46 protein-coding genes are annotated in these 46,185 nt (G+C 62.2%); 20 read left to right on the forward strand and 26 right to left on the reverse strand.

All coding sequences use genetic code 11. The annotated features are described in order from the left end of the window. The 7 genes from GIY56_RS18595 to GIY56_RS15390 all read left to right on the forward strand — a co-directional run. A partial coding sequence (locus GIY56_RS18595) for a hypothetical protein (RefSeq protein ID WP_230312563.1) occupies positions 1 to 409 on the forward strand: 409 nt, incomplete at its 5' end. Positions 410 to 468: 59 nt separating this feature from the next. After that, positions 469 to 1,035 (forward strand): hypothetical protein, encoded by a 567-nt coding sequence (locus tag GIY56_RS15365; protein ID WP_154765745.1) that lies wholly within the window; start codon positions 469 to 471, stop codon positions 1,033 to 1,035. 311 nt (positions 1,036 to 1,346) lie between these two features. Then, on the forward strand, positions 1,347 to 2,591 hold the full coding sequence (gene repC / locus GIY56_RS15370; RefSeq protein WP_154765746.1) for a replication initiation protein RepC: 1,245 nt from the start codon (positions 1,347 to 1,349) through the stop codon (positions 2,589 to 2,591). Next, positions 2,588 to 2,917 (forward strand): hypothetical protein, encoded by a 330-nt coding sequence (locus GIY56_RS15375; RefSeq protein ID WP_154765747.1) that lies wholly within the window; start codon positions 2,588 to 2,590, stop codon positions 2,915 to 2,917. Before repC ends, GIY56_RS15375 begins: the two co-directional genes overlap by 4 nt. A gap of 139 nt (positions 2,918 to 3,056) precedes the next feature. Then, positions 3,057 to 3,539 carry a thermonuclease family protein gene (locus GIY56_RS15380; RefSeq protein WP_154765748.1) on the forward strand — a complete coding sequence of 161 codons (483 nt, stop codon included), beginning with the start codon at positions 3,057 to 3,059 and terminating at the stop codon, positions 3,537 to 3,539. A gap of 387 nt (positions 3,540 to 3,926) precedes the next feature. Further along, the gene (locus tag GIY56_RS15385; protein WP_154765749.1) at positions 3,927 to 4,361 is read left to right on the forward strand and encodes a LexA family protein; all 435 of its coding nucleotides are present in this window, start codon (positions 3,927 to 3,929) and stop codon (positions 4,359 to 4,361) included. A 4-nt stretch (positions 4,362 to 4,365) separates the two neighbouring features. Then, complete coding sequence (locus GIY56_RS15390) at positions 4,366 to 5,658, forward strand: Y-family DNA polymerase (RefSeq protein ID WP_154765750.1); 1,293 nt, start codon at positions 4,366 to 4,368, stop codon at positions 5,656 to 5,658. 16 nt (positions 5,659 to 5,674) lie between these two features. Here GIY56_RS15390 and GIY56_RS15395 read toward each other — a convergent pair whose 3' ends face one another. The 3 genes from GIY56_RS15395 to GIY56_RS15405 all read right to left on the reverse strand — a co-directional run bounded on the left by GIY56_RS15395 (position 5,675) and on the right by GIY56_RS15405 (position 10,712). Next, the gene (locus GIY56_RS15395; RefSeq protein WP_154765751.1) at positions 5,675 to 8,230 is read right to left on the reverse strand and encodes a DEAD/DEAH box helicase; all 2,556 of its coding nucleotides are present in this window, start codon (positions 8,228 to 8,230) and stop codon (positions 5,675 to 5,677) included. After that, a complete protein-coding gene (locus GIY56_RS15400) occupies positions 8,227 to 9,993 on the reverse strand; it encodes a site-specific DNA-methyltransferase (protein WP_196053653.1) in 1,767 nt (588 codons plus the stop codon). Before GIY56_RS15400 ends, GIY56_RS15395 begins: the two co-directional genes overlap by 4 nt. Positions 9,994 to 10,310: 317 nt before the next feature. Next, the gene (locus GIY56_RS15405; RefSeq protein WP_154765753.1) at positions 10,311 to 10,712 is read right to left on the reverse strand and encodes a hypothetical protein; all 402 of its coding nucleotides are present in this window, start codon (positions 10,710 to 10,712) and stop codon (positions 10,311 to 10,313) included. A gap of 661 nt (positions 10,713 to 11,373) precedes the next feature. Between GIY56_RS15405 and GIY56_RS15410 the strand changes: the two genes are divergently transcribed. From GIY56_RS15410 to GIY56_RS15425, 4 genes are all read left to right on the forward strand, one after another. Then, the gene (locus GIY56_RS15410) at positions 11,374 to 11,838 is read left to right on the forward strand and encodes a DUF3768 domain-containing protein (protein ID WP_154765754.1); all 465 of its coding nucleotides are present in this window, start codon (positions 11,374 to 11,376) and stop codon (positions 11,836 to 11,838) included. 86 nt (positions 11,839 to 11,924) lie between these two features. Then, entirely contained in the window at positions 11,925 to 13,796 is a 1,872-nt protein-coding gene (locus GIY56_RS15415; protein ID WP_154765755.1) for a ParB/RepB/Spo0J family partition protein, read from the forward strand. Positions 13,797 to 13,863: 67 nt separating this feature from the next. Beyond that, positions 13,864 to 14,097, forward strand: a complete 234-nt coding sequence (locus GIY56_RS15420) for a zinc finger domain-containing protein (RefSeq protein ID WP_154765756.1) — start codon at positions 13,864 to 13,866, stop codon at positions 14,095 to 14,097. Between the two features lie 39 nt (positions 14,098 to 14,136). Beyond that, entirely contained in the window at positions 14,137 to 14,355 is a 219-nt protein-coding gene (locus tag GIY56_RS15425) for a hypothetical protein (protein WP_154765757.1), read from the forward strand. A gap of 369 nt (positions 14,356 to 14,724) precedes the next feature. Here the strand turns inward: GIY56_RS15425 and GIY56_RS15430 are convergent, their stop codons facing one another. The 4 genes from GIY56_RS15430 to GIY56_RS15445 all read right to left on the reverse strand — a co-directional run bounded on the left by GIY56_RS15430 (position 14,725) and on the right by GIY56_RS15445 (position 18,144). Then, positions 14,725 to 15,183, reverse strand: coding sequence for a hypothetical protein (locus GIY56_RS15430; RefSeq protein ID WP_154765758.1), 459 nt, complete (start codon positions 15,181 to 15,183; stop codon positions 14,725 to 14,727). 8 nt (positions 15,184 to 15,191) lie between these two features. Continuing rightward, positions 15,192 to 15,695, reverse strand: coding sequence for a hypothetical protein (locus GIY56_RS15435; RefSeq protein WP_154765759.1), 504 nt, complete (start codon positions 15,693 to 15,695; stop codon positions 15,192 to 15,194). After that, the gene (locus GIY56_RS15440) at positions 15,692 to 16,489 is read right to left on the reverse strand and encodes a TIGR04255 family protein (RefSeq protein ID WP_154765760.1); all 798 of its coding nucleotides are present in this window, start codon (positions 16,487 to 16,489) and stop codon (positions 15,692 to 15,694) included. Before GIY56_RS15440 ends, GIY56_RS15435 begins: the two co-directional genes overlap by 4 nt. Positions 16,490 to 17,532: 1,043 nt before the next feature. Further along, complete coding sequence (locus GIY56_RS15445) at positions 17,533 to 18,144, reverse strand: recombinase family protein (RefSeq protein ID WP_154765761.1); 612 nt, start codon at positions 18,142 to 18,144, stop codon at positions 17,533 to 17,535. A gap of 436 nt (positions 18,145 to 18,580) precedes the next feature. Between GIY56_RS15445 and GIY56_RS15450 the strand changes: the two genes are divergently transcribed. The 5 genes from GIY56_RS15450 to GIY56_RS15470 all read left to right on the forward strand — a co-directional run bounded on the left by GIY56_RS15450 (position 18,581) and on the right by GIY56_RS15470 (position 25,688). Then, positions 18,581 to 19,924, forward strand: a complete 1,344-nt coding sequence (locus GIY56_RS15450) for a hypothetical protein (protein ID WP_154765762.1) — start codon at positions 18,581 to 18,583, stop codon at positions 19,922 to 19,924. Beyond that, complete coding sequence (locus GIY56_RS15455) at positions 19,917 to 23,483, forward strand: hypothetical protein (protein WP_154765763.1); 3,567 nt, start codon at positions 19,917 to 19,919, stop codon at positions 23,481 to 23,483. The genes GIY56_RS15450 and GIY56_RS15455 overlap by 8 nt, the downstream gene beginning before the upstream one ends. Before the next feature lie 986 nt (positions 23,484 to 24,469). Further along, complete coding sequence (locus GIY56_RS15460; protein ID WP_154765764.1) at positions 24,470 to 25,348, forward strand: ArdC family protein; 879 nt, start codon at positions 24,470 to 24,472, stop codon at positions 25,346 to 25,348. Beyond that, positions 25,345 to 25,524, forward strand: a complete 180-nt coding sequence (locus GIY56_RS15465; protein WP_154765765.1) for a hypothetical protein — start codon at positions 25,345 to 25,347, stop codon at positions 25,522 to 25,524. The genes GIY56_RS15460 and GIY56_RS15465 overlap by 4 nt, the downstream gene beginning before the upstream one ends. Next, positions 25,521 to 25,688 carry a hypothetical protein gene (locus GIY56_RS15470; RefSeq protein WP_154765766.1) on the forward strand — a complete coding sequence of 56 codons (168 nt, stop codon included), beginning with the start codon at positions 25,521 to 25,523 and terminating at the stop codon, positions 25,686 to 25,688. Before GIY56_RS15465 ends, GIY56_RS15470 begins: the two co-directional genes overlap by 4 nt. A gap of 337 nt (positions 25,689 to 26,025) precedes the next feature. Here the strand turns inward: GIY56_RS15470 and GIY56_RS15475 are convergent, their stop codons facing one another. Both GIY56_RS15475 and GIY56_RS15480 read right to left on the reverse strand, forming a co-directional pair. Beyond that, positions 26,026 to 26,823, reverse strand: coding sequence for a hypothetical protein (locus GIY56_RS15475; RefSeq protein WP_154765767.1), 798 nt, complete (start codon positions 26,821 to 26,823; stop codon positions 26,026 to 26,028). Further along, entirely contained in the window at positions 26,820 to 27,548 is a 729-nt protein-coding gene (locus tag GIY56_RS15480) for a nucleotide-binding protein (protein WP_154765768.1), read from the reverse strand. The genes GIY56_RS15475 and GIY56_RS15480 overlap by 4 nt, the downstream gene beginning before the upstream one ends. Positions 27,549 to 28,072: 524 nt before the next feature. Here GIY56_RS15480 and GIY56_RS15485 point away from each other — a divergent pair. The 3 genes from GIY56_RS15485 to GIY56_RS15495 are packed head-to-tail and all read left to right on the forward strand — an operon-like array spanning position 28,073 to position 32,597. Then, positions 28,073 to 28,648: a DNA mobilization endonuclease VirD1/MobC family subunit gene (locus tag GIY56_RS15485; RefSeq protein WP_154765769.1), complete on the forward strand. Its 576-nt coding sequence runs from the start codon at positions 28,073 to 28,075 to the stop codon at positions 28,646 to 28,648. Then, positions 28,641 to 30,497, forward strand: coding sequence for a relaxase/mobilization nuclease domain-containing protein (locus tag GIY56_RS15490; protein WP_154765770.1), 1,857 nt, complete (start codon positions 28,641 to 28,643; stop codon positions 30,495 to 30,497). Before GIY56_RS15485 ends, GIY56_RS15490 begins: the two co-directional genes overlap by 8 nt. 21 nt (positions 30,498 to 30,518) lie before the next feature. Then, entirely contained in the window at positions 30,519 to 32,597 is a 2,079-nt protein-coding gene (locus GIY56_RS15495; protein ID WP_196053654.1) for a type IV secretory system conjugative DNA transfer family protein, read from the forward strand. Here GIY56_RS15495 and GIY56_RS15500 read toward each other — a convergent pair. From GIY56_RS15500 to GIY56_RS15575, 17 genes are all read right to left on the reverse strand, one after another. Continuing rightward, positions 32,594 to 33,592, reverse strand: coding sequence for an ATPase, T2SS/T4P/T4SS family (locus tag GIY56_RS15500; RefSeq protein WP_154765772.1), 999 nt, complete (start codon positions 33,590 to 33,592; stop codon positions 32,594 to 32,596). The genes GIY56_RS15495 and GIY56_RS15500 overlap by 4 nt on opposite strands. Beyond that, positions 33,592 to 34,962 carry a TrbI/VirB10 family protein gene (locus GIY56_RS15505; RefSeq protein WP_154765773.1) on the reverse strand — a complete coding sequence of 457 codons (1,371 nt, stop codon included), beginning with the start codon at positions 34,960 to 34,962 and terminating at the stop codon, positions 33,592 to 33,594. The genes GIY56_RS15500 and GIY56_RS15505 overlap by 1 nt, the downstream gene beginning before the upstream one ends. Next, positions 34,962 to 35,693 (reverse strand): TrbG/VirB9 family P-type conjugative transfer protein, encoded by a 732-nt coding sequence (locus GIY56_RS15510; protein WP_154765774.1) that lies wholly within the window; start codon positions 35,691 to 35,693, stop codon positions 34,962 to 34,964. Before GIY56_RS15510 ends, GIY56_RS15505 begins: the two co-directional genes overlap by 1 nt. Then, the gene (locus tag GIY56_RS15515) at positions 35,690 to 36,376 is read right to left on the reverse strand and encodes a virB8 family protein (RefSeq protein WP_154765775.1); all 687 of its coding nucleotides are present in this window, start codon (positions 36,374 to 36,376) and stop codon (positions 35,690 to 35,692) included. Before GIY56_RS15515 ends, GIY56_RS15510 begins: the two co-directional genes overlap by 4 nt. A 33-nt stretch (positions 36,377 to 36,409) precedes the next feature. Beyond that, positions 36,410 to 37,408: a type IV secretion system protein gene (locus GIY56_RS15520; RefSeq protein WP_154765776.1), complete on the reverse strand. Its 999-nt coding sequence runs from the start codon at positions 37,406 to 37,408 to the stop codon at positions 36,410 to 36,412. Continuing rightward, a complete protein-coding gene (locus GIY56_RS15525; protein ID WP_154765777.1) occupies positions 37,408 to 38,013 on the reverse strand; it encodes a hypothetical protein in 606 nt (201 codons plus the stop codon). Before GIY56_RS15525 ends, GIY56_RS15520 begins: the two co-directional genes overlap by 1 nt. A gap of 2 nt (positions 38,014 to 38,015) precedes the next feature. Next, positions 38,016 to 38,807 carry a type IV secretion system protein gene (locus tag GIY56_RS15530; protein WP_154765778.1) on the reverse strand — a complete coding sequence of 264 codons (792 nt, stop codon included), beginning with the start codon at positions 38,805 to 38,807 and terminating at the stop codon, positions 38,016 to 38,018. Beyond that, positions 38,804 to 39,961, reverse strand: coding sequence for a lytic transglycosylase domain-containing protein (locus tag GIY56_RS15535; protein WP_154765779.1), 1,158 nt, complete (start codon positions 39,959 to 39,961; stop codon positions 38,804 to 38,806). Before GIY56_RS15535 ends, GIY56_RS15530 begins: the two co-directional genes overlap by 4 nt. Before the next feature lie 4 nt (positions 39,962 to 39,965). Beyond that, positions 39,966 to 40,088, reverse strand: a complete 123-nt coding sequence (locus GIY56_RS18795) for a hypothetical protein (protein ID WP_268866584.1) — start codon at positions 40,086 to 40,088, stop codon at positions 39,966 to 39,968. Then, positions 40,081 to 42,432: a VirB4 family type IV secretion/conjugal transfer ATPase gene (locus GIY56_RS15540; protein WP_154765780.1), complete on the reverse strand. Its 2,352-nt coding sequence runs from the start codon at positions 42,430 to 42,432 to the stop codon at positions 40,081 to 40,083. Before GIY56_RS15540 ends, GIY56_RS18795 begins: the two co-directional genes overlap by 8 nt. Further along, the gene (locus GIY56_RS15545) at positions 42,425 to 42,700 is read right to left on the reverse strand and encodes a VirB3 family type IV secretion system protein (RefSeq protein WP_154765781.1); all 276 of its coding nucleotides are present in this window, start codon (positions 42,698 to 42,700) and stop codon (positions 42,425 to 42,427) included. The genes GIY56_RS15540 and GIY56_RS15545 overlap by 8 nt, the downstream gene beginning before the upstream one ends. Beyond that, complete coding sequence (locus tag GIY56_RS15550; protein ID WP_154765782.1) at positions 42,700 to 43,002, reverse strand: TrbC/VirB2 family protein; 303 nt, start codon at positions 43,000 to 43,002, stop codon at positions 42,700 to 42,702. The genes GIY56_RS15545 and GIY56_RS15550 overlap by 1 nt, the downstream gene beginning before the upstream one ends. Positions 43,003 to 43,017: 15 nt before the next feature. Next, entirely contained in the window at positions 43,018 to 43,653 is a 636-nt protein-coding gene (locus tag GIY56_RS15555; RefSeq protein WP_328288575.1) for a lytic transglycosylase domain-containing protein, read from the reverse strand. A gap of 64 nt (positions 43,654 to 43,717) precedes the next feature. Then, positions 43,718 to 44,083 (reverse strand): hypothetical protein, encoded by a 366-nt coding sequence (locus GIY56_RS15560; RefSeq protein WP_154765783.1) that lies wholly within the window; start codon positions 44,081 to 44,083, stop codon positions 43,718 to 43,720. Positions 44,084 to 44,298: 215 nt separating this feature from the next. Continuing rightward, the gene (locus GIY56_RS15565) at positions 44,299 to 44,514 is read right to left on the reverse strand and encodes a hypothetical protein (RefSeq protein ID WP_154765784.1); all 216 of its coding nucleotides are present in this window, start codon (positions 44,512 to 44,514) and stop codon (positions 44,299 to 44,301) included. A 21-nt stretch (positions 44,515 to 44,535) separates the two neighbouring features. Beyond that, positions 44,536 to 45,165 carry an acyl-homoserine-lactone synthase gene (locus GIY56_RS15570; RefSeq protein WP_230312568.1) on the reverse strand — a complete coding sequence of 210 codons (630 nt, stop codon included), beginning with the start codon at positions 45,163 to 45,165 and terminating at the stop codon, positions 44,536 to 44,538. Next, entirely contained in the window at positions 45,137 to 45,379 is a 243-nt protein-coding gene (locus GIY56_RS15575) for a hypothetical protein (RefSeq protein ID WP_154765786.1), read from the reverse strand. Before GIY56_RS15575 ends, GIY56_RS15570 begins: the two co-directional genes overlap by 29 nt. Before the next feature lie 116 nt (positions 45,380 to 45,495). On the opposite strand from GIY56_RS15575, the gene GIY56_RS15580 reads away from it, so the two are divergent. After that, positions 45,496 to 46,116: a helix-turn-helix transcriptional regulator gene (locus GIY56_RS15580; protein ID WP_154765787.1), complete on the forward strand. Its 621-nt coding sequence runs from the start codon at positions 45,496 to 45,498 to the stop codon at positions 46,114 to 46,116. Positions 46,117 to 46,185: the final 69 nt, after the last annotated feature.

A 46,185-nucleotide genomic window follows, 5' to 3' on the forward strand; every position in this document is an offset into this window, starting at 1 on the left:
AAAAAAAACTCGGTGCACCGAACACTCTCAACGCAGTCGTGCTTGCCGTCAGGCAGAATCTGATCTGACGTCAACATGCGATTTTATTTTGTCTAAAAAGCCAGACCTTTCAGCCAAAATTGACCTTAGGTCTTTATTAACCATTTGCGTGAGGGCAGAAGGCGAACGTCCCTTGATCCTCCGAGCCAAGTCCATGCCCCAACCGAACAAGATCAGGTCTTCATCGCCTCCGGAGGACTCCATCCGCAGGCGTGCCAAAGCCTTCCAACGGGTCGAGCGGGGTGGCCGGGTCGGTTGGCTCTACGAATGGAACACGGGTGCCATCGACATCATCTTTCCGCCCGAGGACTTCACATTTGAGCGCAGCAAGGCGCAGCACCTGCAAGTGCGGCCTGTTATCAGCGATTGATCTGATCTCAAACTGACGTTATGTTTCTATAGTCAGCGCGCTATCTATAGAAACGTAAGATGAAGCGATCCATCATCAGACTTGCTGCGGGCGCAGCCACAGCAAGCTTTCTGGCAGCCCCTGTCGATGCCTATCCGATCGACTGCGCGATCCTATTGTGCATGGCGGGCGGCTTCCCCGCCTCGGCCGAATGCTCCGCGGCCAAGGCCGAAGTCATCCGACGGATCACGCCTTGGCCCATCGAGCCGCCCTTGCAGCTCTGGCGCTGCCCGATGAGCAATGGGGTCGGCTTGGTCGGCGCGCCTGATGGAGGCGCGGGCACTGTTCCCCCGGAGGTTGCCGCTTATCGCGATGCCATCGAACTCTGGTCGCTTTCGAAGTACGTGACCACGGGAAGCGGCGGCAGAGACATCTATGTCAACATCAGCCGCTCCAGCTACAGCCCGTCAGGCACCTTCGTGAGGCGACCGGCCAGTGAAAATGACTTGCCCGCCTGGCTCGACACAGAAATCCGCGAACACACCGGCAGCCCCTTGATGAACGAGTATGGTCCGGGGTTCAGAAGCATCGTGTTCCGGATGCAGGACTACACCGGCGCCTATTCGACCGAATGGATCAGTTGGTGACGCGTCCGCCGATGCTTGCACAAAGAATTGCCGCTAAGCCCCTGCTGGCGTAGGCTATCCGGCAAAATACCCGAAACGGGAGGGACGAGCAGAATCAGACAGACCACCAGCCCATAAAGGAAACCCCCCGCGCGGGGGTCCGCACGAGGGGGCTTGGGTTGATTAACACAGGTTTGGCGACCTGAATTAGCAGCTAGATTTCACCTGCTATAGTTAGCTTCCCACTCCCGAAAATCAAGAGCAAAAAACGCATCTGTGCGAACGGGTGTGGCTTTGCTGCGGGCACCGCGCTTCTTGAGATCGAGGAGCAGATGACACAATCCAACGCCGCACGGACCGCGACCCGATGCACCCCCCGGACCTATCCCGCCTTGCCGCCAGGCTGGCAGCGCGATCCTTATGTCCATCTTGTCGAGCGGGTTGCGCCGAATCTTGGCGTCGGCCGCGCGGCAGCCCACACATGGGCCAGGCTGGCGACAATGACCCGGCCGGGCGAATGGACGGCCGAGGATCGCGAACCTTTCGTCTATGCCGCCGCGTCCGAGCTGGCGAAGATCCTGGGGCTGTCCGAATCCCGGTTGCGTTGTCACACCGCCGACCTGGAGCGTGCAGGTCTGATTGAGCGCCGCACGGCGGCGAACGGCAGTCGTTCCCTTCATGCCGGTACGGGGCTGTATTTCAGCGGCGCCATCGCCCGGCTGCCGGAGTTGGTCGAACTGGACCAGCATCTGACCGCCGAACGGCGCCGGGCGATGCATCTCCGCGGTCAGCGCAGCACCCATCGGCGTTGTCTCCGCGAAGTTCTGGACGCTTTACGCCAAATTGCCCCCTACGATCCGCGCACTGTCGCCATTGCCGATGCCTTTGAAGGCTGGCCCCGGGCCGACCGGCTGCACGGCATGACCATGGACGAGCTGATCGCGCATGAGGTCGAAGCCGACGCCCTGTGTAGAAATGCCCTCGACCTTCTCGAAAACCTTGACGAATCAAGCGATCAACCGCCCGAAAACGAGCGGTCCTATATACAAGATACAACACAAGATCCTTCCGTATCCTGTAACGCCAGCGTGGATGAATGGGACGCGGGCAAGCCCGCGCACACCAGTTCCTTTAGTCCGGCGCCTGACGGCGCCGGAAAGAACGCCAAGAAAAAGCGTGAAGGTGGCGAGGGCGCCGTCAAGAGCGAATGGATCACAAAGCTCGGCCCGGAGCGGCTTTTCCGCCTCGCATCACCCGAAATGCAGCTCTATCTGTCCGGCAGGGCCAGCCCCGACCGGCTGCGGTTCCATGATTTCATCTGGACGGCCGAGCGACGCTTGCCGGAGCTTGGCATCCATCCCTCGGCATGGCGCGAGGCGTGCGAACTGATGGGACCGGATCGGGCCACCATTGCCATGCTGATCCTAGACGCCCGGCGCAGCAATGCCGACACGCCGATCTTCAGTGCCGGCGGCTATCTGCGCGGCATGACCCGCGCCTGGCAGGACGGACAGCTCAACCTGATGGGCAGCCTGATCGGTCTCAGCGAGCGCCAGCGGCAGGAGCATGCACCATGAAGATTCTTGCCCTCATGCTTCTGTTGGCCGGTTCCAACGGCGCGTTTGGGCAGGCGCCGATCTGCATTCCGCCCGAGGAACCCTGGGTGCCGGTCAATGACGCAGATTTTCGGGAATACGCTGATCTGATCGCAGCAGATTTCGAGCATTATTTTCAGGAGCTGACACACCATTTTCAATGTCTCGAACAAGCCTGGCAGGACGGGATCGAGCGTGGGCGCGCAGCCGGCGAACGCCACGCAGCCTTTGTAGCACGCACCAAGGCGCTCGGCTTGGGCGACAGCCTGGGGGTCGATCCCGGAATGGGGTCAAAAGAGCCGGAATAATCCATGTTCTGCGTGATCAAAATTTCCAAACGGGCAGCAGGCACTCGTAAGATCTCGCGCCGATGCAGAGAATTGTTGCTTTATCGGGAGTTCCGGGCAGGTCTTTGCCATGCCATGATCCTCGCAGCCTGCCCACGTCATGAAAAAGATCACCATGCCAGCATCGCCTGCACCCTTTGGATTGGACCAACGGCGCCCGGCCATGTCCTTCGGTCTGATGCTGGCCGCCCTGACCTTGCTGATCGGGACGGGATGCACCACCGTTGTGCCTTCCACCGGCCCCACGAAGGCCGTAGTCCCCGCCGATCTTCGCGTGATCGACGGCGATACTCTGTCCTGGCGAGGCGAGCGGGTGCGGCTTGTTGGGTTCGACACCCCGGAGATCTTCTCGCCCCGTTGCGCCAGTGAGGAGCACAAAGGCCAAGCCGCCAAGCGGATGCTTGCGGGCATGATCGCGCGCGCCCGATCCGCCGATCTGGCCATCCACCCTGAGCGCGACCGCTATGGACGGATTCTGGCCACCCTGTCCTTGGACGGCACGGACGTGAGCCGTTCCCTCGTGGCAGCGGGCTTGGCACGGCCCTATCTTTCCGGTCGGCGGCAGGGATGGTGCGGCGTCTAACCATCACGCGGACAGGCCGGACCCTGCCCGGAGGGACGTTGTTGCTGACGGAGGATTAAAGGTGACGGCAGGGGTGATCCTGCCGCCAAGCCTTTGACTTACAGGATCCATCACCAATCAATCGTCTCGGGCCAAAGGTGCCGGTCGAGGTGATCCGACCAGCGAGTGGGAGGCTATCTGGACACATCACCTGTCTGGCCCATCCACGGATGACAGGATAGCCGATCAGGACGCATCGGGCAAACGGCATCATTCCCGATAGGCAGCGTTCTGGCCTCGGCCAGTGGTCATTGGGACCGTTTTTTCATCGCGAAACTCACGCACGCTTGACGCACCCCCCGTCATCTGCGCTATGCCTGATGTTCATCCTTCGTTCCGGTATGCGCCATGCTTCTCACCCTGCGACCCGTCCCCGTGACCTTGGTGCCTCGTGACATGCCTTTGGCTGCCATCTGTGTGCCGGCCGGTTTTCCCTCGCCTGCCGCCGACGACCTGGAGGACACGGTCGATCCGTTCAACTGGGTCATTCGCCACGAACACGCGACCTTCTGGTGGCGCGTCTCCGGCAGCAGTCTGGAGGCTGAGGGCATCCTCGACGGGGACCTGATCGCGGTGGACCGGGCCGGCCGGCGGCGCAGCGGTCGCATCGTTCTAGCCCTCGTCGATGGGCAGATCACCGTGAAGAAGCTCGCCAAGCGCGACGGCCAGTGGTTCCTGGACCCACGCGCCCGCAGCGATGGCTACCAGACCATCCCTGTGACCGAAACCACCGAGATATGGGGCGTGGTGGCAGGCGTCGTGCGCCGCCTGCCTGTCGAATAGGGCTATGCTTGAGGCGTCTGACAAGCCGATAGCCCTGATCGACTGCAACAACTTCTATGTATCCTGCGAGCGGCTTTTCGACACATCGCTGCACGGTATCCCCGTGATCGTGCTGTCCAACAATGACGGCTGCGCTGTTGCGAGGTCTGACGAGGCGAAGGCGCTCGGGATCAAGATGGGGGCGCCGGCCTTCAAGATGCGCGACTTCATGCAGCGGCATGGCGTGAAGGCGCTGTCGTCCAACTACACGCTCTACGGGGATCTTTCCGCGCGCGTGACACAAGTTCTGAATGGCTACTCGCCGCGCCTGGACGTGTATTCCATTGATGAGACCTTTGTGGACCTGTCGGGCTTTGGCGACCGGATGGAGGAACACGCGGCCCGGATGCGTCGGGCGGTCCACACCCAGGTGGGTATCCCGACCTGCGTCGGCATCGCGCCCACCAAGACCCTCGCCAAACTGGCGAACTACACCGCCAAGAAGAACCCGATCTTCGGGGGCGTCTGCAATCTGATGAACCCCCAGGTCCGGGACTATGTGATGGACCGCATTCCTATCGGGGAGATATGGGGCGTCGGCCCGGCGACCGAGGCCAAGCTGATCGCCCAGGGCGTCAGGACCGCGGCCGCGCTGCGTGACCTGCCGATGGCGCTGTCCCGCAAGATCGGCACGGTTGTTCTTGAACGGCTGGTGGCGGAGCTGCGCGGCATCGCCTGCATCGACTTCGAGGACGTGCCGCCGCAGAGAAAGGGCATGGCCGTGACCCGATCCTCGGGCACGCCCATGACGACCTTCGACGTGCTGGCGCAGGCCGTCACCGCTCATGCCACCCGCGCGGCCGAGAAGCTGCGCCAGCATGGCCTTGTCGCCGGAACGCTGACCGTGTTTTTCCACACCAACCCGCACAAGCCCGACCGCGCGCAGCACTCCGCCTCGCGCAGCGTGCGGCTGCGGCCCATGTCCAACCACACCTTTGACCTAGTGGACGCCGCCGTGTCAGCCGCGCGCCGAGGCTGGCGCGGCGATCCGTCTGGCAACGGCTGCGGTTATACCAAGGGAGGGGTCATCCTCGATGATCTGCTGCCCGAGGCCGACCGGCCAGCCCTGCTGTTTCCACCCGCCCGGCCGCGCGACGCACGCCTGACGGACGCGCTCGATGCGATCAACGACCGCTTCGGCAAAAAGACGATGGTGCTGGCCCGCGAGGGCTTCGCCGGTGAATGGCGCCTGCGCGCCGATCACCGCTCGCCCCGCTACACCACCCGGATCAGCGAACTGCCGACCGTGAAGGTCTAGGCGGTGCCACCTTTCCTTACTGGATCAGCACCATGTCCTCGATCTCGAACGGGCCGCTCGAAAAGATGCGGTTTCGCGACTCGTTCCAGAATGCCTTCAAGAACACGCCATCCTGCTCTCGGAAAGACCAGAACACCTTCCGGTATTCGCGATGAATGGAATTGATCTTGATGGCGTTGCTGTCGGATTGAAGCCGCCCTGTCTCCCCATCGTCCTTGATCTCCACAAGGGCGATGCAGTCCGGGGTCTTTCGCCCGCTGATGCCGACGGCGAAGTCGGGAAAGAACCGTTTCCCTGTCGGCAGGATCAGCCGCGTGGCCCAGGTCTCGTTTTCCGGGTTGCGCAGCCACCATTTGACCCGCCCCGTGTCGTCATTGTCCAGCATTTCGGCAAAGGCGCGTTCGGGGCTGTTGAACCGGCCAATGAAGGCGCCATAGGCACCCTTCCGCGCCTTCGGGGCATCCTTCGGCCCAAACTGCCCGGCGGGGATCGGTTCGTTGCTTTCGAGGCGGATATATGCGCTCTGCGCAGTGCGGACGGCTTCCTTCAGTGCCTGCGGCTTTCGCAGGATAGCAAGGTTAATGGTGCGGCGCAGATCGCGGGTCGTGGCGGCGATACCCTCCTTTTGGCACAACCGCGCCAGCTCGGCCTCGATAGCCTCGCGGATGCGGCGCGGGTCGATACCGTCATTGAATTGAAGGTGCATCTGGGCCTGTTCGGCAATCCGGGCCGCCGACATTCTGACGCTGAGGTTGCGCTGATCGGTCTGACCCGCATTGAACAGGTCACGCATCGACAGCTCGGCATTGCTGTTCACGGCCAGCAGCATTGCGGTCATGGGCACCATGCGGCAGAACTCGCGGGCGATATTTGGGCAAAGATCGGCCTCGATGTCGAACAGATTTGGCAGTTCCTCGCGGATCAAGGCAGCCGGAAGGCCCAGATCGGTGCGCAAGGCATAGCGAACCTGATGGGCCTGCGGGGCAGCCTGCCGGGGCAGCACGCGCGGTGCCAGCACGTCCGGCAGATCGGGGAACAGGGGCGGCATGGAAGAGTCTGCAAATCCCCCGACCGCGTTCAGGGCGCTTTGCTGGCGCGCGGTCGATGCCGTGGCATAGTTCGGGTTCAGAAGCCCCATGGACATCTGCCGCTGCGCACGATCGGCCTCGGTTTCCCCTTCAACGGACCGAAAGGGCGGCGGCGGCAAGCGCGTTGCCCCATAGCTTTCGGCCGCGCGCGTATCGTTGCCCAAGACGGCCACGTCCAGCATGTCGGTCAGCACCGCGATGCCTTCGCGCACGGCCTTGAGGTCCGCGGCGGCTTCGTCCAGTCCGACCTGTGATTCAGGATCGGACAGGAACACATAGCCGCGGTCGAGCAGCGGCTCCTTTCCATGCAGCGGCCGCACCAGCGGATGCACCCGCATGATCCGGCCCACGATCTGCAAGCCGAAGTCGCGCCCCCGGCTCGGCCGCACCGATACCAGCGTCCAGGCGCGGGGCGCGTCGAAGCCAGTCGCGACCGCCAGCTTGAAGATCAGCACCTCGATCTCGGGATCATAGGCGAGCGTGTGAAAGGCCGGATCAGGCTCGCCCGACGTATGAACCGCAATCGCTTTTTCAGGCACGCCGATCTCGATCAGGCGCTCTTTCACCCGCGCGACCGGATCCTCCTTGCCGTCCTGCTGGTCCTCGACCTGCACCAGCATCAGCGGCGTGAGGCTGATTCCCTTTTCGGCCAGCTTGTCCTTGATGAAGGAATGCTGCGACCAGCCGGCCGTCAGTGTCGCCACTTCGGTGTCGATCAGGGCACGATCTTCTTCCCTGAAGCGCAGCACCCCGACCATGAGGCCTGCCTTGTTCAGCCCTGCCGTCACGACCGCATCGCGCGAGACAGTCACGCGGCTCCCCACCTTCAGCCCGACATCCTTCTCGAACCGCTCCAGCTTGGCATCGTTCGGCGTGGCCGTCGCCAAGATCGTATAGTCGGGCGACAGCACGTTCAGGAAAAATCCCGCCGTCGCCGCCGCGCTTGAGCCGAAGTTCAGGTGTGCCTCGTCGATGACCACGCCGATGCGAAAGCCTCTGTCGCGCAGCTCGGCGATCATGCTGTCCACGGATAGAGCCGCTTCCTTATCCGTGCGGACCTTGCGGCTTTCCTTTTTCACCACGGCGACCGAGGCCCAGGTCTGTACGAACACATCGCCGTCGCGCGCCGTGCCCGTTTCCCGGTCAGCATAGATGTCGCGCAGCCGCAGTCCCCCACATTGCGCAGCCAAAGCATCGCGCGTCTGCGTCACAAGCCCGGCGTAGGGCGCAAACCAGAACCATACCGTCTTGGCACTCAACTGGCCCCGGACAACTTCCAGCGTGCGACCTAGCATCAGGGTCTTGCCGGATCCGGTCGGCGCTTGCAGCAGGATTACCCCCAGCTCACGCCCAATCCGGGCGCGGTGCTGCGGTTCACGGTCGTGATAGGCAGATACGGTGTGCAGGGCATCGCGCATCGCATCGACGGAAGGTTGCTGATAGAGATTGTCCAGCGAAAGGCGGAAACCGGCATTGGTGTTCATTGCCGGAACCTCCCGACCAGTTCGTCTCGCACTGACCGCACGTCCAAGACCTCGCCAATTCCAGCGGTGATCTGCCCCGGTGCCCAAGAATAGACAAAGGCGTTCTCGCGCCGGTCAGCCACACCGCGCAGATGGTCGAGCAGAGCTGTTCCAACCCGATCCGCGAAGATCAGCGTCTGCTCGTCCGTCTTGTGTTCCTGCCAAGGCGCTTCAACATAGTTGGTCAGCGGCAGGCGATGCAGTGTTTCCAGGGCTGCCCAGACTTCGGTAGGGGCAAACTCATAGTCCAGATCCTCGAACTCGATTTCGCGGCAGCGCAGGTAGGCAAAGGAAGCGGAGAGGGCGGCAAACTTCTTGTCGTTCGATGCGTTCAAGCGGCGGATGCGTTCGGCCGTCACGTCGCGGCAAAGGTTCTTGCCAGGATTGTCCGTCGTGGCCTCAGTCGAGGACACCATGATAAAGCGCCGCTCCCCGCCATCCTCGGCGTTCAGTTCCATGACAGCCTGAGCTGTTGTGGCCGAGCCAGCGAAGAAATCCAGCACAGTATCGCCGGGGCCGGTGGACTGTCGGACCAACTCGCGGATCAGGGAGACGGGTTTAGCGTAGTCGAATGCTCGGGAGCCAAATATCGACTGAACGGTTTTTGAACCCTCTTGGTTCATGCCAGCAGCGATCACGTTAGCTTCTGGGTTTACTGCTTCCGCGTTTGCCCAACTAGACACAGGCTTTGTGTCTTGCTTCAAGTCTTTCAGAAACAGCTTGCGCCGAACGCTGCCAAGTCCGATCTTCTTTCCTACCCAGAAATCCAGATCGGGAATATCGCGTCTCAGAAATCGATGCGCTGTTTCCTCATCAATGGCTTGAAGCATTTCAGAGAGGCTATGAAATTCCTGAAATTCAGTGCGCTTCGTGAAGATAATTTGATTGCTTTCATACAGATCTTCAAATGTATCGCCCCGGGCCGATTTCATCGAGCGTTTTTGGAAGCTCCAGACACGATTGGGGTTGCACGGATACCAAAATTCCGTCTGAGGGTCCTGCACCGGAAAATAGCTATTTGGGCGATCTTTAAAGCTAGCATTTTTTTGTAGGGTGGTGCTGGACCAAGGTCCCCTAGGGTCGTTGTCGTCGTTTGAATATTTCCCAACATCAACTGGCGATCCGCCGAAGCGAAACGCTGACTTTCCATAGACCAAGACATGCTCATGGTCTTGGCTAAGATAGGCACCTTCGCCCTTTGTACCGGGACGAGTTTTCCAAACAAATGATCCAATTCGCATTCCCGGCAGTGCCTCATCCATCAGCAGTTCCAGCTTCGCCCGCTGATCGTCGTTGATCGAAACCAAGATCACGCCATCCTCTGCCAACAAATCGCGCGCTAGGGTCAGGCGGCGGAACAGGAATTCCAGCCAGGTTGAATGGAAATAGGTGTCCTCAGGATTGGCATAGTGGTCGTTGTAGACCCAATCCTTGGTCCCGGTGTTGTAAGGCGGGTCGATGTAGATGCACTTGATCTGCCCGGCCATCGTCATACGCAGCCAGCGCAGCGCGTCGTAGTTATCGCCCTCGATCACCATGTTGCGCCAAGGTGCCGCCTTGTCAGACAACTCTGGAACAAGCGTTGCAGACACGAAATTCGAATCTACGGCGTTGTCCGCTTCGATCTCATCTCGTTCCCAGACCAACCCCAACTTCTTGGTTCGGTCCCGCTTTTCCATCAGTGCAATCAACTGCTCGCGGGAAAGATCATCATACTTGCTCATGCGCTGTCCCATAGTTCTTGGGGCGCACCTACGCCCGGTCTTTATGTAAAAGCGATATACGGTCCCCGCTGGCGGCTCAATCGCCCGATCATCGCCGGTATCAGGCTTGATACGCCGCCTCCCTCGTGTCTGTCGGACAAGGGCTGTCGCCCTGGTCCACCCGCCCCGAGGGACCGCGCTCTAGGCTTCGGCCGGCTGCACCGGCCTGCGCCCCGAGCCTCGACCGCTTTCCCTCCTTTGAAGCTCTCCCCCGCAGCTTGTCTCGTCCTGAGCCAGCATCGCTCGCAACCGGCGTAGGAATATCGGCAAATTTCTCGTTAGCGGATTATCGTCACTTTTTTTATCTCACAAACATCGCCTGCTCGAAATAGAAGCCGATCCCTCCCATCTACAATTCCATCAAGCGGTGACACCTCATCCAAAGCGGTTCTCTCGTTGGCCCAAGCTGTTAGCGTCCTCGCGTAGCAATTGTGATCTGCATTGCAGAAGTGGAAGCAGAAATTATTTCCGAAATCTGGAAAAACGGCTAATTTAATGTCTCTTATTAGGCTTAATTCATACATTAGACGTTCGGGGTATCCGATCTGAATATCAAAGTCTTTATAGTTTGTCGCCACTTCACGCTGCTCGGCTACCCAAAGAGTTCTCGCATTATCGAATATGAATCCTTCTTGTCCTGCATGGAAAAGGTTAGTTTTAGCAATCAGCTCAATCTCCATCCCTCCTTGCTTACGAATTTTATCCAATTCTGAAAATGCCGCATTGTTCACAATTATTCAGATTTCCCAATCATAGAACAAAGCCAGACTATAGGCGGGGCGCGTCCCGTCAAGCCGGACCAGGCTCTAGTTCCAACCGCTGACGCGGCTTCCACCCGAGCCGCGTAGGCGCGTCTCGGCCCATGCGGGTAACGATCCTTCGCGCGGGATCTGTGGCACGGGCGCGAAACCGACCGACGCGCCGCCCCAAGCTGCTGATCCTGCTATTAGACTAGGAGAAGCCCGCGCGGTGCGCGGGCTGCGGTGATCCGTTTGCCGTTCCGGGGGATCGACGGGCCTATCGCCCGCTCACCCCCGCCCCGACGACCTTTTTGTTCATTGTGTCCGCCACGCATCCGCGTCCGGGCCGGTCAAGGGGCAGGCGCCGCGCGGTGCGCTTCGTCTCCCAGGCGGGCCGTGTCCTCGCCCGTTCCGGGCTGCGGGCCGCACCACCCCGCCTGTCCGACCCCGTGACAGTCCCGGCCGCGGCCGCGGGCAGGGCTGCGCCCTCCCCGCTCTGCTTTCCGAAAGGCATGGGCCTTTCAGAAATCAGATCAGGAAGGCTCGCCCATCGGCGGAAAGGGGCAAAAGACCCAACCGCCCCGTTGCAAGGAGATGCGCGATGAGCGCCACCACCATGGAAACCTATGTCTGCGGATATTGCGGCGCCGAGCAGTCGCGGGAAGTCACCCCCTGGACCTGCCCTCAATGCGGGCATTTCGGCCCGACGCGGGACTTCCCATCCCATGAGATCCTGCGGATCCGGCAGCAGAACGACAGCTTCCGCCAAGGCATCGTCATCGGCGGCTGTCCCTTCCCCGGCACCGTGGTCATCACCGCCGGGGTCCAGGACCGGGGCGAGGCCTTCGTGACCGGGGCCTGTCTTGCCGTAGCCTTCGATGAGGACTTCCACCAGGGCAACGATCCGGTCGGCGATCACAGCTTCGGCTTCGTCACCGTGCGGGGCGAACGGCTCTACTGGAAGATCGACTATTATGACGCGGCCCGTGAATATGGCTCCGATGATCCGAGCGATCCGGCCCGGACGCACCGCGTCCTGACCATCCTGTTCCCCTCCGAATACTGACCGGAACAGCCCGGCCCACGCCCCCGCGCGGGGCGGGGCAACCCAACCAGAAAAATCATCGCCGTTGCATCTAAAGGAAAACCCTCATGTCCAACGTGACCCCCTTCACCCGCGAAACGCGCACCATCGACACCCCCGCCGTCGAGAGCATCCCGCTGGCCGACCTCTATCTGTCCGATATGAACCCCCGGCAGGAGGCCGACCCTGAGGGCATCGCCCTTCTAGCCGACTCCATCGCCATGATCGGGCTGATCCAGCCCATTGCGGGCGTGCGCGACGAGATTGGCAAGATCGGGATTGTCGCCGGGGGCCGCCGCTGGCGCGCAATCAAGCTGGTGTTCGAGCGCGACCCTGCCCTTGCCGACATACGTCCTGACCTTGCCCGTGTTCCCGTCCGTCTGGCCCCCGACGAGGCCACTGCCCGCGCATGGGCCGCAGTCGAGAACACCGCCCGCGAGGACTTGCACCCTGCCGATGAAATCCGTGCCTTCGACCGGATGCGCGAGGGCGGCGCGGACGTGCCGACCATCGCCCGGACCTTCGGCATCACAGAGGCCCATGTCTATCGCCGCCTCGCCCTTGCCGCCTTGCCCGCGCCCGTTCTTGACGCGCTCAAAGCGGGCGAAATCACCCTTGGGGCGGCCAAGGCGTTCACCATTGCCGACGACGAGGCCCTTGCCCTGTCCGTTCTCGACCGCATCCGGGGCAATGAAGTCAGCGAACACCGGCTTAAACAAATATTGCAGCCCGAGGCGATCAACGCCGGAAGCGACCGCCGCGCCCGTTTTGTCGGGATCGACGCCTACCGCGCCGCTGGCGGCAGGATCAGCGCCGACCTGTTTGCCGACGCCACCCTGCTGCACGATACCGACCTGCTGGACCGGCTCTTTGCTGAGAAGCTGGAAGCGGAGGCCGATGTCAAGGAAGCTGAATGGGCGTGGATCGTGACGTTGGCTGAGTCTTATGTGCCTTATGGCACCGTCGAGAAAATGGCCCGCCTTTACCGTGTGGAGGGCGACCTGACCGAGGAACAGGCCGAACGCTATGACGAACTGGCGGAACTGGCCGAGGCCGAGGTTCTGGACGAGGACGGGCAAGCCGAACTGGAAGCCTTGCAGGCGATCCTTGACGGCGATTTCACCGATGAACAGCGCCGGTTCGGCGGCTGGTTCATGTGCGTCGCGCAGGATGGACAGATCAGGATGGACGGCCCCTATGTCCGCCCCGAGGACAGGACCGCCGCCATCGAGGCCGGGGTTCTGACCGGCCACGCCGCGCAGCCGATCGAGAGCGGCAAGGAAGATGCGCCCAAATCCCCCTATTCCGGAGCGCTTGTTGCGGACTTGCAGGCGATGCGGAGCGCCGCCGTGCAGGGCGCAATGCTCGACAAGCCGGAACTGGCGCTCGACCTTCTGGCCTACACCTTCGCGCAAGCGTGGGGCGGGCCGCTGGCCGTCCGCACAGACGAAACCCCAATCAAGCCCGCAACGGAAACCGGCTTTGCGCCCGATCCGCGCCTGCTTGGTGGAGCGCATGAAGGCGAGGGCGAGGACACCGCGTCCGAGGCCGACCCGTTCGATGCCTTCCGCGCCAAAGGTAAGAAGCACCGCAACGCCGTGCTGGCCTTGATCTTGGCTCGCAGCCTGAAATACAGCGACCGCGATCCGATTTTCGCCAGAGTCGAAGCCGAGACCAAGGCCCATGTCCGGCAGGTCTGGACGCCCACCGCCGAGAACTTCTTTTCCCGCGTCAGCGCCGGGTATCTGGACGCACTGCATCTGGACCTGACCGGCTGCAACCCGCAAGGCAACGGCTTCAAGGCATTCAAGAGCCAGAAAAAGCGCGAAAAGGCCGCAGGGATGGAACGGCTGTTCACCGACGCCGACTATCAGGCGGCATGGAAGATCGACGCCGAGAAGAAGGCCCGCATCAACGCATGGGTGCCCGATTGCTTCTGACCTGAACGGAAACGCGGGCGGCGCTGCCATGCCGCCCGCATCCCCTCTTTTTGATGGAGCCACCATCATGCCCGACTTCACCGCCCATCGTCACCCCATCCTTGCCGTTCGCTGCCCGACCTGCGGCAAGCCCCCCGGCCTTTGGTGCCGCCGTCCGAGCGGTCACAAGGCGAACAACCTTCACGCCGCCCGCCAGGCCGAGGCCGACCGCGTGTTCCTTGAGCAGCACGGCCCCACCGCCACGATCATCCATGCCGCCTCCGGCTGGCTGATCGACCCGCAGGGCCGGGCGCGGGATTGACGAGCCAGGACTTTCCTTTTTGCATCCTGCACCCAAATCATGGGCAATCCCCTTCATAAAGAGGCCGTGCAAATGACTGCCCACGATAAACTTCGCCTGCGATCTCTTCTTGATGACATGTTTCTCAAACGCGACTGCTGCGAAAAGGAGAACGCTTGGCTTCGCCGCCTCAGGGCAGAGAACGAGGAAGAAATGACGTTAATTCGGGAGAAAAAGCTCTTGGTCCGCAAAGCAAGAGATGAGGCGCTGTATCCTTGAAACCCTTTCCTTCATGCAACGGAGGATCAACTGGCCTCGCGTCAAGCGGGGCCATTTTTCTGGCATGGTCCGGTAGTCCCGCCCGGTCAGGAGCTGCGCCCCCGCCCGGCCAGGACATTGCGCTTCGCGCGGAACCGCTGCGCGGTCGATCAGTCCAGCGACTGCTATCCGGACCTTCCGGCCGTTCGCTGCATGTGCATCGTGAGGAACCTTGGCCTGGATGTCGTCAACGCGAAGGGCGGGGAGCGGACCTTCGGGGTGCGGCACGACAGCCCCAGCAACTTTTATGAAGCAGCCATACAGGCGGCCTATCGCAGGAATTTCGCTACTACAGCCGATAGGGAGCTTTCAAACGATAGCACATGACTATCAGGCATTTTTGCGGGGTATGCTTACACCATCAAGTGCAACAAACCATTCACAAGTATTCAGAATATCTTTCTTTTGCCTTTTGGAAAAGTCTCTGCTTGGATCTGGATGTGACCATACTTCGGCGTGGTACGGGTTAGCAGGTGCGTCGCCGTCCTTCTCGAGGGGGTGGTATCCCACCAAGAGACCAGCCGACCTAGCCACGCCCGCACTGAATTGCACCGAAGCAACGTATTTCGGACACGTTACAAATTCCCTCACATCGATATTGGCGATCTCCATCAATTGCATTGCATCGACCGACATACCGTAGGGCGCGGTGGAGGAGGATGAGATGGCTTTTGTCGAGAGCCGCTGACCACCGTTCCCATCCGGGACTACATGTTCAGCCGGGTTGATGCGCCGAATAAGCACGTCCCTATCAACTATATCTGCATCATTGTAAGCGATAACCGGCATAGAGAATATTACCCAGCAGCCTCAACTGCTGGGACACGTGCCTTCATTTCATTGAGCCAAAAACTAACGATGGTAAAGTCGGTGTCGAGTTCCAGTTCTTCATCTTGACCGGTAATATCGTCATTGCGATATGCCATGACTTTGTTCGGCGCCAAGATGTCCAGTTCGATATCGAACTGGTTTTGATGCCACTCGATCTGAAGCGTTCCGTCGCTTCCCGGCACCAGAGAGGGAAGCGGCAAGCCATCGGTGTACAGCCGTTCCAGAACCTGAGCAGCGAAATTCGCACAAGCGAAAGACACTGGCTGCCCTCGGTAACCATCCCATCCACGCGGCAAACTGCAGAGATGTTCAAATCGCTTGCGCAACCCCTCGTTCCAAGCCGATCTTAGTCCAGGGATACGAACGCGATTAGAAACAAAGGCACCCTGAACTACGCTGCCAAGCTGTCGCCGCTGCTGCGCAAAGTCACGCGCTTCGTATGAAGGTGTCTGGAAGGCGGCTGCGCTCATTTCTTTCTTCCCCAAATCGCATGGGCCTCAGGAGTGGTCAACTCACAAAACTTCGAGACAATATTTTCTCTCGCAAAGTCTATAAACCTGAAACTGTCTTCAATAGTCGTACCCGCAGGCTTTCCACGGACAGTCAGATTGAATCGCGCAAGCTTGCTGCCATCCTGCCCATTAAAACTTTGAAGTTCGTAGAACGCTCGGGCAACCGGCTTGCCCGCAACATCTTGTAGAATCTCTACAAGATTGGTGGCATAGCCTTCAAGATTCAACCTGCCTGCCTGCAGGAATGAAAAAGTTTTTCCGACGTCAGAAAATGCCTTCTCCAGTACGCTGTTGATGTACGCTGCCTCAGCTTGCGTAATCTGCAGGCCCTTGCCGAAAGTCTTAAGAAAGAAATCATCCAGAAGCTTGACCGACTGCCTGAACGACCCGGCGATCTGTTCGTACCGAGGATAGGGTTGCTCAGTGATGCCGTTCGGGCGTTTGCGCCAGTTCAGGAAGAGGCGATCTTCCTGGATTTGAACCAGATGGCTCTCGTCTTCCGACAGGAACCAGAGCCTACCCCTCAGCGGAGGAGGTCCAAAATTGAAGTTTATGCCGGGGGCTGCGTTGCCCCCAAAGATCTCGAACTGTGGCTCGAGCCTGGGCACTTCCATGACCTTCGGGAACTCTGCACGGTACAGTTCCCATATCTGCCCAGCAAAGATAGACGTGTAGGCAGCGGGGGACTCGAATTGGATGCCCAGCACGACCTCGTCCACAGGTGGATCTTGGAAGTCAGGGAGCGTTGCCATGGGTAATCTGACAGTCCAATAAAGTTGATTCGTCAAGTTGTAACCCCTCGCAAGCTTGCGGACCAGATGTTACATTCCTCATGAAGCACAATGATTTATGATGTTTTACTGCAGAGTGCGGTGATCCGCCGATTTGTGCAACGGGTATATCTGCTTCGCTGTGCTTCCAGAACCGGGCGGGTGGGGTCAAGTTGACGCGCTCGGTGCTGATCTGGTCGAGCACGGCAGGCTTCGAGTTCACATCGATCAATATCCGTTGCATATCCAGAGCCCCTTCAGCCCGCATGGTGCAAGATACGGTCAATGGCAAGGCAGTACCTCCCAGGGTAGATTCCGAGATACGACCAGCCTGTTGTCTGCCCCTCGTCACTCGCCCTGTTCACGCAAAGCTTCATGAAGCCGCCCCGGTCCTATCAGTGCTGCCTTCAGCCTGTTCTGAATCGCCCGAGATTTCAGCGCCTGTCACCAAAAATGTTCGACCAACTGAGAAACTGCCGCCTTTGCGATGCTAGTTGATCCTTGGAAGTCGGAGTGGCTGGACATATCCCGCTGTGGCTGCCGAGCGAGCAAAATCGGGACCGGTACCGATGCTGCAGCCGCGACCGACTACTTGGTCCGGCATATCAACAATCCTGCCGAAAAGTCTGCCACAGCGCCGGTCGAGCGGCTGCCTCGGTGAATGCCGCATCACAGCATTAAGCGAGGCCGACCGTCCGCTATGGGCCGAGTGCTCACGCTGCAGCCGCAGTCGCTGCGACTTGCACGAATGACGGCTGAGGGCTCAAACCAACCTCCCGGCTTTCCTCAATCTGGGGCCAAGTCAGTCACCGGCAATGCCCGGTAAAGCGTGGCTGGATGGCAGTTTACGAGTGCCGCTGCCTGACGCACCGACTTGCCCTTGCCGATCAGGTCCGCCGCCAGTTGTCACTTTCAGAAGACGATTGCACGTATTGTCAGAAGTGCTTAGCACTTGGACATCTACCGCGGCCCTTGGCGTTAGGCGCATCCCATTTCGGATCAGCAGATAGGCTGAGAGGCGCAGATCAGGCTTCCGGATTTTGCGGTTCCCGGCGATTTGGTGGAGTAAGTTCCTGTGCCACGGGTTGCCGGGTTGCTGGCAGAAACCTGTAGACTGACGAGCGCGCGATCCCGAGCCGCTTTGCGATGGCGGTGGGGCTGAGCCGTTCCTCGAAGTGCAGGCGGCGCACCTCGGCGGGGTTAATCTTAGGTCTACGGCCCTTGTAGACGCCCCGCACCTTGGCGGCGGCGATCCCTTCCATCTGCCGCTCGCGGCGCAGGTTGGTCTCGAACTCGGCGAAGACTCCCAGCATGTCGAAGAAGGCCTTGCCGGCGGCGGTCGAGGTGTCCACCGGCTGTTCGGTGGCCTTCAGGGTGACGCCCTTTGCCTTCAGCTCATGCACGATGTCCTGCAGGTCCTTCAGCGAGCGCGCCAGCCGGTCGATGCGGGTGATGACCAGCGTATCGCCTGCGCGCAGGAACTGGAGCAGGATGTCCAACTCGGCCCGGCCTTCGCGTCGGGTGCCGGTTTTCTTCTCGGACCGGATCACCTGACAGCCGGCGAAGCGCAGCGCTGTTTCTTGCAGCGCGAGATCTTGGTCGGTCGTAGATACCCGGGCGTAGCCGTAAAGGGTCATAAGGGGCCGTTCTGTCCTGTTGAGGTCTAGACCCGCTCAGGCTACTGTCCGAAATTTCGTATAACAACCCTATTTGGACAAGCCCCGGTGTCCGATGCACCTGTCCTCTTAGGGTATGCCCTAATATGACGACGCTTCTGATAGTGAGCGTGAGATATTGCCAAGCTCATTGATTTGCGCGTTCAGTTCCGAGCGGAACAGGGAGTCCATGAGAACCGAGCCGGGGACAAGCCATATCCCGCCATACACCCATCCGCGCCTTTCATGAGGAAGCGCGGATCCCGCAACGGACACGGCGCGACGAACGCAGCCGGGATCATGTCGAGACCAGATCATCACGCCTTGCGGCGGAACACCTTCCGTCAGGGAAGACGAAAACCTTGACAGGTTTATAGGCCGGGTTCACCCTGATCCTGAGTTGTGCGTTTCAGGGGTGATGGCCATGTTCAGGTACGATCCGCCAGGCAATATCGACGATCTCGCGGGGCGCCCGACCCGTAAGGATTTCCTCGAGGCCTGGGACCGGTGGATCGGACGCTTGATCAAGGAGGAGATCGACGCATTGGGCATGCTGGGCAAGCCGGACCCTTCCTATCCCGATGACTATGTCGACGACTATGTCCCGCATCCCCTGTTTTTCAGCGAGGCGGACCATCCGGCCCAGAATACCGGCATTCCGGTGTTCTGGAATGCCTTCCCGCTTTCAGTCTTGCGAGCGTATGGAAGCGACCGCGAAGGGAGCTGGAGACATCTGGACAAGCTGCGGTCACATGAGATCTACAGCCCGAACAAGGAAACCCGTGTCCGCACGGCCTTCCGCCCCCAGGACGAGTATTGCGAATGGCATTGGTATAAGGACGGCCCGAAAGGTCCGCGCATCGTGTTCACCGCGGAGGGCCCCGAATATTGGGTCAAGCTCGCCCATTATGACATGGACCGTGTCGTGGAACTCTACCAGGAACGGGTGTCGCCTGACGTGCGCCGGGAGGATTTGCTCCTGGAGACCGAGTTGCGCTACGTGACCGGTCTTCTGGAACCGGGTACTTACAACCCGTTCAATATTTGGAACACCGAACGAGGCGTCATGCACCTGACGCAAAGAGCCAACACCCTTGGGGCGGAGATCAATCTGGCGGCGCGCGCCACGGTTCTGCGCAGGGACGCCTCCGGCAAGAGAATCACTGACTCGAGGCGTTTGATCTGTTCTTCGGGTTATGGCGATCCGAACCGGAGCAGCGATCCCAATATCGGCTACAACGTGAACATGGCCGCAGTGCCGCCCGGGGCGACCAAGCCCATGTCGATCACCTTGGCGAACCCGGTCGGGCTCTACATGGACGACATCGATCCACGGCTGACTGACGACAAAGGCGAGCCACTTATCGGCTGGTTCCAGTTCGTGCGCGGCCATCGAGGCAAGGGCCTAATGGCCGTCCTTGAACCCCCTGACGGGGACAAGCGCACCTTGGAGGACGTTCGTGTCGATGGAGAGAAGCTCGTCAGCGGCGCACAGGTCGCGGGGCTGATCCAGATGGTCCTCTATGCCGCAACGGCCGACCTTGGCGCGCCGATGCCTCCGATGGACAAGCCGGTCTATCGCGCCTGCGTCAAAAAGGGCACGGATCTGACCAATCTCAAGAACGAGAACATAGATGAGCTTCCCAGGGTGGAACAAACCTGCGAGGCGGTGAGTTTGGACGAGGCGTTTCCTGAACTCTTCGAACGGCCGGCACCTCTCGTCGCCGAAGGAGGGGCGGCGCGCTCCACCCGTAATGCCTGACGAGCCGCGTCTTGATACGGGCGACATCCAGGGAAACGTCATTCCCGGTTTCAGGCGGCGGTTCCAGACCCTTGTCTACTACAGTGCCGGCTCCGAGGGGATCCTCCGGGCCGCGCTGTCGGTCCTTGCACCGCAGCTGACAGCTGCCCCGCCGGTTCTCCGACACCGCGACGCCCGCAAGGCGGCGCTGGAACGCGGCGAGCCGGAACCCGATCTGCCGGACTTGTGGGTCAACATCGCGCTGGGCGCTGCCGCCCTCGACCGCCTCGACGAGGAAAACGTTCGGTCGCTGGATCCTGGCTTCAGTGTCGGGATGCAACCGTCGCGGACGGGAGATCACTGGAAACCGGTCGAGGATGACGGGGATCCCAATCCGTGGCATCCAGAGAACTGGGTAGTGGGAAAGCCATCGGCGCCTCTGGATCTTCTGGTGATCCTGGCGTTCGATGACTGGGGTGCCACCCATGGTGATGCCCTGCTGCTCGAACTGCGCAACACCGGCGTGGTCGAGCTTCATCGGGACCAGGGCCTGCGGCTTCCTCGCGACATCGAGCATTTCGGCTTCGTCGACGGGATCTCCGAGATCGGCGTCCGTGGCGAGTTCGAGGTCGATGGGGTGGTCCGCCCGGTGACTACGCGCCACGGCGTGCCGCCGCGGAACGGCTTCGAATACGGCCGCCCGGGCCAGCCGCTCGGATGGCCGGGCCAGTTCCTCGTGGGTGTCGAGACCGGGGCCACCACGGTGGACAAGGCTCCGCCACGCTACCGTAATTCCTCCTTCCTGGTGTTCCGCAGGCTGAGCCAAGATGTCAGGGCCTTCGACGAGGATACGGCCGAGGTCGCCGAGGAACTCGGGCTGCCTGCCGATCGGTTCCGCGCTCTGGTCGTCGGGCGCTGGCCTTCCGGCGCGGCACTCATGCGTCATCAGGCCGAACCGGACAAGGCGGATGGGATTTTGGCCGAGAACTACTTCACGTTCGGCGAGGATGCCCCCGATCTCGCCTTGTCGGAAGGGCTGGTGACAGGAGCGAAGGCGGATCCACAACCCATATTGGGTGTCACGTGCCCGGCCTTTGCCCATATTCGCAAGGTCAATCCAAGGGATCTTCCCACCGATATCGGCAATCCTGGCGACACTCTCGGCTTTCAGATGCTCAGGAGAGGGATTCCCTTCGGACCGATATACGATCGCACGAACCCGGATAATCCGGAAAACGGCGCGGAGCGCGGGCTCCTGTTTCTTGCCTATCAACGCTCGCCGTCACTCCAGTTCGAAAAGTTGAACACCGCCTGGATGAATATCCCGAGCGGACCGACGCGCGGGGGACACGATCTTCTTGTGGGTCAGAATGTCGACAAGAAGAGCGCCATCGGCGCTTATCTCGAAAAGGTCGCCGAACTGTATGAAACGCCGGATCCGTCATCGAAAAAGCCGATCGCAATTCGGCGGCATTGGGTAAGGCCCTCGGGAGGGGCGTATCTCTTCGCCCCTTCCATCCGCCTGGCCGCCGATCTCGCGAGAATGCCTTCGCCCGCCGTGAGGTTCGAGACGATTGCCGGGAGGTTGCAGGACATCAGGCTGCCGCCGGATTTCCTCGGCGTCGAACCCGGCGAATGGATGGACGCCTCTCTCCCTTCCGGTCCGACACGCCCCGCGACCCCGCCGCGTCATGACGGGGAAACATCGCTGCGTCGGGAATCCGGGCGGGACGAGGTCATGGAAGCGGACTGGCCGGAGACCGCGCTCCTGCCGGCCGCCGCGCAGGCGCTCGGGGGATCGGTGCTGGAAGACCTCGATCTATCCGGAAAGCATTTCCCGACTGAGACGCTCGCGGCGCCCGAGGCAGCGGCGCTTGCGGAATACCCTGGATTGCGGCGCCTCAAGCTCGACGGCACCGCACTGCGCGGGGCCGCCCTGGCGCGCCTCGTGCGGTCCCTACCGCGTCTGCGCCGGCTGGACTGCGCGGGACTGGACCTCGATGATGCGGACATCGCGACGCTTGCGGAGGCCGAGACCCGTCTCGAGGAGATCACGCTCGGGCTCGCGCCGCGGCGGGACGGACACCGCTTCGCCTCCACCCGCCTGACCGCCGCCGTCCTGGACTCGCTCGGTCGCATGTCCGGCCTGCGCGCGCTGTCGCTGCGGGGTCTCCCGGTCGGCGACGAGGACGTGACGGCGACGGCGTTCTGGAGCCGCCTGGCGAAGCTCGATCTGTCGGAAACGGGGGTGTCGGACGCGGGACTGGCGCATGTCGCCTCCCTGGCCCGGTTAGATGAACTCGACGCGGCGTGGACGCGGGTCGGCGACGCTGGCGCGGAGGCTCTCCTGACCCGATCGCTCGCGGGCCTTGATCTGTCGCACACCCGCCTGTCCCAAGGCGCCCTGGAGCGGACGGATCCGTCCCGCCTAGAGCGCCTCGCGCTGGCGGGCCTGAGGCTCGACGATAGCCTTTCAGACTGGCTCCGGCGCGCCGCGCGCCTCCGGAACGTCGATCTGTCCTTCAATCCTGTCTCGAATGGCGTGGCGGCAGCCCTGGGATCGCTTGGCGGACTGCGGTGCGCCCGTCTTGCCGCCACCGGCCTCGAGCCGGGCGATGTCGCGGCCGTGCTCGCGGCTCCGCTCGAGGAGCTTGACGTGTCTGGCGTGGCGCTCGATGCGGCCGACCGCCGGGCGATCGCGGAGGCGAAGGGATTGTCGCGAGCGTCGTTCGGCGTCGGATCCGACTGGTCCGGGCTGGAGGCCATGACAGCCGACGCCTTCGTGGTCGGCCGCGAGCCGCAGGCGGGCGATGTTCCCGAGACCCTCGGAAGCTTCAGGCTGACCGATCCGGCCAGCCAGGCGTTCCTGGATCGGCTTGGCCGGTTGAAGCATCTCGAGACGTTGAGGCTCACGGCCGCCCAACCGGGCATCCGGCTCCAGAACGGCTTCGAGCGTCTGCGGACCTTCACCGGGATGGGGATCGGGCTGGACGATGAGGCGGCGGCCGATCTTGCCGGACTTCCCTCGATCGCCGTTCTGGAAATCGACGGCAACCCGTTCGGCGACGGGTTTGCGCGAAACCTCGGCCCTATGATCGACACGCTGGAGCTGCGCCACACGCAGGTGGGAGACGGCGCGATGGAGGCCGTGGCGGCCTTGCCGCGGCTCCATTGCATCGACGTGCCGGGAACGCGGGTCACGCCCGGCGGCGTGGCGATGCTGGCTCGGCGGGCGTCGAACCTGCAATCGCTGGCGCTCGACGGAAGACAGGTCGACGCGGCCAGCGTGTCCGCGCTTGCCGAAGCGCGCCGCCTGACGGAGCTCTATCTTTGCGGCGAGGAGGTGACGAGCCAAACCATCGCGGCCCTGATGCCCCTCCGGCTGCGCGAACTGCGTCTCGAGGAAACCCGGGTGCGGGACGACGCAGTGCCCCATATCGCCGCGATCCGAGGCCTTCGGGTCCTGACGCTCGGGAACGAACTCAGCGAAGACGCGCTGGCCGCGTTGCGCTCGCTGCGCCCTTTCCTCGACATCCGCTTCCTGGGCGATCCGTCGAACAGTCTAGGGACGGGTCGGTAATGGCACAAGACCGCCTGACTGCCGCGCTGCGCCAGCCGTTTCCCGGCAGCGCCTCGGGGGGGAGCGTGGCGATAGTGGTGGTGTCCGCCTTGCGGCAGCTGATGTCATCCACCATCCGCCAAAATCCCCACCCCTTACCGGACGAATCGCATCCGGTCGGCCGGATAGAGCGTCAGCAGAGTCATCGCCACAAAGCGCTGCCGGTCACAGCCGGCTGTTACTAAACTTAGGACTTCCGCGACACAATGGTTGGCATCCTCCTGCCCGCAGTCGTCCCACCTCGCCAACGCAGCCCGGTTGTCCAGCCTCGCGCTGGAACGACCTTGGGAGTGGAGGCGGGAGGCCGTAGCAGGCTGTAAGCGAGACCACAGGGATCGAGCGTCAGCCTGTGGTCAACCGGGCGGGCCATCACAGGACAAGGCCGATCTGGGCGCGTCCCGGCAAGCCGGGACCAGGCTCTAGTTCCAACCGCTAAAGCGGTTTCCACCCGAGCCGCGCGAGCGCGTCTCGGCCCATTCGGGTGACGATCCTTCGCGCGGGATCTGTGGCAAGGGCCGGTCCCCGTCCGAGCCGCCGGCGCGAGCTGCACCGTCACAAGATCGTCGGAGATCCCCGCTGTCGCGGTGATCGCTGTCGGGGGGATTCGGACAAGCCGAACGCCCCCGGTCTGGTGGGCCACGCGCGAAGGGCGCGTGGCCGTCCTGGGAACCGCCGGTTCCCCCACGCAAGGCCGCGCGCTTGACGGGGGCAAGGGGTTTCCCCGGCCTTCCTCCGCAGCTTGCGCGCTCCGTGCAGGCCGGGTGATCCCCCTCCCCTCGCCCCCTACGCGCAACCTTGCATGGGTCCCCCTCCTGCCCTCGCCGGGAGGCAGGGTTTCAGGAGAGGGGCGCGCTTCGCGCTTCCTCGCCAGAAACCCCGCCCGATTAAGGGCACCCCCGACCGAGGCACAGACCAAGGCGGAACCGTTGCGAAAAGGAGTGCCACAAATGGCCTTTGATCTTTACCAGCACGTCACCGACACCATCGTTGCCAGCCTTGAGGCAGGCACCCCGGCATGGCGCAAGCCGTGGACCGGCGACACCGGCGGCGCAGCCTTCCCGCGCCGCGCCAATTGCGAACCCTATCGCGGCATCAACATCCTGATGCTGTGGCTGACCGCCGCCGACAAAGGCTATCGCGCCGCCCACTGGTTCACCTATCGCCAAGCGGAGGACGCGGGCGGGCAGGTCCGCAAGGGCGAGAAATCCGCAACCGTGGTGAAATACGGCACCTTTGAACGCGAAGCGGAGGGCAACGACGACCCGCGCAAAATCCCCTACCTCAAAGCCTACCGGGTCTTTAACGCCGAGCAGATCGACGGTTTGCCCGCCGAGTTTTACGGCACCCCCGCCGAAGAACCGCGCGACCTGGGCACCGCCGCCGATCCGGCGCTTGACGCCTTCTTTGCCGCCACCGGCGCGGATATTCGCAGCAGCGACGAGCCGCAAGCCTACTATAACCCCGCCGAGGACTTCATCCACATGTCGCCGATTGCCACCTTCCATGCAGCGAGCAGATATTATGCCACCCTCGCCCACGAGGCTTGCCACTGGACCGGACACACCAGCCGCCTTGACCGGCTTGGCCGCTTCACCGACCGCAAAGCCTATGCGTTCGAGGAACTTGTCGCGGAAATCGGCAACTGCATGGTTTGCGCCAGCTTTGGCCTGACCCCCGACTTCGATCAGTCCGCCGCCTATGTTGGAAGCTGGCTGCGCGCGCTTCAGGACGACAAGCGGATGATTTTCAAGGCCGCGACCGAGGCGCAGAAAGCCGCCGACCTGCTGTTGCAGAGCCGCCCGGCCGAGGAAAGGGCCGCCGCATGAGCGGCCCCCACCCCCTCCCCTCGCTGACCTGCCGCAAGTGCGGCAGGTCGAACCCTTGGGTCTATTTCGCGCCGGTTGCGGTCGAGGGCACCGGCACCTGCATCTGCATGGTTTGTGCCGCCGCGCGCGGTTGGCTGGACCGCAGCGGCAATCTCAAACCGGGAATCACCCTATGACCTACGAACTGCGCGACGATCCCGACGATCTGCCGATCATCTGCGCCACCGAGGCCGAGGCCCGCCGCCGAGGACGGCGACGAGCCGCGCGCACCCGCCAGCCTGTGCTGATCTATGAAATGGACGACCGCCACGGCGAACGGTTCATCGGGACCGTTGATTAACACCCCTGCACCGCGTCCCGCCAGTCGTGGGGCGCACCCCTTCTGAAAAGTAGGCCGCGCGCGCCCAGGCCAGGGCCAGGACGCGCGCCGCCATGCGCCTATGCGGCGCCCGCAGCCGCTGGCGCGGCAAACCAGCCTGTCTACCGCCGTGTTTCTTGAGAATGAGGGAGCCGGGAAGCTAGCTCCCCGGCTTGCCTCCCGGCGCGGCCTTGCGTGGGGGAACCGGCGGTTCCCAGGACGGACACGCGCCCTTCGCGCGTGGCCGACCAGACCGGGGGCGTTCGGCTTGTCCGAATCCCCCCGGACAGCGATCACCGCGACAGCGGGGACCACTCAATCAATATCCGGCGTTGGTCATCAGCTCATCGAGGAAATCGGAAAAGCGGGCGCGCGCGTAATGGTTCAGCATCGAGCGCAGAACGCCGAAACCGGCCGGGTCGAGCCGGGCTTCCATCTCGGCATATTCGACCGAAGTGAACCGCACCCGCGTTTGCATATGTCGCCCCACACTTTCGGCCCGATCCAGGTCAACCTCGCCTGCCTTGACGGACTTGAGCTGCCCCATCAGTTTCGGTTTGAACCTATTGAGGCTGTTCCGTAGCAACGTCACTGGCGGCAGACCCACCGCTGCTGCCCATGTTTCCGCGCGCCTTTCCAGATCCGAAGGGATGCGGATGGTAAGAGTAACATCGACACCGGCTTCCGTGACCCCTGCCCGTCCTGCGTCGGGTTTTTTCTCGGGCGGCGGCGGGGGTGGCGCGCTGCCTTGCGGTCCGCGGCCTGGCGCAGTTTCTGCGTCATGTTCGACCGTCGCGGTTTCCGTTGCCTCGCGGCCCGCTTGACCAGAAGCGGTCGGTGTCTGCACCGCCGGCGGCTGCTCTTGCGACGGTTGCTCTGCGATTGGCGGATCGAGGGGTGCGGCCGGATCTGGTCCCCTCCCCTGTTCAGCAGCTACGAGCGCCTCCGGCTGCACGTCCGCAGGTTCGGTTGGCCGGGCCGCGTCCAGCTTACCCCGAAGTTCCTGCGCCAACGAGCTAAGTGGATTAGGCCTGCTTGAGGTGATCTTGCCGATGGTTTGGGTAAACTCGCCGTCGCGTTTCAGTATCGCGTTCGGCTTTTTGCGGGAGCTTCTCATTCTACTGCCTCGACATCGGACACCATCACTTCATCGAGCAGTTCCAGAACCGCGTCCATTTCATCCAGGGCGTTCGTCAGATGGTTCTGGACAATGCCCTTCCGGGTGTTATCGCGGATCGCGCCAAGCAACCCCTCGCCATCGACCTGCTTATAGGCTTTGCGCTCCATGATCGGTTCTTCAATGACCGGCATGGAGGCAAGGATCTCCTGGATCGTATCTCTTTCGATTGCACTTGGTTCTGCCGACACCCCGTTAATGACAACACGATAGTCCGGCACCCCATCCGGATTTTTGACACGTCCTTTCAGACGCTCGTGCCAGATCAGCGTTTCCATCGTTTCGGTGAAGTCGTTTCGACCTGGCCGGATTGGCGCAACTACCAGATCGGATTGAAGGACCACATCGTCCAGAGCCTCGCTTGCACCGCCATAGGTGTCGATTAGGACTAGGTGATCGTGTGGAGGTTGGGCGTTGATGGCTTCTATCGTGGCGGTGATTTCGTCGGGGTCAAACGTGTGGATCACATCGGCGCGGTCATTCCAGTTGCCGAGTTGCTTGGCCGCCAGCATCCAGCCATAGCAACCTTTGCTGCTGTCGGTGTCGAAGATCGTCACCCGTTCACCACGCACAATGGCAGCGCTCGCCAGTCCGCGCACCAGCGTCGATTTACCACAACCTCCCTTGCGGTTGATAACGGCGATCACCCGGATGCCTTTGCTCATCACTGTCCCTCATCCCTTACTTTGTGTTGTTTGGTCGATCTTGCACTTTGGCAATTTGGCGATCAATCAGTTTTTCTATGCAACTGTCTCTCGTTCTGTCTTTCGTTCTGTCTATCTTTCTGTCTGTCGGTCGGTCAGTCGATCTTGCGAGCTGTCGGTCTGTCTCAGTTTTGAGAGGTATGGCATTGAGTCGTTATGGCGTTCTTGCTGTAATTCTATGTGGCGCTGTTTCGCTCTGTATCTGTTGCGCTCTGTCAATATGGCGAAAGAGCCTCCAGAATGAATCCGCAGGCTTCTCTGCGATTTGTAACGAACCTGAACCCAGCTGTGCAGCGAGGAAGGTGCTTCCTGACCTGCACAACGAGTCGCAGCCATATCCGAGCATGCTGGCGATACGGCGATCATAGCGAGAGAGCTAAGGATGGTGCCCGAACCTGTCGTTTTGACGGTGCTTCGAGGGACACTTGAAAACGGTTGACGAAAGATGAGCAAAGGGAAAAGGTGGAATTGGCAGGAACTGCCAAATGTTTACAAAGCTTAACAGGTGGCGCTTGGCACGTCAAAAACTCACCCCTTCCGAGCGCACCGAGGCCGTTCGCCGGCTGCGCGCAGGTGGAACCGTCCAAACCGTGGCGGAAGCGGTGGGCGCGTCGAAGGAGACCATTTCCAAGGTTCGTCAGCACGAAATTCGCAGCCGGGACAGCGCCACGACTGACGGCAAGCCGGTGTCGGCACGGCTGACGCCGGCCGAGATTGACCAGTTGGAGTGGTTGAAGGCTCATTTCGGCTTAGGGTCCAACTCCGACGCGATCCGTGCCTTGGTCCGGGCAGCCTCGGGAATGTTGGAGTTCGACCCGGTGACAGCCGAGAAACTGAACGAGGTTCGGGGTGAGCTGCGCAAGATCGGGGTCAATGTGAACCAGATCGCCCTGGCGTCGAACCGGGGCCGTATCGACCTGGCCCGGCAGGAATGGCAGGCGGTTGACGAGTTGCGACGCGCGTTTCCAAGGGTAGAGGGTTATCTGCGGGCGGTTGTGAACGAGCAGCGGCGGCGTGGAACCCGGCTGTTTCAGAAGTTCATTGAGGCCGGGCGTGGCTGATCTGGCCGACGACCTGATTGGGGAAATCCGCCTTGGGCGGGGCGGGCGTGGGCGGTTCAGGAACACCAGTTTCGGCAAGGCGCGGCGGGGCGCGGCGGGGGCGTCACTGTTTTCCGCGCGGGCACGCAACCTGTGGCGGGTCGGGCAGGCGTCGAACGCGGCTGTCCTGAAGAAAATTAACCGGGGCGGAACCCACACCGGCGCGCAGCTGGCGGCACAGCTCGACTACCTGTTCGGCAAGTCGGCGGCAGTGTTTGGCAACGCGGCTGAGTTGGAGTGGGGCGCGCGCTCGCTGACTGACGAGCAGCGCAAGGACATGGCGCTCGATTGGGAGGATGCGTGGTCGGGCGAGCCGAAGAACGGCCACACCACGCATCTTCTACTGTCGTTTCCGGCCGATCTTTCGCCCAGGAAGGCGCTAAGGATTGCAGAGGATTGGGCCTTCGAGATGTTTCAGTCCGGCACCCATGTTGACGACCAGTGGTCCTATGTGGCGGCGCTGCACACCGACCGGGATCATCCCCACGTCCATATCGTCCTGAACAATCGCGGTCTGCACAACGACGAGTGGTTCTACATCGCCCGCGACAACGTGTTCTGCCTCGACATGATGAAAGAGCGCCTGGTCGGACTGGCCTCCGATATGGGCGTGGAACTGGATGCGTCCTCGCGCCTGGAGCGCGGCATCCTGACCTACGGTCCGACCCGCGCCGAGATTGAGGGGGCCGCGCGCGAGAAGCGCCGCGTCCACGAGCGCAAGCTGCATGGCAAGGCGCTGGAGGACGGGCTGGCGGTGGTGGAGCAGAGCGCCGCCACCCTGCGGATGCTGGCCTCGATTGCTTCGCTTTCCCGGCTCAAGGACGTGGCGCTTCGGATGGAGCGCGCGGCCGAGATCCTTAAGACGGGCGGTATTCTGACCCCGAAATCCTTGGAGATTGCCAACATGGATCTTGAAAAAGCAGAGACCCGCAAGGAACTGGACCACGTTTTCACGAGCTGGCTCGACAAGGCCGAGCAGCAGATTTCGACGCTCGACCCGGCCGACCGGCGTGAAATGCGCCAGGAGTTGTCCGAGATCACGACCGACATCATGCGCGACCTCGGAGACGCGCGCGGGGCGGAGCTGGTCATGCGCGCGCCGCGTTCCGAGCTTTACAAGACGCAGGTGCTGGACGACGAAATCCGGCGCGGCAAGACGGTGACGGCGCTGGACGAGGGTGAGGCCCACGGGGTCCGGTCCGCCGTGTTCGAGGCGGCCGAGGCCATCGGCATCGAGCGCGCGACGATGGAGCGCCGCTTGGAGCATCCGGCCGCGAACGCCTGGCAGGAGCGCGAATGGGTCAAGCAGGACCTGCACGCCGTCGCCCAGGCGCGCGGCCTCGATCTGGACCACGAGGACCAGCGCCACGCCGCCGCCGACCTGGTGGACCGTTTCTATGCCACGGCCGCCAAGACGCTGAACACCGCCCTTGAGATCGACCACAGCCACAGCCACGAGAACGACCGCCTGACCCGGACGCTGGAGTCGCTGGCGGCGGTCCATCGCGAACACGGCCGCGTCGCGTTCGAGCATGAAGATCACGCCGAACGCTTCGCCACGGACCTGAAAGAGCGGTATGGGGAGAAGGTGATCGAGCAGATCGCGGCAGGGGACGACCGGGCGCTGGCGCTCGACTTCCCCGAGCCGAGTCAGCGGCGGGACATCTCGAAGGCGCTTGTTGCCGCCGCCGAAAGCCACGAAAGCATCGGCCTTTCCATGCGGCAGGCGGAGCTTGCCAAGGAGCGGCTGCACGAACGCGACGAGCCGCAGCACGAAATGCGCCGCAAGGATCATGACCTTGAGCTGTAAGGGGCAGGGCCAATGAACCGCATGAGCGTCGCCATCCCGGCGGGCCTGATCGCCGGGGCTTTCGTCGGGCTGATGTTCGGGGGCCTCTGGCTGCAATGGCAGCTCGGGGCCAACCTGAACACCGGCAACCCCTTTGTCCTGGTGACGGAGTTTCCCGGCTTCGGGGCGCTGCGGCAGGACCCGTGGCGCACCGCCTACCTGATTGTCCTCGGCGGCGCGCTCGTGCTGGCCCTTGCCGGGCTGGTGTTCAGCATCACGCACCGGCTGACCACCTACGGGACCGCGCATTTCCAGACCAAGGGCGAGGTCAAGAAGAACGGCCTCGCGCAGCCCATCGGGACGGGCTTGGTGTTCGGCAAGTTCGGCAAGCCCGCCCTGAAGAACCGAATGGGCCAGTTCGTGTCCGGCACCTATGACCAGTTCCCGCACGCCCTAGTGGTCGCGCCGACCCGCTCGGGCAAGGGCGTGGGCTATGTCATTCCGAACACGCTGCTGTTTCCCGGCTCCTGCGTCGTCATGGACGTAAAGGGGGAGATCTTCGAGGCCACGTCCCGGCACCGGCTGGCGCAGGGCGACAAGGTATTCCGCTTCGCACCCTTCGATTTTGAAAACCCGACCCATCGTTACAATCCCCTGGAACGGATTGCCGCCATTGCGGACACCGATCAGCGGTTCACCGAACTGTCCAAGCTCGCCAGCTACTTTCTTACGCCCAAAAACGAGAAGGGTGGCGCGTCCGACTTCATCGTGGGGGCGCGGCAGCTTTTCGTGGCGGCCGGAATGCTTGCCATCGAACGAAACACCCCGACCATCGGCGCGATCAGCCGCATCCTGTTCGGCAGCGGCAACAAGGAAAAGGCTTACCAGCGGTTTGCGACCGAGACGCGCCACGAGCAGGCGGCCACGATCTTTCTCAACTTTTCCGGCTATTCCGACCGCACCCTGTCCTCCTATGCTTCGGTGCTGGATGGAGCGGGGCTTGGATTGTGGCTCAACCCGCGCATCGAGAAGGTGACGAACGCCAACGATTTTTCTTGGAATGACATTCGCCGCCGCCCGCACTCGATCTACATTGTCGCCAATTCCGATGATATTCCGACGCTGGCGCCGCTTCTGCGGCTGATCTTCGGAGAGCTGATCGCCACCATGCGGTCCCGCATCCCCGACCCAAAGGTTGAGCCGTGGCCGGTGCAGATCATCCTCGACGAGTTCGACCAGCTTGGACACATGCCGATTGTCGTGCAGTCGTTGAAGCAGCTCGCCGGTCATGGCGTGCGCGTGTCGATCATCACACAATCCATTCCGGGGCTTGAGGACATCTACACTGAAAACCAGCGGCTTTCCATCGAGTCCGCGGCGGGCATGAAGCTCTACATCGCCCCCAACGAGAAAAAGACCGCCGCCGAAGTGTCCGAGGCGCTTGGCAAGACCACCCGGCTGTCCTTGAGCGACAGCTATTCGCAGGACGGCCAGGGCATCCTGAAACGCTCGATCTCGCGCCGCAATGAGGAACGGCCGTTGCTGACGCCGGGCGAGGTCCGCAATCTCGACCCGAACAAGATCATCCTGATCCCCGAACGGCAAAACCCGATCATGGTGGACCGGATCATTTACTATGAGGACGCCTATTTCAAACCGATCTTCGAGGCACAGAAAGGGCCGCTGCCCTATCCCGATGCGCTGCGCGCCGAACTGGACGATTTGAAGGCCAAGGTCACGTCCCTTGAAGAAGCCAAACTCTCCTATCCGCCGGGTGAGCAAAGCAAGACGCAGGAGCAGCAGCCGGACCCGAAGCTGGCCGGCGAAGTCGCCGAGGAAGAACACAAGGCGAGGTTGGAGAAGGCGGCGGCCGAGGAAGAAGCAGCCCGTCAGGCCAGGGCCGCAGCGCCTGCTCGCGACCAGGCATCCGACACGGATGAAGCGATGGCAAAGTCGCCCAAGGCCAGGAAGCCGACGCTGGCGCGGGAGGTTTCGGATGAACTGCGTGGCGAGAACGATGCGCGCAGCGACGAGGACGTGAAGGACACCATCAAGAAAAAGGCGCAAGCCAGGATGGACGCCTTTGACGCCCGGATGAATGGCAAGAGGGCGGCGGCTTAGCTGCTTTCCCCATCGAGCGCGGGAAAATAGGTTTCCAAAATCCCGCGCTCCTGACCTATCCGGCCCGTCTGCACGATCACGTCGATGGATTCGCGCACATAATCCCTGATTTCCGTAAGCGTCAGCGGCATTCCGGCCCGCATCACCAAAAAGGCCAGCCGGTTGACGGCCTTGCGCGCAGATGTGGCGTGAAGTGTGGTGAAACTCCCTTCATGCCCGGTGTTGATCGCTTCCAGAAACGTCACCGCCTCGACCCCGCGCAACTCCCCCAGGATGATCCGGTCGGGGCGCAGACGCAGGGTCATTTCCAGCAGCTTGTCGGCCGAGCGCGCCGAGGCTTCCACCCGTTCGGCAATCAGGCTCACTGCGTTTTCCTGCGCGGGCAGCAGCTCGGCCGAGTCCTCGATCAGCACCAGCCGATGCCATTCCTCCACCATCCAGAGCAGGCGGCGGGCCAGTTCGGTCTTGCCCGAGGACGTGCCCCCCGAAATCACGATGTTCATGCGGGACTCGATGCAGGCGCGCAGAAAATCGTCGGGATCGGTGCCGCGCATCGACATGTCGCGGACCCGGCGCAGCAGTTCCAGCCGTTCGGTTTCCAGGGAAATTGTCTGGTCTCGCAGGAAACGGAAGTGCTTGGGCGCTTCCCCTACGGGCCTCCGGCGGAACACCCGGAAGGTGATCGTGGTGCCTCCGGCCGAGGCAGGGGGGATGACAGCCTGGCAGCGCAAGGTGGCCCCTGCGAACTCCACGGTGGTCGAGATCGCAGGCAGGGCATCGGTCAGGGTGAGGCGCGGCTTGTTGGCAATGAGACCGGCCAGATCCCTGACCTCGGCGGGCAAAAGCGTTACATCCGCCAGCGACATGGCGCTGTCGCCCGCGCGCTCGATCCACACCCGCCCGTCGCCGTTGATCGCGACTTCAATCGTGCTGTCCGCCTCGATCAACGGGCGCAGGGCATCGAGCCTGCTTTCCAGATGCCCGACCGCCCCCATCAAAGCATTTCCAGATCAGCGTTGACCATGACCATGACCACAGCCCCCTGATCCACGCTGATCGTTGTCGGAATGTCGATGTAGTCCTTCATGATCGACCCGATCGTGTCACTGGCGTTGCTGCCGATGTTTTCAGCAGTGTCCCGAGCAATCTCGTCGTCGCTGTCCTTTTCCACCGCTGCGGCCAGAACCGCAGGTGCCGCCCCGATGATCGACACCGCCGTCGCTGCTGCGAAGCGCGACAGGGTGCGGGTGTTCACCCGTCCCGTCACGCCCGAGCGGCCTATGCGGTCCGTGCCGTAGGCCGCGAGTTCGACCGACTGACCGTCCGGCGTCACCACCCGGTCCCAGGCGACCATGATGCGCCGCTGGCCCTTGTCAATGGACGAACTGTAGCGTCCGAACAGGCGCGAGCCACGGGGGATCATGACATTCGCCATGTCCATCGACCACACGTCATAGCTGACCGTGGCCGACACGTTGCCTTCGATCTGGCTGGAAATGGCGTTCGTCAGTGTAGCCTCGATCAGCGTGCCCTGGACAACCGTGCGCGAAGGTTCACCAATCACCTTGGCCTGCACGGCTTCCGTCTGTCCGGCCCGCCGGAAGCGTTCAGCGGCATCGAGCTGTTCGTCTGCGCCGCCGGCGTCCTCGCCGCCCCCACCGCTTCCAAAGCGGATCACCTTCGCGGATCGGGCGCGGGCCTCCAGCAGGGCTTCCTCCTGCGCGCGCTGTGCTTCGAGTTCGGCCCGGCGCTGTTCGAGGGCCGCGAGGCGCTGCGCCTCCATGTCGGCCTCCATCTGTGCCTGTCCGGCCATCTGCGCCGCCATGTCGAGTTCGGTCTGAAGGCGCATGTTGTCGCGCGTCAGCTCATCAAGCTCCTGATCCTTGCTCATCATATCGTCGCGCAACTGCTGCATTTCCTCGCGCAGCGCGTCTATCTGCGAACCATCCACCGCAGGGTTGGCGCGGGCGGCGGCAAGCTCGGCCTGCGCTTTCTGGAGATCGGCCCTGGCCTTTTCCAATGCCGCCCGCGCCGCGTCCGCGTCGGCCTTCGCCTGGGGGTCCGGCACCGTCTGGACTTCGGTGCGCAACGCCACCGGCTCGGGCGCGGTGGAAGGCAGGGGTTCGTTCTCGGTGACGGTGAAGCCTGCCAAGCCGGAATCATCCTGAAACTCGCGCACTTCGGAGGTCTGCATGGAAGGCGGGGCAGGGGCATCCTTCGGCACGACCGTCGCGATGTAGCCACCGCCGGCCAGGCCGGTTCCGAGCATCGCGGCCGGCATTGCCAGCCGTCGCCACAAGGGCGTGGCGGCGGCTGGTTTCTGCATTCGGGCCAGCCGGGCTTGAAGCTGTTCCTCGTCGGCCATCAGCGCGTCCTCCGCTTTTCGCCGGCTTTCGTGCCTTCGACGCAAACATACTCGTCGCCGTAGCGCAGCACCCACCGCTCCGAACGCGCCCCCACGGTGATGATCGTGCCGTTCACGCTGCTGTTGACGCTGTATTCCCGCCCCTTTTCATCGGCCCGGAAGATCGAGGGGATCGGGGCCCCGGGCGGGATCTGGAACAGGGTTTTCTTGCCATCGTCCGAAATCCCGACCGGCGTGAACTCGGCTGCTCCGGTACGGCTCAACACACGGTAGCTCATGGGAACTTCTGCCGGGATCGCAGCGGCGGTTGCGGCCGCACGCGAGCGCGACCCGCCGCTGCCCGGCACCGTGAACTTGACGGACCAGTTGGGCGTGACCTCCGAGGACTCCACGACATTGAGGAAGTAGAAGCGCCGGTTGGTTTCGACCGTCATGTTGGTGCTGGCACCGGACACGAAGGACATGATGGAAAAGGCGTTGGACGCCCCGACCTTATCTGCCTCGAAGGACTCGTTGTCGCCAACGGAGATCGTGCGGATCGTTTCGCCGTCACCCAGTTCGACCAGGGTGACGTTTCGCACCCGTGTATGAATGGTATAGACCTGCCCCTCCTGAAAGGTGGCGTAGGTCACACGGCTGTCGTTGCCGCCCGCGCGCGGGCGGGCTTCCGCAAGGGCCGCAGCCGGAAGGGTCAGCGCGATGAGCGCCGCAAGCGTGGTGGAACGGATCATTTCTGGCCCTCCATGTTCTGGGCTTCAAGGCTTTCGGCAGTCACGCGGTAGTCGGTCACGGTGAAGCCGAACGGGTTTTCCCACACGAGCTGCACGGCGCTCGCGGTCGTGGGTTGAAACTCATAGGTGATGGTGGCGTAGAACTTGCCGATCCGGTCCGGCTCCCCATCCTTCTTGAGCCGCTTGGTGAAGCGCACCTGCGCCGTCCTGGGCGCGACCGGCGTGATCGACAGAACGTCCACCAGCACCTTGCCGCTTGCCCCGTAGATCGCCGGCGGATAGTTGGGGTTCGCCTTGTCCCATTGCGTTTTCAGCGCCGCCTGCATCCGGGGCGCGGACATGCGGTAGGCTTGCAGGATACGAGCCTCGTTGTCGACCGCGTCATAGGTTTCGCGGTTCTTGACGTAGTTGTAGAGCAGCGATTGCTCGACCGCCGCGCCTTGCTCGATCCCCGCCGCCTCGACGCGCACGGCGCGCTCGGCAATGCCGGTGTCCTTGTCCACGATGGTCACGAACGCCTGAGTTTCCTTCAACGGCAGGGTCATGCCCGCGACTGCCACACCGCCGAGGCCAAGCAGCACGCCACCGATAGCGACGACCCAGGCCATGCGCTCGCGACGGCGGACGCCGAAGATCAGCTCGTTTTGCAGAATCGTCCTGCTGTCAGACTCACGGTCCGCCATCGCATTCTCCAAGTATTAAAGGGATCAAGCGCCTTACTTGCGCTTGCCCTGCATGATTTCGATGCTCTGCATTTTTCGTCGCCATTCGGCGCCCTTTTCGGCCCACTCGCGGTCGCGGGCGCGGGCCGCAAGGCCAGGTGTCTTTCCGGTGCGGGCACCCGAGGCGGCCGCTTCGATGCGCGGCGCAGCATAGCGGCCGATCATCCGTCCCGGTGTCGCCACGGCACGCAGCGCCTCGGGAGCAAAGTTGGCGAGGTTGAAGCTGCCGGTGACATGCGCGGCCGCGGTCGGGATCGCCAGCAGCGCGAAGATGCCGACAAAGGCCACCACCAGAAAGCCAACGATCATGGCTGCCGTCTCGACATCGGCCTGGGGCGTGAACTGTGCGTCCGCCATCGAAATAACCGCGCCGATCACCGCCGCCGCCGCGATGGGATACATCAGGTAGCCCACGAAGGCGGTCAGCCAGGCTTCGAACAGCGTCTTGGTGCGCTCGAAGATGGTGGCGATCATGGCGAGCGGCGCCATGCCAAGCAGGAACGCGATCATGATCTTCGAGAAACCGACGATCAGCACATAGGCCGCCATCAGGATCGACAGGATCATGAACAGAAGGGCGGAAAGAACACCACGCGCAATCGAACTGACCGCCCGAGCTACTCCATCAGAAACATCGGACATCTGCACCGCGAACTGGTCCATCGCGGCTTCCGGGGTTGGGACATCGCCATGGAAAAAGCTCAACGCAAGACTGCCCGCCCCCGAGGACAGGGCATCATAGATCACGCCGAAGTTGGCCCAGGACCGCGCAAAGATGAACACCAGCACGATCCGCGAGACGAGCTGCCAAGCATCGCGCATGGACATGCGGTTCACGCCGAGCGCCATCGTAATCCCGATCAGCACGATGAGAAGCGTGGTCACGATGGTCAGCATCGGATCGAGCGCGTCGGCCGTGGAGGTGAAATACTTTTTGCCCACGTCCTGCACCGCACTGTCCAAGGTGCCAAGAATGTCCTGGACCAGGGCCATCAGTACTCCCCGCACATGGCGGCAACGATCCCCAACTGCCGGTCATAGGCGTCATAAAGGTCGCGCGTGTGCTTCGGTTCGAGAACCGTCACTCCGAGCTTTTGGCGCAGACGATCCTCAAACATGGCAACGGTTTCGTGCGGGATGATCTTGCCCGCGCAAGTGCAATCCTTGGTCGCAATCACGTTCGTCACCGACAGATACCCTGCAATATCGCGATAGGCTCTGTTGCCGAGGCGACCGGCGGATTTCAGGTTGGCTCGCAGTTCCGGGGTCTTTTCGCAACTCCGATACGGCTGATTTTCGGCGGCGCTCGGCACCTGCTCGATGCCGGACACGTCCACATCGGGACCGATTTTCATGCCTAGATAGTCGTCCTCCGCCGCACGCTCGGCACCACTCATCACCGGCTGGCCTTGCAGCAGTTCCCCGAGTTCCGTTTCAGGTGTATGGACAGGGGCCGCGTCGGAAGTTTGTGCGGCCGGGGCAGGCGTCGCCGGGATCGCGGCAGGCACCGTTCCCTCCTGTGGCGGTAGCATCTGCGCCATCGCCAGCGTGCCCACCGCGAGGATCACCAGTCCACCCGCGAGAACCGTCCGTTTCATGGTCATTCCTCCAGCTTCATCCGCAGATATTTTTCCTCGTCGGCGGCGGTTGCCGCGTCCATGACGCCCATGTTGCCCTGTCCGACCGTCTGGATCGCTTCCATCGACCACACATTCGCCAGGGCAATGCCAAGCTCGGCCGTGACCCGCGTGTTGAGGTCGATCGCTTCCTTCAACCCGCCGGTGTCGGGGATCTTCTGCACGAGGCCATCGAGCCGCGTCAGGCTGTCCTTTGCCGCCTCCGACGAGCTTTCCGCCGCCACGCTCATGAAAGCGCTCACATTGGCCGACTGGCCGATGCGGGAAGCCGTCTGATCCTCGCTGCTCGCCAGCGTGTCCACGCGCTCACGCGACAGACCGGATTGCTCGAAGGTGCGATCCACATGGCCGCTGACGGAGCCGCCACCCCGGAAGGTGTCGCCCGAGGCCAGCACGCCGGTCCAGTTGCCCGTCCGCGCCGCCTCGACAGAAGCCGTGAGGTCCGCAAAGTCAGGCAGAATGTCCCGCAGGAAGCTGTCGGGATCGACGCCGAGGTCCGTCAGCGTCAATCCATTCCGCAGCGCGTCGATCTGGTTCTGGAGAAGCAGGATCTGTTCCAGCATCTGACGGGTCTGCTCGTCCAGCTTCACGTTCTGGGCGATCTGCTCTTTTAACTGAAGTTTTGCCTCTACAAGCTGTTCCCCGAGCTTCGCCAGGCTAGTCACGTCGATGGTGGGCACGCCCTGGCCGCCCGCAGGCAGGGTGAGGGCGAGGGCGACTGTCGCACCGGTCAGAAGTCTTGTCGTCAGTTTCATCCGTCCAACCTCACTCGCAGGTATTCCTCATCACGCGCATAGGCTTCGAGGGTCAGCGCGGTGCGCGCCGCCTCGACCTTGCGCTGCACCGCTTGCAACCGCGCCAGGATCACCGCCATGCGCGCCACTTCGGCCCGCGCATAGGTGTTCAGGTCCATCGCGTTTTTCACCGAGCCGGTATCTTCGACTTGCATCAGGATTTGCCGGAGCCGGGTCATGGAGCCGTGCATGGTGTTCATGCTGACGGCCGCGTAGCCCATGGCCGCGTCCGAAAGGTTCGACGCATCGGCAATCACCATGTCGCGCGGGTCGAGCGTTCCGACCGCCGCCGCGTTGCCACCCATCCGGGCCGCGTAGCGGTTGTAGTAGCCCGTGATCTTCACGACATAGTTCTGCGTTTCCTTGTAGGGCGGGATGCCGTTGTATTTCTGCACCGCGCCCGGCCCGGCGTTATAGGCCGCAAGCGCCAGCGGCATGGAGCCGAACATGCCGAGGCCCTTCAGGAGATAGCGCGCGCCGCCGTCAAGCTGCACGCGAGGGTCTTGTCGGCTGCCATCGTCGGGGATGCCAAGCTCGGTGAAGGTACCCGGCATGATCTGCGTCAGGCCGAAGGCACCGACATGGCTTTTAGCGCCGATGGAGAAGTTGGACTCCTGCTTGACGAGCGCCTGGAGCCAGCACCGGAACTCGACCGCGCTGATGCCCGCGTGGGCAAGCGCCGGATGGCCCGCGTGCTTCTGCGCGGTGTCCGCGATCATCTGTTCAATCGTGACCGGCGCATCGCCCATGATCCGGGCGGCATAGGGATTGTTGTCCTCGATGGGGTAGATTTCAGCCGCGCCCATGAAGGCGCCGCCGCCCGAGACGCCCGCGCCTTCAAGACCGGGCACGAAGCGCGAGGTTTCCGTAAGCAGGTCCAGCGTCTGTTGAGCCGCCGTCAGTTGATCGACGCGGGCCTCGACTTGGCGGAGTCGTTCCTGGTTCTTGTCCTGCATTTCCGCGGTCTTGGCAGCTTCCTCGCGCAGCCCGAGGACTTCGAGCGCGATGCGTTTGAAATCGCCAATCGGTACGCCTTGTCCCACCACCGTGACCGGAAGCGTCACCGACGCAATCAGCACCATTGCCAGAACTGATTTTCGGGAGCGCACCACCATCCTCCTACGGGCAGTTGGCCGAGGCGACGAAGGCCATGCTCGACCAGCAGTTGGTCTTGCGAATGGGCTGTTCGGTGCAACCTGCGAGCGATGCAGTCACCGCCGCGAGGATCAGAACCTTACGCATCATCATTCCTCCAGAAGTGCTTGCGGTTGGCATAGTCGGCACCAAAAGCCCGGATACCGGCCTCGCCGCCGCCGAGTGCCGTCAGCAACGGCCCGAGCGGCGAGAGATCGAGGTTGAGGATTGTCGAACCGTCATGGGTTCGCAGGAGCGCATGGCGTTGTGCCGTCCGGCCGGTCAGCACGAAGTGCAGCTCATTGTCGGTCAACCCAAAGCCCTCGTAGTCGGGCACATCGGCCGCGCGGTTGGGGAAGATCACCTGGTTCGGCATCCCCTGGATGATCGAGCCGGACCGGCTTTCCCTGATCTGCGACGGGAACTGCGTTAGCAGCACCACCACCACGTTGAGCTTGCGGACCGTCACCAGCCATTTCGGCAGCCAGCGGGCAAAGAACTCATCGTCAAAGACTGTCGAGGCTTCGTCGATCACCAGAAGCGTCGGGCGCTTTTCCTCGAACAGCAGCTCCAGGCGGCGGAAGATGTAGGACAGCACCGCCGTCCGTTCGCGCGCCATCGCCAGGATTTCCGTCAGGTCAATGCCCGTGATGTTCGCGGACAGGTCGATCACCGGCTGATCGGCGTCCCCGAACACCCAATTATAGCGGCCTTCCGGACCCCATTCCGCCAGCTTCATGGCAAGGGCGCGGTTGTCGCCCACGTCCCCGATCAGATCGTCGAAATGGGCGAAGGTCCGCAGCTCGTCGGGCGCCTGCCCGTTCTGGCGCACGGCGCTTTTCAGGGCTTCGGCCTGGTGCGGCGTCAGCTTCTCGTCGGCCCTTTCCACAAGCCGGGAAAGCCAGTCCATCAGCCACGCTTCGCCACGTGGGCCGCGCTCGGTCAGAAGCGGGTTCAGCCCGGTCGGGTGACCCGCGCGGATCGCGGTGTAGCGGCCCCCCATCGCGGTGATCGCCATGCGAAGCGCCTGGTCCTTGTCGAACAGGATCACGCGCACGCCCGCGCGCTGCGATTGCGCCGCAAGGAAGGCCACCGACGAGGACTTGCCGCCGCCCGAAGGCCCGAGGATCAGGGTGTGCCCGATGGTGGGTTCCGCGCTCGGATCGCCCGGGGCATGGAAGCTGAACCGATGCGCGGCACCCGTCACCGTTTGAAAGACCGTGATCGGCGTCCGCCACGGCAGCTCGCTCGCCACGGCCCCGGCGCGCGCCATGTGAAGCGAGGCCATGTCGGCAAAGTTGATCGACTTGGTGAGAGGGTTCCAGATTTCATAATCCTGGTTGCCCGGATGCGTGGAGAAATAGGTCGCGGCCAGCGTGTCGTTGCAGCGCACGAGCTTGATCTTCGCCTGTTCCGCAACGCTGCGAACCTGCGACACCCGTTCCTCAAGCGCGGCCTCGCTGTCGGCAAAGACCGTGATCGTCATTTGATGCTCGCCAAACCCGATCCGGCCCGACTCTACATCGTCATAGGTCTGTTGGAGATCGTCTGCGATGGAGCCGACCAGATCGCCCGCCGCTTCCATCTGTTGGATACGACGCTTCGCCAGTTCGCTCACCTTGTTCATGGCGACGGGCGTGTAGGCGTGCGAGATCACCGTGTCGGTGCCGGTGTCGAGGGCATCGAGCATCCCCGGCCAGGTCTGGTTCGCATTGCGCCAGATCGACAGGACGGCAGCAAAGCGCGGCGTGTCGAAGCCGTCGCGGAACTCGGCCACCGGACCCTTGAAGCGCACCGACAGAAGCGACACGTCCTCGGCAATCAGCGTGTGCTGACCTCGATATTCCGGGCGATAGAGACCGGTGCTGATCGCGCTGTAGAAGCCCAGCAGGGTTCCATCGCTGATCTTGAGCCGCATGGTGCCGACCCCGAGACTGGTTTCAAGAATGGAGACGACCTCGCGCAGCTCGCCCAGGCGTTCCTCGGTGTTGCGGTCCAGAAGCCGCCGCGCCGCCCGCGCGAACAGCGGCATCTTGAGCGGCACGCGCTTGTTGCGCACGACCGTCAGCACCAGCATGAACTCGCGCAGATTGCGACCGGACAGATGGCTGCGCCATGCCGCTTCCACGTCATGCGCGAAGGTGTCCCCGTAGATCGGCTTCAACCCGAAAGCGGCGGGCCGCATCAGCCGGTGGACGTAGAAGGTGAACCGATCATCGAGGCCGTCCATGATGGCAGCAAAGCTCTTGGCGAGATCGAGAATGTCGCGGTCCGACGCGGTGATCCCGTCAATGCCCCGGATTTCGAGGCTCATCATCAGCGCGTTGTCGCGGGTGCGGACGATGTGATCGTCCACTTCGAGCGCATAGGGCATTTCCGCATAAAACTGCGGCGACTTCGGGACGTGGCGCTGCGCGCGCTCGCCGATCGGACCGATCTTGGTGTTAAACATAGTGCCGTCCCGCCTTTCGCTTCTTGCGCGTCAGGGCGGGCGGGGTTTTGCTCAGAACCACCGCGACCGCCTTGTGGCCGTTCGGGTTGACCGCGACGAAGGCGCGGGCGAGGCCATACCAGATCGGCCCGGTTAGCAGCCATGCGATCACCTTGAACCAGATGAACGGCAGCATTGTGAGCGCGCCGACCGCCATCATGTAGGGCATCGGCAGGCCAAGGAGCTTGGCCTGCCGGGTCAACCCGAGAATGACGGCGTGCCGCTCCATCAGCTAAAGGCCGACCGCAGGCTGCTGACGAAAGCCGGTGCCCCGAACACGAGGAAGGCGCCGACGACCACCAGAAGCACCCAGAGCCAACTGATCCGGTTGAACGCAGCCAGAAAGCCGGTCAGCACGAAAGCGACCGTGAACACAACCGTGGCGAGGTTGCCGCGAATCCACGCGACGAAATCGTTGCCGATGGTGTCTGCCTTCGAGAAATCCACGCTTTGCGCGAGCGCGTCATCCGCGACACCGGACGCGAGGGTGACGCTTACGAGCGCCAGCATGAGCAAATGTCGTTTGGTCACGAGAACAGTCCTTCTCTATTGCCGGAGGATGCGGTCGCGTTCCGCCAGGACGCGGACCACGTAATCGCGGGTTTCCCGATAAGGCGGGACGCTGTTGCGATACTTCTGCACCGCGCCCGGCCCTGCATTGTAGGCGGCAAGCGCCAGCATCGGGGATCGGAAGGTCTGGAGTTGCAGCAGCAGGTAGCGTGCCCCGCCGTCGAGGTTCTGCACCGGATCATGCGGGTTGACCCCAAGCTGCGCGGCGGTGCCCGGCATCAATTGCGCGTAACCGATTGCCCCTTTGTGGCTGCGCGCGACTGGATTGAAGCGCGACTCCTGCCAGACAAGCGCCTGGAACAGCGCCGTCCATTCATGGGGCGCGATCTTGTTGGCCTTGAGCGCGGGATGGTGTTGGTAGCGCAATGCGACGCTGCGCGCCGCCGCAATACCCACAGCATGGCCCGGATTGGCCGAAACCATCCGCCGGGAGGGTGCGCGGGTTTCGAACAGCGTCATCGCCTTGGCCCCGAAATCCGCAGCGTCGGGATCATCTGCCGCCGCCGACGGTTTCGGCGGCGCAATCAGGCGACCTTCGGCGTCATAGCGCTTCACCGGGTTACGGCGATGCGATTGCCCGATCTGGTTTCCCTTGGCGTCGAAGCGGATCACTTCGGCTACAGCGGGGGCAACCGACAGACTTAACAGACAAATCGCCAAGCAAAGGCGGGTGGAGCTACCGCGCCAAGATGACGCTTGATCCCGTTTCGGTAGGGATGCCGACGTTTCGGAACCCAAACTCGGTGAGGAGGCTGATGAGTCCGCTTGCCGTCTTGATTTCACGGAACTCGATGTCTTTTGTGCTTCGAGTTGGTGAGCGCCCCTCGTTCTTGGCGCGCTGACGCTCGCGTGCCGTGACGAGGACAACCCAGTCGTCCGTTTCGGGATTGGCAGCCACCAGATACCAGCTTCCGTGCCACTGATACCCCCGCAGTTCCGGGGCTTTCCGGCAGACCACATGGAGGTGCCAGCCGGAATCGAGGACGTCTTGAAGGCCTGCAACTGAAACCACATCGGCGGGTCTTTTTTGCTCGGTGCTCACAGTCAGGCCTTCCCACGATAAGAAGCCTGACACCCTTAGGAGGCGTCAGGTTTACATATCTATAGTCTGCGCACAAGCTATAAATATGTCACAAAATCAGTCGTATTCATGTGTTAAACAACGAAAGCCTTTTTTCCAAGGCTCGATAGCCACCGGCGACGGATGGCACAGGTCATCGGCCAGATGCAGGGCATCGGCTTTCTTGAGGCATGAAGTTATTTGATATAGCCAAGAGCGGTGGGCAGGGCTGCCAGACCGAGGAACTCCGAAGGACCAGACCCATTGGCGACATACATGGCATTGTCTCGGATTTCGACGGTGACGGTGCCCTCGGGCGTGGCGAGGCTGTCGAAGCTTCTCAGCATCGCTTCGACCATGTTCCTTGTCAGTTCTGCTTGGACAGTTTCATTGGAATGGCGGGCGGCAAACATGGCAAACTTCCTGGATACTCTTTATTGAGGGCGGCGAACCGGGCATTCGATAACCTGAAAGCGTCCATCCGCATTGCCCGTGACAGGGCCGAGCTGATGCGCAGGCCAGTTCCATCTTTTCGCCATGCGCAGAAAGGCCGGCGAACCGAGGAACAGCACCGACGCTGCATCCTTCTTGCAAAGGAAATCATTTGTGGCCTGGAGGATCATCCGGGTCACCTCACGCGGCCCATCGACCACCATCCGGGTCAATTCCCACACTGATCGGTCCATGGGCGGGATGGCATGGCAGAGGTTCTTTGGCAGGCCAGGCAGCAAGCCCAGGCAGGCGTCCCGGATCATGTAGCTATACCGAAGATGACCGCCGCCACTGAGCTGATCGGTCCGTCTCAGCCGGGCGCCGCCGACGACCTGGTCGCCGTTAGTCGCAACGACATAGGTGGTATCGAATGAGTCGTATTGCTCGAACTCAAGATCATCGGCGTGGAAAAGGGGCCAATCGAGCCGATCAATGAAGACTTGTTTACGGAGCTTCAGGTAGCTGTTCACCAGGTTCCAATGCTGCACCCCATCAGGCAACGAGAGAAACTTCACGTCATATTGCGCAGGTATCTCGGCTATCTTATTGAAGTTCGCTTGCTGGATCTGCATTTCCACGAAATTCCCTTGTCGATCCGATAAACATTCTGATGCCGTGGGACGTCACAGCCCAGACACCCCAATTGCAAATTTGCAGAACGACGTATTCGCCTTCTTGGGCCTGAGCGCACATCTGCACAAGATTTTCCGCCATGTCTGGCGTGAACTCCGCAGACGCGAGCACGGTCAGGTTCTTGGGCGTGACCCGTTCGGCGATTGACTTCATGATCCTGCCTTGGACCCTTCTTTCTTCCACATTTGCAGACTTAACGAACCAATCGGGGATTGACAGGAGGTCGGCTAAAAGGGCTGGCTTTTTAGCCAGACAAAGCGAGGGGTATCATGCTCGAATCGATCATTCCCAATCACGAGGATGAGTTGCGATCCCTTTCGACCTACGGGCAGGTGGGGTTCGTCATTGGGTTCGGGCTGCGCTTCGGCCAGCCTGACTTCTTCCTTAATCGCTACCCGGAGGCTTGGACGTCCCTTTACGAGCGCGAAAACTATTTTTTCGGGGATCCCGTCGCTGCGTGGACCATTGCTCGGACAGGTTCGATCCGATGGTCCGAAGTCAGGTTTCCCGATCCTCGGGGCATCATGACCCAGGCTCGGAAGCATGGCCTGAAGTATGGGGCAACCTTTGTCGTCAAGATCGACAGAAAGAGATCGTTCCTGTCAGTGGCCCGCCAGGACCGCGAACTTAATGAGGGCGAGATGCTGGTGCTCCACAGCAAGATCGAAACCTGGGCCAAGCTTTTTGCGAAAGCCAAGGTTGCGCTCACCGATGCCGAACTTCAGGCCTTGGCCGCCATGCGCGATGGATTGCGGCAATCGGAGGCAGCCGAAAAGCTTCAGGTCAGCGTCTCGACGCTGAAAGCACGCCTTGATAGCGCACAAAAAAAACTCGGTGCACCGAACACTCTCAACGCAGTCGTGCTTGCCGTCAGGCAGAATCTGATCTGACGTCAACATGCGATTTTATTTTGTCTAAAAAGCCAGACCTTTCAGCCAAAATTGACCTTAGGTCTTTAT

The organism is Paracoccus lichenicola (assembly GCF_009708075.1).
GTDB classification, from domain to species: Bacteria; Pseudomonadota; Alphaproteobacteria; order Rhodobacterales; family Rhodobacteraceae; genus Paracoccus; species Paracoccus lichenicola.

Bases quoted from the DNA above. Each gene is read 5' to 3' on its own strand.
- GIY56_RS15385 (WP_154765749.1), top strand. From the start codon at position 3,927: ATGCTTCTCACCCTGCGACCCGTCCCCGTGACCTTGGTGCCTCGTGAC.
- GIY56_RS15510 (WP_154765774.1), bottom strand. From the start codon at position 35,693: ATGATCCGTTCCACCACGCTTGCGGCGCTCATCGCGCTGACCCTTCCG.
- GIY56_RS15530 (WP_154765778.1), bottom strand. From the start codon at position 38,807: ATGAAACTGACGACAAGACTTCTGACCGGTGCGACAGTCGCCCTCGCC.
- GIY56_RS15405 (WP_154765753.1), bottom strand. From the start codon at position 10,712: ATGGAGATTGAGCTGATTGCTAAAACTAACCTTTTCCATGCAGGACAA.
- GIY56_RS15525 (WP_154765777.1), bottom strand. From the start codon at position 38,013: ATGAAACGGACGGTTCTCGCGGGTGGACTGGTGATCCTCGCGGTGGGC.
- GIY56_RS15470 (WP_154765766.1), top strand. From the start codon at position 25,521: ATGACCTACGAACTGCGCGACGATCCCGACGATCTGCCGATCATCTGC.
- GIY56_RS15485 (WP_154765769.1), top strand. From the start codon at position 28,073: ATGTTTACAAAGCTTAACAGGTGGCGCTTGGCACGTCAAAAACTCACC.
- GIY56_RS15425 (WP_154765757.1), top strand. From the start codon at position 14,137: ATGGGCAATCCCCTTCATAAAGAGGCCGTGCAAATGACTGCCCACGAT.
- GIY56_RS15545 (WP_154765781.1), bottom strand. From the start codon at position 42,700: ATGGAGCGGCACGCCGTCATTCTCGGGTTGACCCGGCAGGCCAAGCTC.
- GIY56_RS15480 (WP_154765768.1), bottom strand. From the start codon at position 27,548: ATGAGCAAAGGCATCCGGGTGATCGCCGTTATCAACCGCAAGGGAGGT.
- GIY56_RS15410 (WP_154765754.1), top strand. From the start codon at position 11,374: ATGAGCGCCACCACCATGGAAACCTATGTCTGCGGATATTGCGGCGCC.
- GIY56_RS15495 (WP_196053654.1), top strand. From the start codon at position 30,519: ATGAGCGTCGCCATCCCGGCGGGCCTGATCGCCGGGGCTTTCGTCGGG.
- GIY56_RS15580 (WP_154765787.1), top strand. From the start codon at position 45,496: ATGCTCGAATCGATCATTCCCAATCACGAGGATGAGTTGCGATCCCTT.
- GIY56_RS15375 (WP_154765747.1), top strand. From the start codon at position 2,588: ATGAAGATTCTTGCCCTCATGCTTCTGTTGGCCGGTTCCAACGGCGCG.
- GIY56_RS15500 (WP_154765772.1), bottom strand. From the start codon at position 33,592: ATGGGGGCGGTCGGGCATCTGGAAAGCAGGCTCGATGCCCTGCGCCCG.
- GIY56_RS15465 (WP_154765765.1), top strand. From the start codon at position 25,345: ATGAGCGGCCCCCACCCCCTCCCCTCGCTGACCTGCCGCAAGTGCGGC.
- GIY56_RS15565 (WP_154765784.1), bottom strand. From the start codon at position 44,514: ATGTTTGCCGCCCGCCATTCCAATGAAACTGTCCAAGCAGAACTGACA.
- GIY56_RS15520 (WP_154765776.1), bottom strand. From the start codon at position 37,408: ATGGCCCTGGTCCAGGACATTCTTGGCACCTTGGACAGTGCGGTGCAG.
- GIY56_RS15515 (WP_154765775.1), bottom strand. From the start codon at position 36,376: ATGGCGGACCGTGAGTCTGACAGCAGGACGATTCTGCAAAACGAGCTG.
- GIY56_RS15540 (WP_154765780.1), bottom strand. From the start codon at position 42,432: ATGTTTAACACCAAGATCGGTCCGATCGGCGAGCGCGCGCAGCGCCAC.
- GIY56_RS15455 (WP_154765763.1), top strand. From the start codon at position 19,917: ATGCCTGACGAGCCGCGTCTTGATACGGGCGACATCCAGGGAAACGTC.
- repC (WP_154765746.1), top strand. From the start codon at position 1,347: ATGACACAATCCAACGCCGCACGGACCGCGACCCGATGCACCCCCCGG.
- GIY56_RS15440 (WP_154765760.1), bottom strand. From the start codon at position 16,489: ATGGCAACGCTCCCTGACTTCCAAGATCCACCTGTGGACGAGGTCGTG.
- GIY56_RS18795 (WP_268866584.1), bottom strand. From the start codon at position 40,088: ATGCGTAAGGTTCTGATCCTCGCGGCGGTGACTGCATCGCTCGCAGGT.
- GIY56_RS15460 (WP_154765764.1), top strand. From the start codon at position 24,470: ATGGCCTTTGATCTTTACCAGCACGTCACCGACACCATCGTTGCCAGC.
- GIY56_RS15420 (WP_154765756.1), top strand. From the start codon at position 13,864: ATGCCCGACTTCACCGCCCATCGTCACCCCATCCTTGCCGTTCGCTGC.
- GIY56_RS15575 (WP_154765786.1), bottom strand. From the start codon at position 45,379: ATGAAGTCAATCGCCGAACGGGTCACGCCCAAGAACCTGACCGTGCTC.
- GIY56_RS15445 (WP_154765761.1), bottom strand. From the start codon at position 18,144: ATGACCCTTTACGGCTACGCCCGGGTATCTACGACCGACCAAGATCTC.
- GIY56_RS15435 (WP_154765759.1), bottom strand. From the start codon at position 15,695: ATGAGCGCAGCCGCCTTCCAGACACCTTCATACGAAGCGCGTGACTTT.
- GIY56_RS15380 (WP_154765748.1), top strand. From the start codon at position 3,057: ATGAAAAAGATCACCATGCCAGCATCGCCTGCACCCTTTGGATTGGAC.
- GIY56_RS15395 (WP_154765751.1), bottom strand. From the start codon at position 8,230: ATGAACACCAATGCCGGTTTCCGCCTTTCGCTGGACAATCTCTATCAG.
- GIY56_RS15450 (WP_154765762.1), top strand. From the start codon at position 18,581: ATGGCCATGTTCAGGTACGATCCGCCAGGCAATATCGACGATCTCGCG.
- GIY56_RS15505 (WP_154765773.1), bottom strand. From the start codon at position 34,962: ATGGCCGACGAGGAACAGCTTCAAGCCCGGCTGGCCCGAATGCAGAAA.
- GIY56_RS15365 (WP_154765745.1), top strand. From the start codon at position 469: ATGAAGCGATCCATCATCAGACTTGCTGCGGGCGCAGCCACAGCAAGC.
- GIY56_RS15415 (WP_154765755.1), top strand. From the start codon at position 11,925: ATGTCCAACGTGACCCCCTTCACCCGCGAAACGCGCACCATCGACACC.
- GIY56_RS15570 (WP_230312568.1), bottom strand. From the start codon at position 45,165: ATGCAGATCCAGCAAGCGAACTTCAATAAGATAGCCGAGATACCTGCG.
- GIY56_RS15390 (WP_154765750.1), top strand. From the start codon at position 4,366: ATGCTTGAGGCGTCTGACAAGCCGATAGCCCTGATCGACTGCAACAAC.
- GIY56_RS15475 (WP_154765767.1), bottom strand. From the start codon at position 26,823: ATGAGAAGCTCCCGCAAAAAGCCGAACGCGATACTGAAACGCGACGGC.
- GIY56_RS15535 (WP_154765779.1), bottom strand. From the start codon at position 39,961: ATGGTGGTGCGCTCCCGAAAATCAGTTCTGGCAATGGTGCTGATTGCG.
- GIY56_RS15400 (WP_196053653.1), bottom strand. From the start codon at position 9,993: ATGAGCAAGTATGATGATCTTTCCCGCGAGCAGTTGATTGCACTGATG.
- GIY56_RS15430 (WP_154765758.1), bottom strand. From the start codon at position 15,183: ATGCCGGTTATCGCTTACAATGATGCAGATATAGTTGATAGGGACGTG.